Below are 57,671 nucleotides of genomic sequence, written 5' to 3'. Positions count from 1 at the left end.
GGTGGCGACGCCCCGATTGCGGTGCAAAGTATGACCAACACCGATACCCATGACGTGGCGGCAACGGTGGAGCAGGTCAACCGCATTCATAGCGCTGGCGCCGATATTGTGCGAGTGTCGGTGCCCACTCTGGAGGCCGCTGACGCCTTTGGTGAAATTCGCAAGCAAGTGAGCGTGCCGCTGGTTGCCGATATCCACTTTGATTATCGCATCGCGTTAAAAGTGGCCGACTTAGGCGTCGACTGTCTGCGCATCAATCCCGGTAATATCGGCCGCGATAAACGTATTCGCGCGGTGGTTGATAAAGCGCGCGACTTAGGCATCCCGATCCGTATCGGCGTTAATGCCGGCTCGCTGGAAAAAGAGATCCAGAAAAAATACGGCGAACCGACGCCCGAGGCGTTGGTCGAGTCAGCCATGCGTCATGTGGATATTCTCGATAAATTAAACTTCCCAGACTTTAAGGTCAGTGTAAAAGCCTCGGATGTTTTTATGGCTGTGGGCGCGTATCGACAGCTGGCCAGTAAAATTGATCAGCCGTTGCATTTGGGCATTACCGAAGCCGGCGGCTTGCGCTCGGGCACGGTTAAGTCCGCCGTTGGTTTGGGGGCGCTGTTGCTCGATGGCATCGGCGACACCATTCGTATTTCGCTCGCCGCCGACCCGGTCGAAGAGGTAAAAGTCGGCTGGGATTTACTGCGCAGCTTAAAATTGCGCAGTAAAGGCGTAAATTTTATCGCTTGCCCCAGCTGCTCGCGGCAGAACTTTGACGTGATTAAAACCATGAATGAGTTAGAGATGCGGGTCGAAGACATCACGGTACCGCTCGACGTGGCGGTTATTGGCTGTGTGGTGAACGGCCCCGGGGAAGCCAAAGAGGCCGACCTTGGTTTGGCGGGTGGCTCACCCAGTAATTTGGTCTACGTTGATGGCCAGCCCAGTACTAAATTTAGTAATGAAAACTTAGTGGATAGCCTCGAGCGTTTAATTCGCGCCAAGGCCGAAGAAAAGTTAAAGGCAGAAAAAAACATTATCGCCAAAAGTTAACAGCGGCGCTGCGGCGCTACCGGGAATCACTCCTAGACGGACGTAAGGCAGAACATTGAAAAAGATTCAGGCAATTCGGGGTATGAACGATCTGCTCCCCGACGACATCGCCACATGGCAATATCTGGAAAAAACCGTAACCCAAACGTTGGCGCGTTTTGGCTACCGTGAGATACGCTTTCCGATTATGGAGCAAACCCACCTGTTTAAACGCTCCATCGGTGAAGTGACCGACATTGTCGAAAAAGAAATGTACACCTTTGAAGATCGCAGCGGCGAGAGCGTAACCTTGCGCCCAGAGGGCACGGCAAGCTGCGTGCGCGCCTGCGAGCAGCACGGTTTGCTGTACAACCAAACCCAGCGCCTGTGGTACATGGGGCCTATGTTTCGCTACGAGCGTCCGCAAAAAGGTCGCTACCGTCAGTTTCATCAAATTGGTATCGAAACCTATGGCCTGCAGGGCCCGGATATTGACGCCGAATTGCTGCTGTTAAGCCACAGCTTGTTTCAGGCCCTAAAACTCGACGACTGCGTAACGCTTGAGATTAACTCGCTGGGCAGCGATGCCGCCCGCAGTGAATTTCGCGAGGCCCTGGTGGCGTACCTTAGCGGCCACAAAGAGGCTCTGGATGAAGACAGCCAGCGCCGACTGGATAGCAACCCGCTGCGTATTCTGGACAGTAAAGTGGCTGCCACTCAGGCGCTGCTGGACGGTGGCCCCTCGCTACTCGATTACTTAGATGAAGAGTCAAAAGCGCATTTTGAAACGTTAAAGCAACTGTTGGATGCCGCTGCTGTCCCATACCGGGTTAACCCCCGCTTGGTGCGCGGCCTGGACTACTACGGTCGCACCGCGTTTGAGTGGGTGACCGACAAGTTGGGTGCTCAGAGCGCCGTGTGTGCCGGCGGCCGTTACGACAACCTGATAGAACAGTTAGGCGGTAAGCCAACGCCGGCGGTGGGCTTTGCGATGGGGCTGGAGCGCTTGGTATTGCTGCTACAGCAGCAGGACGTTGTGCCCGCCGAGGCCGCAAACACCCTGGATGTGTACTTAGTCGCGGTAGGGGATGTACAGGCCAGCGCTTTAACCCTGGCTCAATCACTGCGCACGCAGCTGCCGGGTTTGCGCCTGCAAATGCACTGTGGCGGCGGCAGTTTTAAAAGCCAGCTCAAAAAGGCCGATAAAAGCGGCGCATCGGTGGCGTTGATTTTGGGGGAAGATGAAGCGGCCAGTGATTGTGTCGTGGTAAAGTACCTCCGGGAAGACAAACCGCAGCAAAGCCTGGCGCGCACAGAGCTGACCGCGGCACTTAAAGAATATTGTCCGTCGCCCTAACGTGCAGGCGGATTTTGACCTTAGACAGAACATAAGACTGACCCGTTAGGAGTAATTCGTGAGCGATCATCTGACCGAAGAAGAACAACTAGAAAATTTAAAGCGCCTCTGGAAAGAGTACGGCTCGACTGTGATCATCAGTGTGCTAGTGGCTACCGGCGGTTATTTTGGCTGGAACTTCTGGCAGGGGCAGCAGCAGGCCAAAGCCGAGACGGCGTCTGGTTATTACGACCAGCTGGTAACCACGGCCAGTGAAGCCGGTGACGACCAGGATGCGCAAACCGCGACCATTAAGCACTTGGCTGAGCAAATTAAAGAAACCGATAGTGGCAGTGTATACGCGGCCCAGGGGGCGCTTTACGCGGCACAGGCAGGGGTTAGGAGCGGCAATTTAGATGCCGCTAAAGAGCAGCTTAACTGGGTGCTGGATAATCACGACAATCCAGCCCTGCAAGAGGTGGCACGCTTGCGTTTGGCGCGTGTATTAGCTGCCGAGGGTAAGTTTGATGACGCCTTGACTCTGGTTGCCAACCAGCCCGCTAACGGCTTTGCCGCCGAGCAGGCCGAGGTGCGCGGTGATATTTTACGGCAAAACGGTGACAGTGCTGCGGCCTTAACGGCTTACCAAAGCGCCATTGAAAAAGTGGGCGCCGAGCAACAACAGCGCCGGGTGGTGCTGCAAATGAAAATCGATAATCTCAAATCGGCCAACAACGCCGAGGAGCCTTCTGCATGAGATACCTAGCGCTGCTGTGTCTGCTGGCTGGCCTGTCTGGCTGCTCGCTGTTCAGCAAAGAAGACGGCACCGAGCCTATGGAACTGGTTGATTTTGAACCCACCGTGGAGATCGACCGGGTCTGGCATCGCGGTATTGGTGATGGCCAGGGTGACGGCTATACCCGTATCACCCCGGTTATCGACGGCGACACCTTATACGCCGCTGACTACGAAGGTGAGGTCTACGCGTTAAATCGCCTCACCGGTAAAGTGTTGTGGCGCAAAGACCTGGATACCATTTTGGCCGGCGGCGTCGGTCTGGGTAATGATCAATTACTGCTGGGTACCGATGAGGGCGAAGTGCTTGCCTTGAACATCGCTGATGGTACCGAGCTGTGGCGCACACAGCTAAGCGGTGAAGTGATGTCGGTTCCCAGTGGCGACGAAAGCATTGTCGCCGCGCAAACGCTGGATGGCCGCCTGACGGTACTGGATGCCAGCAACGGCGAGGTCATGTGGTTTTACGACAACCCGCCGCCCAAGCTAACGTTACGCGGTCGCCCGGCACCGGTTATTACAGCCGCAGCCGTCTACGCGGGCTTTGCCAATGGCCGGCTGATGGCGTTTAATCCGCAAAACGGTTTGATATTGTGGGAGCAGCGGGTGGCCATGCCCAAAGGTCGCTCGGACCTGGAAAAAATGGTCGACATTCAGGCTTCCCCGATATTGCGCGACGGTATTTTGTACATCAGTGGTTACCAGGGCCGCTTGATGGCGGTGACGCGCTCTAATGGGCGTCCTTTGTGGGCCGTTGATTCGTCCAGTTACCAAGAGATCGGTTTGGGCAGCGATGCTCTTTACATCACTAAAGACAATAGCGCTGTGGTGGCCTACAACGCTGGCAGTGGCTCTGAGCTGTGGAGCAACGAGTTAATGCTGCGCCGCCAGGTAACCGGCCCCGCTGTACTGGGTGACTATGTGGTGGTGGCCGATGAAGAGGGCTATGTGCACTTTTTAAATCGTGCGGACGGCACCTTTGCCGCCCGCGAGCGTATTGATGGCTCTGGTGTTCGCGTACCTTTGTGGAGCGATGGCGAACTGCTCTATATTTTGGCCAATGATGGTACACTGGCGGCCTACGCGATCGAACAAGACTGATCGTATCCATACCCCTGCGGCCTTACGGGGCCGCACCCCAGACACAAGATCCAAAACTATGATTCCAGTCATCGCCCTTGTCGGACGACCCAATGTGGGCAAGTCCACCATGTTTAACCGCCTTACGCGCTCGCGCGATGCCATCGTGGCTAACTACGAGGGACTGACACGCGACCGTAAATACGGCGAGGGTAAGTTTGACGATCGCCGCTTTATGGTGATTGATACCGGCGGGATCACAGGCGAAGAAGCCGGCATTGACTCAGCCATGGCGCAGCAGTCGCTGCAGGCGATCGAAGAGGCCGATGTGGTGCTGTTTATGGTCTCCAGCCGCGACGGCGTAACCAGTGGTGACTTTGCCATCGCCAAGCACTTGCGGGCACACGGCAAAAAAACCTTTTTGGTGGCCAATAAAATCGACGGGATGGACCCGGATATGGTCGCCTCGCAGTTTTACGAGTTGGGCATTGGCGAGGTGTTTGCCACCACAGCCACTCACGGCCGCGGTGTTAAAAGCCTGATGGAGTCGGTTTTTGACGAGCTGCCAGAAGAGGAAGAGCCAAGCTCGATTGCCACGTCTACCGGCATCAAAATGGCGATAGTGGGGCGCCCCAATGTGGGTAAGTCCACTCTGGTGAACCGTATGTTGGGTGAGGATAGGGTGGTCGTTTACGATTTGCCCGGCACCACCCGCGACAGTGTGTATATTCAATACGAGCGCTTTGATAAACCCTATACCATTATCGATACGGCCGGGGTACGGCGTCGCAAAAACGTCTCGGAAACCATCGAGAAATTTTCAATCGTCAAAACTCTGCAGGCGATCGACGACGCCAATGTGGTTATTTTAGTGATGGACGCCAGCGAAGGTGTGGTCGATCAGGATTTGCATTTGCTGGGCTCGGTTATCGATGCCGGGCGCGCTCTGGTGGTGGCCTTAAATAAGTGGGATGGCCTGGAAGACAGCCACAAGCAGTATGTTAAAAATGAGCTCGAGCGTCGTTTGCGGTTTATTGATTTTGCCAATATTCATTTTATCTCGGCGCTGCACGGCACCGGGGTAGGCAACTTATATAAATCCATCGAGCAGGCTTACAACTCGGCGACCGATAAGCTCTCTACCAGCTTTTTAACGCAGGTGTTGCAGGATGCGGTCAGTGAGCACCAGCCACCGCTGGTGAACGGGCGCCGGATTAAATTGCGTTATGCCCACGCCGGTGGCAGCAACCCGCCGGTTATTATAATTCACGGTAATCAAACCGCTAAGGTGCCAGCACACTATGTTCGCTACCTGGAAAAAACCTTTCGCACGGCGTTAAAGTTGCGCGGTACTCCGGTGCGGGTAGAGTTTAAATCCGGTGATAACCCATTTTCCGATCGTAAAAAGTCCAACCCCTCTGCACCTCGCAGCTCGCGCATTAGGCGCTCGCCCCGCAAAGGCAGTTAAGTTTTACCCGGTGCTGCTGTGAACCCTTTTATTGTGATTGCCCTGACGCTCGCGTTGGGGCTGGTTTTACAGTTTAGCCGCCTCGCCGGTGACCGAGCTGCCGCCCGCTTAAACGCCTACGTGATCAACGTGGCGTTACCTTGTTTGATTCTCTACGAAATGCCCCGTCTGACACTCGACGCCCGGGCCTTGTTGCCAGTGGCAACAGCGTGGGTGGTTATGACGCTGACGGCACTTATTGTTTGGCAGGTTGCGCGGCTTGCCAAGTGGTCTACACCGGTGACCGGATGTTTGCTGTTGCTGCTGCCTTTAGGTAACACCGGTTTTGTCGGTATCCCGCTGATCAATGCCCTGGTGGGTAAGGATGGCGTGGGGTACGCGATTTTATACGATCAGTTTGGCACCTTCCTCGCGCTGAATACCTTTGGCATTATCATCGCCGCGGGCTTTGGCGGTGCGCAAAGTTCTGCCACGCTGATTGCCCGCAAGATTATTACCTTTCCGCCGTTTCTCAGTTTGTTGCTCGCCATTGTCGTGCTTGCGTTTAACCTGCCGTACCCGGCGGCGCTGTCTGGCGTGTTGCACGTTGGGGCGCAGTCGTTGGTACCGGTGGTGATGGTGGCAGTGGGTATCTCTTGGCATTTACAGCTGGAGCGCCACCATATTGTAATATTTGGTTTTGGTTTGGCGGTGTTGTTGCTGATTAAACCTTTGCTGGCATGGGCTGTGGCAACACTGCTGGGTGGTGATGGGATGGCACTGACCGTGGTGGTGTTAGAGGCGGGCATGCCGGCCATGATTTCGGCCGGTGCGTTGGCGATGCGCTATAACCTGGCGCCGCGTTTAGCGGCGTCATTGGTGGGTTACAGTTTGCCGGTTGGTATTGCCAGCTTGTTTTTGTGGCGCGCGCTGCTAGCGCTGTAAATTATTTTTGTTGGTGCCAAAACGGTTGGCCGATAGTGGGTGTGCTGGGGCTGGCGGTTTGGCGTTTTTGCATTAAACCGGCGTTAAAGGCATCGCGGCCGGCATCAATCGCGTTGGCAAAGGCCTGCGCCATCAACGGCGGATTGCCGGCTTTGGCGACCGCGGTATTTAATAAAATTCCGTCAAAGCCCATCTCCATTGCCTCGGTGGCCTGCGATGGCGCACCAAGGCCCGCATCGACAATTAACGGCGCATCAAACCGTTGCCGCAACGCGTTTAGGTGGTAGCGATTTAGCAGGCCCTGGCCGGTGCCGATGGGCGAGCCCCAGGGCATCAGAACCTGGCAGCCAACATCCAGCAGCCGCTGGCACACAATAAGATCTTCGGTGCAATAGGGCAGCACCTTAAACCCTTGGCTTATGAGTTCGGCAGCGGCCTCGATGAGTGCAAAAGAGTCGGGCTGCAGGTTGTAATCGTCACCCACCACTTCGAGTTTTATCCACGGGGTATCAAACATCTCACGTGACATTAACGCCAGGTTGATGGCTTCTTTGGCGGTTTTGCAGCCGGCGGTGTTGGGCAATAATTTGCAGCCGCTGTCGCGAATGTACTGCCAGATGCTGTCGCCGTCGCCTTGTGCGGGGTTTTGCCGGCGCAACCCCAGCGTCACAATATCGCAGCGCGAGCTGACAATGGCGTCGCGCATTAATTGTGGCGAATCGTACAGGGCGGTGCCCAATAAAAAACGGCTGGTAAAGTGCTCACCGTACAGGGTTAATGGGTCTGCAATCTTGCTTGTTTGGCTCATACTTAACCACCTCCAACTGGTTGCACGATATCGACAAGGTCGCCACTGGCTAGCAGTGTGCTGCTGTGCTGCGAGCGAGGTACAAACTCGCCGTTGATAGCCGCGGCAAACTTTTCGCCAACGCTGTTTTGTGTTTGCCATTGGTTTATGGCTTCACTTAACGAAGTGGCTGGTGGTAGTTCACAGCGGGTGCCGTTTAAAAAAATTTCTATGCTGGCAGAGCTCATACATTCACCTTGTTTTGCGGGGTGCGATGATCGTATACAAAGGGTAAAAACTCGTCGCTGGTTGCGGGTTGACCAAACGCGGTTAGCACGAGTTCGGTAATGGTCGGGGCCAATAGGTAGCCGTGGCGATACAGGCCATTGGCGCGAATAATACCGTGGTCAAACTCAACCTTGGGTAAGTTGTTCATATAGGCTGGGCGTAAATTGCTATCGCTCTCGACGATTCTGGATTCGGCAAAGGCCGGCGCTAAGGTGTAAAGCGCACTCGATAATTCCAGAGACGATTGCAGACTGATCGGCGAGGTGTCTTCGCTTTCAATTTGCGTGGCGCCGATGATGTAACGCTGGCTGGGTTTAGGCACTATGTACAGCTGGTAGCGCGGATGCATAAGGCGCACCGGGCGCTGCAGTTTTACCTCGCTGGTTTGAACGTGCAGGGTTTCACCGCGCACGCCGCGCAAAGCCGGTTGCTGAGTTTTGGCGCCAAAGCCACGGCAGTCGATCACCCAATCGTAGCCGTGCCGTTGGTTGGTGTTTACCTGAATCACCGTGTGTGGCTCAAGGTTCACCCTTGTGTGCTCGAACAGCTTAACGGCATCACAGTCGCGCAGATAATCCAACAAGTTGTGCATTAACTCACGGTTGTCGAGGTGGGCCTCGTTTTCTAACAATAGTGCGCGCTTAAAGTGCGGGTTTAAATCGGGCTCAAGGGCGTTCAGCTGCTCTGCGTTTAAGTGGCGCACCAGCTCGCTGCGGGGGCCGACAACACGGGTTAAGTCGGCTTCAAATTGGATCAGTTCGCTGTCGTCCTGCGGGTGCGCCACCACCAGGCTGCCGTGGCGGTGAAAGTGGCCGGGCGCCTGCGGCCCTAACACCTGAAGCCACCGGGGCCAGAGTGTGAGGCTGTGCAGCCCCATGCGATACACCTGATAATCGGATACCACAGCCTCGCTTAACGGCGACAACATACCGGCCGCGGATATAGCCGCCGAGGGGGATTGGGTGAGCGAGCCGGCCTCGTATAAGTCGACGTTATAACCAGTGCAGGCCAAACGCCACGCGGTTAAGCGGCCGAGTAAACCCGCGCCGGCAATCGCGACGTGAGCAGTGGGAGTAGGATTCACGGTGCCTCGATATTGGTTGAGGCTGGGGAGGGCGCACCAGGTGCGTTACTTGTTCCCTCCGCAGGTATCAGCCTGTTCAGGTTCCACGGGTTCGGACGGACCGATCTCAGCCTCCGTACCTGTATTAACAACAGGCCGAGGCACCCCGACAAGAGCGCCTAATATAATGGGTTTGGCGCCGGGCTGCAATCACGCGCCCGTGCGTTAACGCTCAAGCACTTCACACTGCAGCTCGCCGTGGGCGAGCTTGGCGGTGACTTTGTCGCCGGCTTTTACCTGACGGCTGTGGCGCACGATCTCGCCGTTGGGTGCGGTAACCAGAGCGTAGCCGCGCTCTAAGGTGCCGAGTGGGCTAACACTGTGAAGGAGCCGGGCATTTTCGCCGAGGCGCTGGCGAGTACGCTGCTGGTAAAGGCTCCACTGTTGAATAAGCCCGGTGCGACTGCGCTGGAGTTGCTCTTTTAGCTGCAGCAGCGCGCGGCGCGGGTCTGTTTGGCGCGTTTGTAAATTGTTAAGACGCAGGCGTTTATCGTTTAGTTGTTGCTTGATGGCGCGTTTCAGGCGCAGCTCTAATTGATCGAGCCGTTGCGCCTGCTGGCGCAGGTTGTCGCCCGGGTGACGCAGGCGCTTTTGCAGATGCGCCAGTTGATCGCTCAGACGTAACAGCCGGCGCTGAATGGTTTGCCCCAGATGACGCTCACGTACTTGTAAGCGCTCTAGCTGCTCGGCCATATCGGGCACCACCAGCTCGGCCGCGGCCGAAGGTGTGGCGGCGCGCACATCGGCGACAAAGTCGGCAATCGTTACATCCACCTCGTGGCCGACGGCGCTGATAATGGGGATCGGGCAGTGGGCTATCGCCCGGGCGACACGCTCGTCATTAAAGGGCCATAAATCCTCCAGCGAGCCGCCGCCGCGGGTCAGCAGTAAAACATCAAAGCGCTCACTGCGCGCGGCCAGTGTCAGCGCCTTTACAATCGCCGGTGCAGCCTCTGTCCCCTGTACCGGCACCGGAATGACCGTCACCGGCACCGCCGGATAGCGCCGCCGCAGCACCGCCAAAACGTCGCGAATCGCCGCGCCGGTGGGCGAGGTGATGACCCCGATGTGGTGTGGCAGCTCGGGCAGTGGTTGTTTGCGCTCTGGCTCAAACAGGCCCTCGGCGGCGAGTTTTGTTTTGAGTAGCTCGTAGGCGCGTTGCAGGGCGCCGTGGCCGGCGGGCTCCATGTGCTCGGCGATCAGCTGATAGTCGCCGCGGCCCTCGTACAGGCTTACTTTTGCCCGCAGCAACACTTGCTCACCCTGTTTGGGGGTAAAGCGCAAATTGGCGCTGCGGTTTTTAAACATGGCGCAGCGTACCTGAGCGGCGTCGTCTTTTAGGGTGAAGTACCAGTGGCCCGAGCTGGGTCGGGCAAAGTTGGAGATCTCGCCCTCGATCCAGATCAGGGGTAGGTGGGTCTCAAGAAGCTGGCGGCTGAGGCGATTGAGCGTCGAAACGCTGTAGATCGTGCGGCCATTTTCTTCGGCGTTATTGGGTGCGGTAATCTTCATGGGGCGATTGTAACAAAGCTGGGTTAGTTTGGCGTTTTTAAAGCGCGGCCTGACACTTTTTAGACTGTCTTGTTGTAAGCGGCAAAAATAAAAGAATATCAGTCGGTTAGGGCGCCGTGCGGCGGTTTGCTCTGGTTTACTGGAGGGCAATAAAAAGTGTATAATACCGCGCTTATTTTCTATTGGCGCAAAGGTTGGATAGCTATGTTGCGAATCGCTGAAGAGGCACTTACGTTTGACGATGTTTTGCTGGTGCCCGGTTACTCCGAGGTTACCCCTAAGGATGTGTCGTTAAAAACACGCCTAACCCGCAGCATTGCGCTGAATATCCCGCTGATCTCGTCGGCAATGGATACCGTTACCGAAGCTCGCCTGGCTATTGCCATCGCCCAGGAAGGCGGTATAGGCATCATCCACAAAAGCATGTCGATTGAAAAGCAGGCACAGCAAGTGCGTGCGGTTAAAAAATACGAAGCCGGTGTGGTGAAAGACCCTATCACCATTGAGGCCAGCTCGACCATTAACGAGCTGCTGCAATTAACGCAGGCGCACAATATTTCGGGTGTGCCAGTACTGGAAGATGGAAACCTGGTGGGTATCGTAACCCGCCGCGATGTCCGCTTTGAGGCAAACCTCGATGCCACGGTAGCCAGTATCATGACGCCCAAAGCCAAGCTGGTGACGGCCCTTGAGGGGACCTCGGCGGCGGATATTCGCGTGTTGCTGCACAAACACCGTATAGAGAAAGTGCTTATCGTCAACGATAAGTTCGAGCTGTGCGGTATGATTACCGTTAAAGACATCAATAAAGCAGAACAGTACCCCAGTGCCAGTAAAGATCCCGAAGGGCGTTTGCGTGTTGGCGCGAGCGTAGGCACCAGCGCCGATACTGCCGTGCGGGTAAAAGCACTGGTCGACGCCGGGGTTGATGTGTTGGTGGTGGATACCGCTCACGGGCATTCAAAAAATGTGCTCGATGGCGTACGCGCTATCAAGCAGCAGTACCCAGACGTGCAAGTGATCGGCGGTAACATCGCGACCGCCGAAGCCGCCAAGGCTTTGGTCGAGGCGGGCGCCGATGCCGTTAAGGTTGGCATTGGCCCGGGCTCTATCTGTACCACTCGCATTGTCAGTGGTGTGGGTGTGCCACAAGTGTCGGCGATTGCGAATGTCGTGGCAGCGCTAAAAGATACCGATGTACCGGTTATTGCCGACGGTGGCGTACGCTTTAGCGGTGATTTGGCCAAGGCCATTGTCGCCGGCGCTCACTGCGTGATGATGGGCTCTATGTTTGCCGGCACCGAAGAGGCGCCGGGCGAAGTCGAATTGTTTCAGGGGCGTACCTATAAAGCCTACCGCGGCATGGGCTCGTTGGGTGCCATGGCGCAAACCCAGGGCTCGTCGGATCGCTACTTTCAGGATGCCAGTGCCGGTGCTGAAAAATTAGTGCCAGAGGGCATTGAAGGTCGCGTGCCTTATAAAGGCCCGCTGCATGTTATTGTCCATCAGATGATGGGCGGATTGCGCTCGGCGATGGGTTATACCGGTAGTCAGAATATTGATGAAATGCGCACCCGACCTAAGTTTGTGCGGGTAACGTCGGCGGGTATGGGCGAGAGCCACGTACACGATGTGCAGATCACCAAAGAGGCGCCCAACTATCCTATTAGTGGCCGCTAATCTGATCTAACAACAGCCTCAAACCCCTGCCACGGTGTGCGGGGGTTTTTCATTTTTACCAACCTCTAACTGTTTGCGGAAACCCTATGACTCAGGATATTCACGCTCAGCGTATTCTTATTCTCGATTTTGGCTCTCAATATACCCAGTTGATAGCTCGCCGTGTGCGTGAGGTGGGGGTTTACTCCATTATCCGCGCCTACGACATGAGCGAAGAAGAAATTCGCGAGTTTGACCCCAGCGGTATTATCTTGGCCGGTGGCCCGGAGTCGGTTACCGTGGCTAACTCGCCCCGGGCGCCAGAGGTAGTCTTTACCTTAGGCGTGCCGGTGTTGGGTATTTGCTACGGGATGCAAACCATGGCCGAGCAGTTAGGTGGCTCGGTGCAGGGCTCGGCGATTCAGGAGTTTGGTTACGCGCAGGTTAAAATTGATAGCAACGGCCCCTTGATAGACGACATCAAAGACCACGTAGATGCCGACGGCAATGCCTTGCTTGATGTATGGATGAGCCACGGCGATAAAGTGATCTCGCTGCCCGAGGGCTTTAAAGTGATGGCCTCGACCCCGTCTTGCCCCATTGCCGGCATGTACTGCGACGAAAAAGACTTTTACGGTTTGCAGTTTCACCCAGAGGTGACCCACACCCTGCAAGGCAAACGAATCTTTGAGCACTTTGTGTTAAAGCTTTGCGGCTGCGACGCACTGTGGACACCCGCCAATATCGTCGACGATGCTTTGGTTAAGATTCGCGACCAAGTGGGTACCGATAAAGTACTGCTGGGTTTGTCCGGTGGGGTGGACTCATCGGTGGTGGCGGCTTTGCTGCACAAAGCGATTGGCGATCAATTAACCTGTGTGTTTGTCGATAACGGCCTGCTGCGCAAAGCCGAAGGCGATCAGGTGATGGACATGTTTGCGAAAAACATGGGCGTTAAAGTGATTCGCGCCGACCGCGAAGAGTTATTTTTAACGCGCTTAGGCGGCGAAAATGACCCTGAGAAAAAACGCAAAATTATCGGCAACACCTTTATCGAGGTGTTTGATGAAGAGGCCACCAAAATCCGCGATGTTAAGTGGTTGGCCCAGGGCACCATCTACCCCGATGTAATCGAGTCGGCCGCCGCCAAAACCGGTAAAGCCCACGTTATTAAATCGCACCACAATGTGGGCGGTTTGCCCGATGATATGGCGCTGGAGCTGGTCGAGCCACTGCGCGAGCTGTTTAAAGATGAAGTGCGGGCCATCGGCTTAGAGCTGGGCTTGCCTTACGACATGGTGTATCGCCACCCATTCCCGGGACCGGGCCTTGGGGTGCGTATTTTGGGGGAAGTGAAAAAAGAGTACGCCGATATTTTGCGCGAAGCCGATGCGATTTTTATTCAAGAGCTGCACAATGCCGATTGGTACCACAAAACCAGCCAGGCGTTTGCGGTATTCCTACCGGTTAAATCCGTGGGCGTGGTTGGCGATGGCCGCCGCTACGAGTGGGTAATTGCCCTGCGCGCGGTAGAAACCATCGACTTTATGACGGCCCGCTGGGCGCACTTGCCCTACGAGCTGCTGGAGAAAGTCTCCAACCGCATCATCAACGAGATCTCGGGTGTCTCCCGGGTAACCTACGATGTATCGAGCAAGCCGCCGGCAACTATTGAGTGGGAATAACGCGCACCTGCGCGTTATTCTTTTATTCGCCTCGCTGCTACTTTTTAGTGGCTGCGGGGCATTGTTGTCAGGCGATGTTGAAACCGACTTAAAGGCTTTAAAGCAGGGTAACTATACCCTCGACCCGCATCACACCACCGTTCTCTTCAAAGTTTCTCACCTGGGTGTTTCCCAGTTTGTGGGGCGCTTTAACCATGCTAGCGCCGAGCTTGATTACCAACCTGAAGACCCGGCGGCGAGTCAAATTCGCGCCAGTGTCGATATGCGTTCGCTGGATGTAAACCGGCCGGATTTTGCCGATACCTTAAAAAGCTGCGACTGGTTGTGCGCCGAACGTTACCCCGAGGCCCGGTTCGAGTCAAAGGGCCGTGCCCGGCAAAGCGATAACCGTCTTATCTTTCGGGGTGACTTGTTGTTTCGTGGCGCAACGCGGCCGGCCGAGCTCTACGTCACAATCAATGGCGCCACAACCAATCGTTTAACCGGTGACTACCTAATAGGTTTTGAGGCCGAGCTTAGTTTTAAACGCTCTGACTTTGGTTTGGATAAGTATATTCCCGCCGTGGTAGATCAGGTAGCGATTGAGGTGTACGCCGAATTTATTCGGCGCTGATAAAATTTTCGCTTTACTCGAGTACGGTAATATCCACAGTTCTAGTGTCTTCATTAGGTGAGTTATAGGGCCGCGTGATTATCTTCAAATTAAGTGAACTGTCTCAGCAGCTCCCGGCTCTATCATCCACATCTTCAAGTCGTCATACCCGGCCACGACCGGGTATCCAGTGAACGGAACTGCCAAGCGTGGAAACACGCGATGACGGCAAACCGCGCTCTTTAATCGATTCTCGCCCGGAGTTGAGGCAGTCGGGATTTTAATGTGTGGGTGTCCCGGAATTTTCGTGTGGCTTGGTTACTTACGTAGTGGTTTGCTGCCATTCGATGGCATTGGTGAATACTGTTTTGTGGCGGACTAAGCTACATCGTCATACCGGCCTTGAGACGGTATCCAGTGGCTATGTTGGCTGTGAAGTGCTTTGGTGCCATATGATTACATTGGTTGACTACTGCCTTGTGTGCCCTCAGTCGCCGGGCGGGCGAGTGACTTTTCTGTTTGGCCAGAAAAGTCACCAAAAGAGGCCACCCCGGCATCTCAGCCCTAACGGGTTCCCTCGCTCCAGCCGATTTTAGCGGGCCGCCTCGACACGCCTTCCTTGGCGTGGCGATGCTTGCGCAAACGTCCTGTTTGCTTACCCTCTAAAATAGGCCTCCACTCGGCTAGCTGCAGGGGATTTGAAACCGGCACTCCGTAGCTGGCTTGAGTTGATAGTTGCGTTTACCGCTTTGGCATAATATTCTACGGTAAATATAAGCGCCAAGCGCACTTTCCCTGGACACGGAACTGTCAGAAATGCCGATTTTTTCCGTTTCAATCAGATGCTTTCTGCCTTCTCTTAAATCAATCTCTACCGGAGATAGGTTGCCATTAACTGCGTGTTCAAGCGTAATTTGACACCATTAAAAGTACGCCAAAATTAGAAAAGGGTATGTTTTACAAGGGGTTAAAATATTTTTCTGGAATATGTCTGGGAATGATAGGTTGCCGGGCGCATTTTTCAACTCGCACACTAAAAAGCTGTTATACATTCAATGACCAATGAGATGACAATGAAAAATATTCACCTCCGAAAATATCTTAATAAAGAAGGTGTCGCAGATATTTTGCGAGAGCTTAAAGATACTGATGTGAAATTCGAGATCTATGATACCTGCTACCCGTCACCTAGCGACCCTGGAGCATATATTTGCTATGCTCACTACGATATCGCGAGTGATTCTTTTAGCATGACTTTAGGAAATCATGGGTGGTCAGGGGGGATCTACAAAATAAAAAGTGAGGTGGTGCTTGAGCAGTTACATCATCTTGCTATAACTCAGAATGATTTTGAACTTAATATCGAAAATGCGGTTTTCTTCGCTCATTACGAAAACGAATCTGCTGAGAATAATGTAAAAATGAACTCCAAATTATTAGAGATTCATCGGGGTAAAAATGCATAACAATCAGCAGCAAGGGACCCCGCTACGTTCCGGCAACTTGTGGTTCGCTGCACTCACTTTACCGCAAGTCGCTTCCGCTACACGGGGCCCCGGTGCTGGGCGTTAATCTACAAGGAGTTTCGATGAAAATCGTAAAGCGTCTTCTAAAGGAAGGTAAAAACAAAAAGGATGTTTTTGAACAAGCTACCGAAGAAGGCTTAAACCCGAAAAGGGTGTCAAAATATTTGGCAATGTACCCAGATATTGAAGAATCTGAAAAATACAGTGGGGCCAACAATATACTTATCGGCATCTATTCGATAATGGTTCTACTGAGTGTGTTGGGAGCTTCATCAAGGATTTCAGAGCTCCCTCAAGCGGCGATATATGGAGTGGTGGCTTTTGCCTTATTGATTCCAGCTGCGGTTATCTGCTGTATTTATAAAAAGCGAGCTATAGGGTATCTCATACTTTGCTTCTTCTTGCTCAAGGGTATTCTAGACACCCTCAAAGAGTATGAGGCAGATCCAGTAGGAGTCCTTGTGGGTGTCGCAATTAGTGCAAGTCTGTTAATTTACGTAGTAGTACTCAAATACAAAATTTTCCCTCATCAGAACTTCTTTAATACAAAGAAAAATAATGAAGGCAGCGCCATATTCACCAAAGATTTAGAAAATCAAGCAAGCGGGACACCGCAAAGCGGCACCCTTTCTTGAAGCGTTATGAATACAAGGGGGATTTAGGTCATGAGCAAGAATCAGAAGGTCGCTTTCTGGTCGATGTACATCGGATTTTGCTTCGTAGCTACCGCAGTGATCTATCCACAAGAAGCATTCAAAAATCTGGAGCTTGGTGGGGCGTCGCTACTCGCCATTTTGTACTTGAGCGTGGCATTGCTTATTCGTTGGTATGTCAAATCAAATCCAAGAGTTATCGAAAGGTGGTTTCAATGACAAATCAAATTCATAGCCAAGCCATTAAATACCGAATTATGGGGACAGTTTACTGATCTCCACTTCAAGTGCCATTCAGTAAACTTGTATCTTGGTTTGCGAAAGGCAAGCAGAAAGGCAAGTACAGGCAAGGCTCAGGTCTTTGACTTTTGGTTACAGTTTCCTCGATTGGTGCCGGTAACCAGCTACGAAGAACCGTTTTTAGATCCCCTGCAGCCAGCCGAGCGTAGGCCTATTTTAGTGGGTAAGCAAAAAGGACGTTTGCGCAAGCATCGCCACGCCATGGAGAAGGTGAATGCCGGAGGCAGAGAGACCGGCCTGGGCCGCGGCCTGTCAATGCGGCCCTCTAAAATCGGCTGAAGCGAGGGAACCCGCAGGGCTGAGATGCCGGGGTGGCCTCTTTTGGTTTCTTTTCTGGCCAAACAGAAAAGAGACTCGCCCGCCCGGCGACACGGGCATATAAGACGCCCGCGCGATTAGCGCTGTGACGATGGTTGCTTTGGTGCAGGTTTTGGCGATAAAGCCATCCGCCCCGAGGATGCTCGAAGGTAAACACAACCGCTACAGTAGCGCCTAGCAGCGTATTACGCGATGCCAGGCGGATTTAGCTTTAGCGCATCAGAAATGATGTGGCGAGCTACCCATAAACGCCGCTTAATTATTTAAGCTGATGTCATCCGGGCTAATGGTAATGGCCCGTTGTTTATACAGCGCGCCAAGTGCTTTTTTATAGGCGCCTTTGCTGACGCCAAACTGTTTTACGATTTCTGCCGGGTCGGCTCTGTCGTTTAGCGGCGAGCGGCCACCGGCTTGTTTTAGGTGATCGAGGATTTTTTGTTGTAAGCGGTCACGGCCTTTATCGCCAAGCGGTTGCAACGACAGATCAATTTTTCCGTCAGAACGAACCCCTTTAATGTAGCCGTCGGTTTGCTGCCCATAGCGCAGCGGCTTAAAGGCATCGTCACGAAACACCAGCCCCAAATAGCGCTGATTAATAACGGCTTTAAATCCCATATCGCTTTTGCCGCAAATCAATAACTCGACTTTGTCGCCCACGCTTAGCTGGCGGCCGTCTTCCTCTAGGTGCCTGCTTAGGCGAGAGGAGCCCACGATACGCTGGGAGTAGGGGTCTAAATAAAGTGTCACAACATAGGACTGGCCGATCTCGAAGCGTTTGTGTTGCTCTTTAAACGGCACGAGCAAATGCTTAGGCAGCCCCCAGTCTAAAAACGCTCCGGCATCATTGACGTCGACCACTTTGAGCAGCGCTGTCTCACCGACCTGAGTAAACGGCTTAATAGTGGTGGCGACGGGAATGTCGTTTGAGTCGAGGTATAAAAAGACGTTTACCTCGCTGCCGATGGTCATTTCATCGGTGAGGTATCGTTTGGGGAGCAGTATGGTGTCCAGCTCACCGGCATCAAGATATGCGCCAAAATCTACCAGTTTAACGATGGGGAGGGTCGCGTAGCGGCCAATATGCGCCATAACAAATCGCCTTTAAGCAAAAAAAGCGATTGTAACGTGTCTATCAAAATAAAGCAGGCAGAGCTTGCTGGGCTCTGCCTTGCGGATGTGGCGATTAAAAGTTCATCCGCGCGCCAGCGGCAATGGAGTTGCCCTCATCGCTCAGTGAGGTATCGAGCGTAGCGGCAAGGGTGGGGCTAAACCAGTAGTTGGCGCCTAAGTTAAGGGCGGTGGTGTCGTTGAAGGCGGTGTGGTGGGCAATTTCGGCCTTACCTTCAATATTGTTGTAGACAATCCCCCGTAAACCCGCGGCGGCGATGAGCCCGGTATCGCTGTCGCCATGATCGGGCGAGGTATGCTCGAGGCTAAGAGAGCCGTATAAGTCAAAACTGGGGCTAAACGCGGTGCGATAACCGGCCCCGGCCGATAGGGTGGTAGAGCCGCAGCCCTTGTTGCCACTAAGGTCGGTCACCGACCCCACACCGAACCAGTTGCCATCAATATCCAGATTGCCGTAAGCACGCAGACCGTCCTGGTTGCAATCGTAGTCGTCTAAATCCTGCTCGACGTACTGCAAGCCGACGTGGTTATAGCTGATGTAAGTGTCTTTTAGTGCGGCGCCACGGTCGGCGTTGGCAACACCTGCCATCGAAAAGGCCACAGCGGCGAGTGTAAGTTGAGTGGTGTTAAGTGGTAAGGCCATTTTTTTCTACTCCTGATAATGTCTATCGCGATAAAAGAATTAGAGCTGGCAGGTGTAAAGCAATAGCGCGGCCAAGTGCTAATAAGAGGCAAATTTACGTGGGGTGAGTCACAAAAATCGAGGTTTTCGCTTAAGGTTGATTAACAAGTGATCATTGTAACCTTTTGATTTTGTAGCTTTTACAAGTATGTTTGTCAATTGTTTGTGGGCCGTATGGGCCTTTAGGGAGACGGGTTTAAATATCATACTATTGAGTTTGGTAAGTTGGTGGTGTTATGGTTGGTCGGGCCAATATTCATATTGGTAAGGTTGATGTTTGACCTGTTTTGGGCAAACAGCCTTAAGGTGCGCGGAGCGCGAAGACATAATTAATAATAAAAGGAACGAGAGATGAAAACTGGCTATCTATTATCGGCGGCCGTGTTATTGGGCGTGCTCGCCGGTTGTGGCAGCGACAGCGACGACGATGATCCCATCGTTATTAATATTCCCGGTGATACCGGCTCTGGGCAAACTCCCGAACCCGAACCCGAACCCGAACCCGAACCCGAACCCGAACCGGAAGTGCCGGTAGGTGGGCCTTTTGTGTGCCCGGAAACCGGTTTGTATTTTTGTGATGATTTTGCCAGCGGTGAGTTGGCTAACTGGGATGTATTGGCCAGCCCGGATAACACCAGTGGTGCAACCGGTACGTTTGATATTTTGGACGATAACGGCAATAACATACTGCGCTATACGGCCGCTACCGCCGGCCCGAATAAAGTCGATGGCGAACTATTGCTGGTCACCCCTGAGGCGTTTGCCGATGTGCCAGGCGCCGATTACTTTGTCGAGGCGCGCATTCGCCCGCGGCAAAACAGCAATACCGCCAGCAAGTTTTTGTACCTGATGGCGCGCTATCAAAGCCCGGGTAATTGGCACGCCGGTGGTTTAAATGTGCAAAATTCCTCTAGCAGCACCAAGGTAGAGGTTGCCAGAAGTGTCGATGGCGCTATCTCACGCCCCGTGCAAGCGAGCAAACCTATTTTGCTCGGCGAGGCGGGCGAGACCGATGGCGTGTGGTACACGGTGCGCTTTGAGATGATTGGCGAGAGTTTATCGGTTTACCTAAACGGTGAGCAGCTTGGCACAACACAAGATGCCGACTACGCCGACAAGGGGCTAATAGGGCTTTATACCTACAACCGCTCGTTTGAGATTGACGATATTAAAGTGGGTGACCCGGCCGTTAAGCCCGTGCAGTTAACCCTTGATTATGCCGATCCAAGCTGGGAGGTTGAAGCCGGTAATGCGCCGTTGGTGGTAACGGTAGCGGCACTGCAAAATGACGGTACCACAGCGGATACTTTTAGTGTTGAGAGCTCCGACCCGGCGGTTGTCGCCGTCGCAGTGGATGGTACTCAGGTATCGCTAACGCCTTTGGCAAAAGGCGATGCTACGGTCACCTTTACCAGCGGCTCAGACCCGAGCATTACGCGCCGTATCGATGTGGCGGTTGCCGAAGGCTTCACCATGCCGAACACTGAGTACGGTGATTTGAGTGGTCAGCTATACCCAGCCAGTGGCGCGACGGAGGTTCATATCGATGACGCGCTGGCCATTACCTTTGATGCTGTACCTACATTGGGTGATATTGGCTCGGTACGTATTTTTCGCGCAAGCGACAATGCGTTAGTCGATGTTATCAACCTGGGTACGGAAGTCGATAGCCTTGGTTATGCCGGACAAGACCGCGTGCGCAGTGTGTACTACTCGCCGTTTACCGTGGAGGGCAATACATTGCACATAAAACCCCACAATGGCTTGCTGGAGTACGGCACTGATTATTACGTTGCCATCGGTGATGGTGTGGTGACAGGTACAGAGTTAAACGGCGTTGCGTTTACCGGTTTAGGTGATAACGCCAACTGGAGCTTTAGCACGCAAGCGGCGGCGCCTACCGGCAGTGAGGTTACGGTTGATGACGATGGTGCCGCGGACTTTCGCACGGTACAAGGGGCGTTAAATTATATGATGTCCAGTGTGGCAAAAGACGATGCGGCAACCGTTACCATCAGCGAGGGTGACTACCACGAGATGCTGTTTTTACGCGGTAAAAACAACGTAACCTTAAGTGGCGCGGGCGCCGACAAAGTGGTTATTCATTACGATAACTACGAGTCTCTCAACGGCGGTTCTGGCTCAAGCGCGCCGCCGGGGCCAGGTACTCCGGCCGGTGGACGCAGTGTGTTTTTGGTCGAGGGTGTCGATAACCTGGTGTTAGATGGCATTACTCTTAAAAATGATCATGTTCGTGTGGATAACGCCTCGAACCAGGCCGAGACGATTTACTTTAACAGCAGCTATCGCCTGATTGCTAAAAACTCCTCGTTTATCAGTGAGCAAGATACGTTGCTGCTTAAAGGCTACACTTGGTTTTACAACACTTTGGTCGCCGGTAATGTCGATTTTATTTGGGGTTACAGTGTGGCATCGCTGTTTGAAAACAGTGAAATTCGCTCGCTGGGCGATTCCAAAGGCTCCAGTGATGGGTATATTTTGCAGGCTCGTACCGAAAACATCACCGACCCGGGTTTTGTCTTTTTAAACTCGCGGCTAACCCGTGGTGCAGGGCCTACTGGCAACGTGATAGCCGATGGCACAAGTTATTTGGCGCGCAGCGGCGGCAAAGCCGAAAACTACGATAACGTCACGTTTGTAAATTGCCAAATGGATGCTCATATCGCCGATATCGGTTGGGCCGGTGAGGGCGTAAACAGCCAGCCGGCACCAAACCCGGAGCTGGCGAATGCGCAATCGGGTTGGAAGGAGTTTGGCAGTACCGACTTAAATGGCAATCCACTGGATTTATCAGCGCGACAGTCGGGCTATGTTTTATCGAGCGGTGAAGCGGCAGCTTATTTAGATCGGGCGTCGGTATTTGCCGGTTACAATGGCGGGGCCGGTTGGAACCCGGAGCCCTAGGCCGAGCGATACCATAAAAATGCCGGCACTCGCCGGCATTTTTTTGTTCAGTAATGTTGTGTTACGTCGCCAGTTGGCTAATCACTTGCCACTCGCGGCTTGTGACTGGCTGTATCGATAAGCGCCCCTGCTTGCGCAACATCATGTTGTCGAGCTCTTGGATATGTTTTATTTGCTCGAGGGTGATGATGTGCGCGAATTTTTGCCTAAGGGTTAGATCAACGCAAAACCAGCGAGGGGCGTCCGGCTCGGCTTTGGGATCAAAGTAGGGGCTTTGAGGGTCAAATTGTTGCGGGTCGGGATAGGCGCCGCCCGTTACTTCGGCGGTACCGGCAATGCCAATAGCTTTGCAGCGGCTGTGATAGAAAAACACCAGGTCGCCAACCTTTACCTGATCGCGTAAAAAGTTACGTGCCTGAAAATTGCGTACGCCATCCCAGCGGGCTGTTTGTCCGCTCTCCTGTGCCAGGTCGTCTATGCTAAAACAATCCGGCTCTGACTTAAACAGCCAATACTGGGGCATTATTGGTCTCCGCTTAAACGCTCCGGTTGCGTTTTACTCGTCGGTTTCAAACGCCTGCAAACGCTCGGCAACCGCCTGATCAACCAGCTCTAAACTGATGCGTCGGGCGTTGACATCAACCGCTGATATTTTTACGGCTATGGTCTCGTCCAGAGTGTAGTTTTTGGTCTCGGTTGTTAGCTGTAAGCGGCGGCTGTCAAATTTAGGTCGCGGCTTGCCTTTTTCCGATAGCTGCACAAAGCCATCGCAGCCGATGTCATCTAGCCGGACATTAATGCCGTTAGGGCTGACGCCGGTAACGCTGCCGAAGTGGACAGTGCCCACTTGCTGCTCGGATAAGTATTGGCACAACAGCCAGTGCTCCAGTTGCCGGCTGGCCTGGCGGCCCCGAATCAGAATTTGCTGTTGTTGTTCGGCCAGCTCCCCAGGGGCGACCGGTGGCTTGTTCTCGTTCAGTATTGCCTTGAGGGCGTAGTGGTTAAATAAATCCTGATAGCGGCGAATCGGCGATGTGACCGTTGCGTAGGCGTCAAAACCCAGACCAAAGTGGCTTTGGTGCTCGGCGCTTAAGCTGCCGGCTTGTTGCAACCGCTGTAATAAAGAGAGCAATACATTGAGCTCGGGGTTTTGCGGTGCATTGCTGCGCAAGTGCTTAAACAGTGCCTGAAAATTCGCAAGCTTTGCCAGGTCAGACTCGGCAAGCTCGGGCAGGTGTTCGGCGGTCAGTTGTTTTGCATCTTCGAGGCGCTCGGGCCTGAACCCAATATGCCCTGAGTAGAGCCCGGTGTTGGGGTTGTCTTTAAACAGGCGGCCGGCGCAGATGTTAGTGGCCAACATGGCTTCTTCGACGATTTTTTGTGCGCTGTTGCGATGGCGCTTTTCAATGCGGTCAATTTTCTTTTGATCGTTCAGCCAGTACTGATAATCGGCGCGATCTTCCATAACCAGTGCGTGCTCGCGGCGATAATTTAAGCGGGCGCTGGCGCATTCTTGCAGTGCCGCCAGGCTATTGCGCACGGCCTCCGGGAGGTTGGCATAGCTGTCATCGCCCTCGGCCTTGCCCTCGAGTAAATCGCTCACGGCCTGATAGTTAAGCTTGTGGTGCGATTTAATTAACGCTTGTTGAAAACGGTAGTCGGTTATTTTGCCGCTGCTATCAATGCTCAGCGTACACACAAGCGCTGGCCGGATCTCGTCGGGAATCAACGAGAAGGTATCGTGGGATAGCTCGGTAGGCAGCATGGTGATCGGGTAGCCCAGTAAATACAGCGTGCTACCGCGGGTGCGGGCGGTTTGGTCCAGCGGCGAATCATACTGAATAAACGCACTTGGATCGGCGATGGCCGTGGTGAGTTTCCAGCCTTCGCCGTTGCGCTCGGCGTGCACGGCGTCGTCCATGTCCCGGGTAAACTCGGAGTCGATGGTTACCAGAGGCAGCTCGGTTAAATCAACGCGGTCGCTATCGCTGAGGCTCGCGATGTTGATATTTTGGCTCTGCTCCTGTGCCGCGTCGCTCCACTCGCTGGGCAGATCGAATTTAGCGGCAATGTAGCGGCCCTCAATGCCAATTTCGTCGGGCCGGCCAATGCGATTAATGACCCGTATCTGTGCTTTGCCGTCGTGCTTAAACGGGTGTCGTACCAGCTCGCAGGCGACCAGATCACCCTCGGCGCAGTTGGTGCGCTCTTGCGGTGGGATAAATAGCCAGCGGTTAAACGGCGGTAAATCGGGCTCGACAAAATGCGCCGGCCCTTTGCGCACATAGCGGCCGACAAATCGTTTGAGCGGCGTATCCAGCAAGCTCTCTAGGGTTGCCTCCAACTGTTTTTTGTTGTTTTCAGTCAGGCTGACTTTAACCCGGTCGCCCGGTAGTACGCGCAACATCTGATCGGGATTTAAAAAGGCGTCACGACCGTCGTCCAGCCGGACAAAACCAAACCGTTTGGCTGTGGGGCGGACGAGCCCCTCGGCGTAGATTTTGTCGGCGACGATGGATGACTTTAACTGCGAAAGCTGAGAAATAGCGTCTTTACTGAGCATGTATAACAACTTGTTCTGGGCATGAGAATAGGGCGCATGATAACAGGAATTATCTGATTGCGCTGGCTGCGCTTGGCAGTTAGATATTTTAAGCCGCTAGCGCTTTAACTCTGTCAAGTTGGTGTATTATTACTTTTATGGATGTACTTAATCAGTTGATATTACTTGGTGCTGTTCTGTTTTTGATCAGTATCCTGGCCAGCGCACTCTCTCCGCGAGTAGGGATGCCGCTGTTATTGGTGTTTTTGCTGGTCGGCATGCTGGGCGGTGAAGATGGTATTGGCAAAATCACCTACGATGACGTGCAGTCAGCGCTGTTTTTGGGGACTATTGCCCTGGCGGTTATTTTGTTCGATGGCGGTTTGCGCACCGATATCACCAACTTTAGGGTAGGGCTGCGGCCAGCTTTGGTGTTAGCGTCGTTTGGTGTTGTGGTGACGGCCGCTGTTTGCGGCGCGTTTGCCGCCTGGATGCTGGATTTGTCCTGGGTCGAAGGTATGCTGATTGGCGCTATTGTCGGCTCCACAGATGCCGCTGCGGTCTTCTCGGTGCTGAATATGCAAGGCCTGGCGCTGAAGGCCAGGGTGGGGGCGACCCTGGAGATTGAGTCGGGTCTGAATGATCCGATGGCCATCTTTTTAACCATCACGGTGGTTGAGTTTATTCGGCTGGGCGAAACTGGCTTTCACGCTTCGATGTTGCTGGCCTTTGTCTGGCAGATGGGCGTTGGCGCGGCCGTGGGGCTTGCCGGCGGGCGTGTGTTGGCGTGGGGTGTTACCAAGCTGGCGCTGAGTCCAGGGCTGTATCCGTTACTGGCTTTGTTTGGCGGTATCTCGATTTTTGGTGTGGCCGCGGTGTTACACTCAAGTGGCTTTTTAGCGGTGTATCTGGCCGGCCTGATGGTCGGCAACCGGGTATCCCGTGGCCTGTACAACATCCAGCGCTTTCACGATGGCATCGCCTGGCTTGCCCAAATCAGCCTGTTTTTGATGTTGGGGCTGCTGGTCACCCCCAGCGAGTTGGTAACCTATGCCTCTAGTGCGCTGCTGGTCGGGTTGTTTTTGATCTTTATCGCCCGTCCGCTGGCGGTAACGCTTTCACTTTTGCCCTTTCAGTTTTCCTGGCGCGAGACGTTATTTATATCCTGGGTTGGCCTGCGCGGCGCCGTGCCGATTGTGCTGGCGATGTTTCCGTGGCTCGCCGGGCTCGAGAGCTGGCCGTTCTTTTTTAATATCGCCTTTTTTATTGTACTGATCTCGCTGGTGTTGCAAGGCTGGACGGTCGCCCCGTTGGCGCGTTGGTTAAAGCTGGATGTACCCACTAGCTCGGCCCGGGTGCAGCGGGTTGAGCTGGGCGTGCCGGGGCAGGCAGGCTTTGAGTTTGTGGGTTATAAGCTGTCGCAGGATTCACCGTCGTTAAAAATGGATTCAAATAACTTGCCGCTCCCGGACCAAACCCAGTTACTGTGCATCATGCGCGACGAAGAGCCGGTTCCGCTGCAAAAGGTGCCGACTTTGTTGGCGGGAGATCATGTGTATTTGCTGGCCCGCCCCGACGCCCTGAAAGCGCTGGATAAAGTCTTGGTGGGCGAGCTCGAGCCCGACCGGCTTAATGCACAGGCATTTTTTGGCGAGTTTGTGTTTACCGCAAGGGCGAAGCTGGCCGATTTAGGGATGCTGTATAACTTTGCTGTGCCCGAGGACATGGCCAACTGGAGTATTGGGCGCTACATTTATAAAAAGTACAAACAGCCGGTGGTGGGTGACCGGGTACGCCTGGGCAATGTCGAATTTATTGTGCTGGAAATGCAGGAGGCCAAGGTTGTAAAAGTCAGCCTAAAACTGCATCGCTAGCGCGCTCTGGGCCTCGGGCTAGTTAAAGTTTCGGCCATCTCTGCCGATAATAAAATAATCAGGTGGCACCGTTTTGTGCCGCCAAGGTCTTGAGAGGGACGCCTTATGTTTGCCTGGTTCAATAATATGAGCTTTCGCTGGAAGCTTACCTTACCCCTGCTGCTATTGGCTGCGCTTTTTTTGTACTCGAGCCTGTACTCGGTGCACTCGGCAAACCAGCTGTCATCTCATGCCAACACCATCGCCAAAACTAACCTACAAGAGCTGCAATTGCTGTTGCAGGCCGACCGTGATCTTTATCAGGCTTTAACGGCCGAGCGCACCATGTTTATCAGTGGTGTGAGTGGTGCGAGCACAGCGGCGCTACAGGCGGAGTTTGAAGAGAACGCGGCCCAGGCTAAATCGCGTTTTCTGAAATCATTGGAGATATCCAATACCAGCACTCAGGCAGAGCACGATGAGTTTTTACGGCTGTACGATACCTGGTATCAGTATAGCCGCAACCTCATCCAGCAGGCGAGCCTGGGCGACCCCATGGCGATCGATGCCGCCGAGCAGGCAGGCTTTGAACAAAGCTATAGCTACTTTGAGGCCGTACGCACACATTTAGATGTTGTCGGTGAGCGGCGCTTAACCCATGTGGATGAATTTACCCGACAAATCGAAGCCGATGCGACCTTCATATCCGGGACGCTAATTATTATTGCCGTTATTTGTCTGATCGTTGCTGTTGCTGCGGTACTGTTTTTACCCATGATGGTTATCCGCCCGCTTAAAGCTATCGGGGCACGAATCCATAATATTGCTGAGGGGGATGGCGATTTAACCATTCGCCTCGATGCCAGCAGCCGCGACGAGCTGGGTGAATTGGCCGGTCATGTAAACCGCTTTATGGATAAGCTGCAGGCGCTGATCGGTCAGATTCGCAGTAATACCGAAGAGGTGGCGGTATCGGCCAATTTGTTGCTTGAGGTTTCCAGCAGTAGTCAAAAAGCGGCCGATGAGCAGTGTCACGCCATTACCATGGTGGTCACGGCGGTTAACGAGTTAACAATGGCCATTCAAGAGGTGGCGCAAAACACCAATGAAACCGCCGAAAGTGCCAAAAATGCCAGCAATGTCACCGAGATCGGCCAGGGCCGTATCCGTACCGCGGTCAGCCGGGTCGAGGAACTGTCGGCCCGCATTAACGAGACCGCAACGGTAATGGGCAAGCTGGAGAACGAAGCCAAAAATGTGACCTCGGTGATTGATGTGATTCGCGGTGTGGCCGAACAAACAAACCTGCTGGCCCTAAACGCGGCGATTGAGGCTGCCAGGGCTGGCGATCAGGGCCGGGGCTTTGCCGTGGTGGCCGATGAAGTGCGGACCCTAGCGAGCCGCACACAGGAGTCCACCGAAGATATTCAGCAAATGTTAGCGCAGTTGCAAACCGGGGTTCAGGGGGCTGTGCAGGCGATGGCGCACGCCAATGAGATGACTGGCGAGGCGGTCGAGTCGGCCAACGATGGCGGTGAGTCGCTGGCTAGCATTAGCGAAGCGGTGGGCGCTATTACCAATATGGCGATTCAAATTGCCACGGCGGCTGAAGAGCAGAGCTCGGTAACGGCCGAAATTGATAAGAATTTAGTGGAAATTAATGAGCTGGCGATGAATACTTCAGGCGGCGCCAGCAAAACGGCAGAGGCCAGTGCCGAGCTCAGCACTCTGTCTGACAACTTGCGCCAGCTGGTAGGAAACTTTAAGGTTTAGCAGGCTGTTGAAAACCCCGTAGGGCGTGGTCTGAAGCGCACATCTGCCGCGCCTTGTCTCTAGTAAAGGGAGCCACCCTGTTCGTCGAGACAATGCACAGCAGCTGCACGCTTCAGACCACGCTGAGCATGCAAGGGGTTTTACAACAGCCTGCTATCCTCAACCCCAAGCGCAGGAGTTAATGTGACGGTTCACGGTGAGAGTATTATTTTGATTGGTATGCCAGGTGTGGGTAAAAGCACGGTCGGTGTGCTGCTGGCTAAAGAGTTGGCGCGAGAGTTTGTCGATACCGATTTGCTGATCCAGACTCACGCCGGTAAAACCCTGCAGGATATTGTTTACGACGTAGATTACAGCCACCTACGCGAGCTTGAAGAGGCCACAGTACTCTCGCTCGAGTGCGATCGCCATGTGATCGCCACTGGTGGTAGTGTGGTGTATAGCGAGGCGGCGATGGGGCTGCTTAAGTCACTTGGTCAGGTGATCTTTCTTGACCTGGATCTGGCCGGCGTCGAGGCGCGGGTCGATAACTTTTCGACCCGCGGAATCGCCAGCCCAACGGCCCATGGTCTGAGTGATATTTACGCCGAGCGTTTACCTCTGTACCAGCGCCACGCTGACATCACCATTGATTGTCGGGGTAAAACACCGGCACAGATTGTCAGTGAAGTTATTTATGAAGAGGGCGGTCAGTACGCCGATAAAGACGCCTGAGACAGCGGGTTGGGCCAGGCGTCGGCTAGCCGGCGTCTTTTAGCGCTTTCAATTTACTTTGGGTAAGCTCTAAAAATCGGCTGGTGGGGCCGGTGTCTTCGTAGATCTCGTCACCCATCTCATCGTGCGCGACCACATTGGTGCCTTTTACATAAGGCATAGACTCTTCTAACTCGTACAGTGCTGCGCTTAATAAATCGCCAATCAGTTGCTCGATGCTGCGCTTGGGGTACATCTGCTGCAGAGCCTCCAGCTTGGCGGCATCCTCCAGAGGCAAAGCTACGTGATAGGCGGAGCGGGTCATTTCGCCGCTGGCAGTTTTTTCCCAATGGCCTAGTAATTCGCTGGGCTTCATATCCGTTACCTCTTCCGTTGCCGATCGGTCAATAGCAGGTGCGATCTGGTTGCGCCTGCGCTTGTTAGCCGTGCGCAGTAACCGCTTGAGTCGCCGCAAGTGCGCAGGGCTTACTACTAATATAGCCACAATGGGTATATGAAACAATGGCTTATGCCTCAAGATCGGCCCTGCCTTGTGATTGTGTTGGCAGCGGTGTATCGTATCGCCTTTTTTCTGCACAATATTTATTCGAATTTGCTTACTGAGGCAGACCGCTCATAGGCGTTAATGGTTCGCTTGGCGAGAACGGTAAGGCAACAATGACGGCGGTACAGGACGGCACTAAGTCGTACCAAGGCGATTAAAAGCGCCAGATGACCGCTCAGGCCTGATAGGTCGACTAATTTATACTGAGGAGTGATTGTAAATGAAGGTCATATTATTGGGGGCACCGGGTGCAGGTAAAGGCACTCAGGCAAAAATGATCATGGATAAGTTCGGGATTCCGCAAATCTCTACCGGCGATATGTTGCGCGCGGCGGTTAAAGCGGGCACACCTCTGGGCTTACAGGCCAAAGATATTATGGCCGCCGGCGGCTTGGTGCCGGATGATCTTATTATCGCTTTGGTTAAAGAGCGTATTACCGCCGATGACTGCGAAAAAGGCTTTTTGTTTGATGGTTTTCCTCGCACTATCCCACAGGCCGAGGCGCTGCTTGATGCCGGCATCAATATCGATCATGTCATTGAAATTGACGTTGCCGATGAAGAAATTGTCGCCCGTCTTAGCGGTCGTCGGGTACATGAAGCCTCTGGCCGGGTTTATCATGTCGAGCACAACCCGCCTAAAAATCCCGGTTTGGATGATGAAACCTCGGAAACTCTTGTGCAGCGTGAAGACGACAAAGAAGAAACCGTGCGCAAGCGCTTGTCTGTCTACCACGAGCAAACCAAACCGCTGGTCGAATTTTATAAAGCTTTAGAGGCTAAAGGCGGTGACGTCCCACGCTTTACCCGGGTAGCGGGCGTTGGCAGTGTTGACAGTATCCGCAGCCAGTTGTTTTCAGTGCTGGCCGATTAATTAAGCGGCTTTGTCCTGCAGGCAACACCTAAAAAGGTCCTTCGGGGCCTTTTTTATTGTCTGAACTTTCTAATCGTGGGTTATTTTGAGGTATGCGCGCGACGCTAACGGTCTTTAAAAGTCGTTTAATCTTAGGTTCGGCAGTGGATGTTTAACCGGCCTAATGGGTTTAAACCATTCTTTTACTCACTCGTTTTAGCGCGATGATTTGTTGCCAAAGACGTAACTCCAGGGGCGACAATGCTCTGGTAGCGAGGTTGGTAACGTGAAGAGGCGTTGTATTTTTAACGATAGCGGCGTTTGTTTTGTGTTTTTAGCGTGGGATTTTTACATGGATGACATTTTGCGCTGAGACGTTGCTTAGTCGAGCTTGTTCAAACAACAGAAACTTTATTTAAAAACTAAAAAATACGCCGCAGTTGTTACTTTTTTGCCGGTTTAATAATTTTTCGACTATATTATTGATTGTTTTTTGCTAAAAGTGAGCTGCAAACGTGCAAAGTGTGCGTTTTTTAAATAGTATTTGTCGTGCGCCTGCGGCGCGCACCGATACAACGGCATTTTTTGATGCGTACGAGAAATAACATTTGGGAGATATCTCATGGCTAGAGTTGCGAAAAAAGTTGCGAAAAAAGCGGCACGTAAAGCGCCTGCTAAACGTAAAACACCCACCCGTAAATCCCCGGTAAGTGCGGTTGATCCGGCGGTCGCTAAAGTCCAGCTCGCGGTCGATAAGGCTCAGGCGCAGCTCGATGAACAAACCAAAAAAGTTGATGCGGCTCGTGCTAAAGCAACGGCGGCCCGGGCAAAAGCCAGTAAAAGTGCGAAAGCGGGTGATAAGCGCTCTGCCAAAGCCGCCTCGGGGGCGGCAACACGCGCGGCCGAAAAAGCGCGAACGCTGCGGGTAAAGCTAGCCGAACAAAAGACGCGTTTAGCCAAAGAGAAATCTCTGGCCGCGGTAAGATCCCTACAGGAAACCAGCAAAGCGAAAATTGCCGAGGTCGAAGCGCGTCTGGCGAATTCAGCCTCGGAAGATTTGGCCAAGGCCAAAGCGGCGTTTGAGGCGAAGTGGTTAAAGGCTCGCGCCAGCGCCGACTCTAAAAAAGTCAAAGCCGCCGCCAAAAAAATGCAGGCTAAGGCTAAGGTTGCCGAGAAAAAGGCCAAAGCTAAAATTAAAGCCTTAGAAAAGAAAGAAGCTGCCAAAGCAAAAGCTAAGACCAAAACCAAGCGCAAAACCAAGGCAAAGCCTAAAGCCGCCTCTGTGACGGCCGTAAAAGCTAAAACCAGTACCCGCAAGGCGCCGGCAAAACGCAAAAAGGCGGCAACCCGACGTGGACGCCCGCCTAAAAAGGCCTAAGTCCAGTTAGCGACACCGAGTCGAACAAAAAAGCCCTCGCTGCCAGCAGTAGAGGGCTTTTTTGTTAACAGACCTAATAAAGCGCTAAGGTTGTTGAGGCTAATGGCGACAATCTGTCAAAATAACGCCTTATTCGTATTCCTATGATGATTCTATGGCCAAACTACTCGCGCTAGATACCTCAAGTGACGCCTGCTCGGTAGCCTATTGTGACGGCGACCTGATTCTTGAGCGGTTTGAGCTTGCCGCCAAAAGCCATACCCAGCGCGCGCTACCTATGGTGGCTGAGCTCCTTGCCGAAGTGGGCGAGAGCGTTAACAACCTCGACGCGATTGCCTTTGGCGCAGGGCCTGGCTCGTTCACCGGATTGCGTATTGGTATGGGCGTTGTGCAGGGGTTGGCATTTGGCGCCGATTTGCCGGTATTGCCGGTTTCAACCCTGATGGCGATGGCCTATGGTCGGGCCTTTGATGAACAGCTACCACCCGCCCGGTGCATCTTGAGTGCACTTGATGCGCGTATGGGCGAGATCTATTGGGGGTTGTACGATTGCCCGAGCCGCTCACAAATTCCCACGGCGCTGTGCCCTGACCGTGTAACAGCACCGGATGCCCCGGTTAATTTGTTAACCGGGCAGCGGCCTTTTACCGGTGTTGGCAGTGGTTGGCAGTACGCGTCATTGGCCGCTCTCGGTGCAGACTTTGTTGTGGATGTGTATCCACACGCGCAGGATATTGTCCGTCTTGGCGCTATGCAGTTGGCGGCCGGTGGCGCAATGGCGGTCGACCAGGTGCAACCGGTATATTTGCGCAATGAGATCTCCTGGCAAAAGCGTCAGCGCATTCGCTCGGCTGAACCGCAATAACGACGATAAGGTTTGCCCTTTAGCTTTTATGATACCTTTTTTGAACCACAACTCTCGGGTCCACAATGACAAGTGCCTCTTTAAAAAACGACTTTAATCAGGATTTACTGCAGTTTATCGCCGCCAGCCCGACGCCGTTTCATGCGACGGACGAGATGGCCCGGCGATTATCCGAGGCCGGTTTTGAACGGCTCTATGAGTCAGATCACTGGCAACTGGAAGTAGGCGGGCGCTATTTTGTTACCCGTAACGACTCTTCTATATTAGCGTTTGTCCACGCCGGCGAGGCTTTTGCAGAGACGGGCATTCGCATGGTGGGCGCCCACACCGATAGCCCCTGTTTAAAAGTTAAACCTCAGGCCGATATAAAAAGTGCGGGTTATCATCAGCTAGGGGTCGAAGTTTATGGCGGGGCATTGCTCAATACCTGGTTTGACCGGGATTTGTCGATTGCCGGCCGGGTCACTTATAAAGATGCGAGCTCTGAGCCGTGCAGCTGTTTGGTGGATTTTAAGGCGCCGGTAGCGGTGGTGCCGAGTTTAGCGATTCACTTAGATCGCGAGGCAAACCGCAATCGCTCGATTAACCCGCAGCAAGATATTGTGCCGGTGTTGATGTTGGCCGAGAGCGGTGATGATACTTCGGGGTTTGCACAGCTATTGGCCGAGCAACTTAAACAACACGGCAGCGGTACCGCCGCTATAGCGGCCGGGGATATTCTCGACTTTGAATTGTGCTTGTACGATACGCAGGCACCGGCTCTTGTCGGAGTAAAACGCGAGTTTATCGCCAGCGCACGGCTCGACAACTTGCTCAGCTGCTATGTGGGCTTGCAGGCGCTGCTCGCCGCCGATGGTAATCAACACCGTTTACTGGTGTGTAACGATCACGAAGAGGTGGGTAGCGCCTCAGCGTGTGGCGCAAAAGGCCCGATGCTCGATCAGTTTTTACAGCGGTTGCTTCCCGATGTCAGCGAGCGTATGCGCACCTTGGATCGCTCGATTATGATTTCGGCGGATAATGCTCACGGTATACACCCCAACTTTACCGCCAAACACGACGCGCAGCACGGACCGGTGCTAAATGCCGGGCCGGTTATTAAAGTAAACGCCAATCAGCGCTACGCCACTAACAGTGAAACCAGCGGAATGTTTCGGCTGTTGTGCCAAGAGGCGGGGGTTGCGGTGCAGAGTTTTGTCTCGCGCAGCGATATGGAATGCGGCAGCACGATTGGGCCTATTACCTCCGCCGAGGTGGGTGTTCGCACTATCGATATCGGCGTGCCGACCTTTGCCATGCACTCGATCAGGGAGCTGGCTGGCAGTGATGATGCGTTTGCCTTAAAGCACGTGCTGGAACTTTTTTATTGCCGTCCACTGCGTTTAGGCCAGAGCGTTTGAGTGATCGGGTTTTACTGTTATCGGGTTACGATGCCGCCAGCCATCAGCGTTGGCGCCAGGGCCTTGCGCGTTACCTGGACGATTTTAACTTTACTCAAATCGCCTTGCCGCCACGGCACTTTAGCTGGCGCATTCGCGGTAACAGTTTAAGTTTTGCCGGCTTACATCGCGAGTCGCTTACAGGCTCTTATCACGCGCTGATTGCCACCAGCATGGTGGATCTCTCGGCGCTGCGGGGTATGGTGCCGGCGCTCGCGCAATTGCCAACCGCGCTCTACTTTCATGAAAATCAGTTTGCCTACCCCAAAAGCCATCGCGCTCACGCCTCGGTCGAACCGCAAATCGTTACGCTATACAGCGCCTTGTGTGCCGATCAGTTAGTCTTTAATACCGCCTTTAACCGCGACTCTTTTTTTGCCGGCGCTGAACAGTTGCTGCGCCGCTTGCCCGATCTGGTTCCGGGCGGGCTTGTTAGCGCACTGCGTGAGCGCACCCGAATAATCCCCGTATTGTTGGAAGACCGTTGTTTTGAATTACCGGCTAGACCTGTCAACGACGATGGCCGGGTGCAACTGATCTGGAATCACCGCTGGGAGTACGACAAAAACCCCGCCTTGCTGTTGCGAGCGCTAGAGTGTTTGCTTACGCGCTTTAACGGCAAACTGCCGTTTGTGTTGCATGTGGTGGGTCAGTCGTTTCGTCAGATTCCGACCGAGTTTACCGCGATACGGGATCTGTTGCGTGAGGCGGGCGCACTGGGGCAGTGGGGTTATCTACCCGCCGAGCACTACCGCGAGTTATTGGCACTGAGTGACATTGTGCTATCGAGCGCGGATCACGACTTTCAGGGTTTATCGGTACTTGAGGCGGTGGCCGCCGGGGCCACGCCGGTGGTGCCGGCCCGTCAAGCTTACCCCGAATGGTTTGGTGCGGCCGCCTGTTATCCGGTCACAGGGGAGCTTGAGGCAGATGCCACGGCGTTTGCCGATGCTATCGTCGCGCGTCTCGATCCGGCATCGCGCGCCGCGCCGGTGGATTTGTCCCGCCTACAGTGGGCTCGCGGTGGCGATCAGTACCGCCGCTTACTGCTCGATTTAACGGCGCTACACAGGCTTTAAGTGAACCTGTATCATAGGCGCCCTTAAAAGCCGCAAGTGATTCGAAATAAAAGAGTACTCCATGAGCAAACAACGTGTTTTAACGGGCATTACCACCACCGGCACGCCTCATTTAGGCAATTATGTTGGCGCCATCCGGCCTGCTATTGCGGCAAGCCAGGATCCCGAATTGCAATCGTTTTATTTTTTAGCCGACTACCATGCGCTTATTAAGTGCGATGACGCGGCCCGGATCGAGCAATCGCGTCGCGAAATCGCGGCAACCTGGCTGGCCCTTGGCCTCGATACTGACAAAGCGGTGTTTTATCGTCAGTCGGATATCCCGGAAATTCCCGAGCTGTGTTGGCTGCTTAGCTGCATGGCGGCAAAAGGCTTGATGAATCGCGCGCACGCCTATAAGGCGGCGGTGGCGGCCAACGAAGAGGCGGGTGAAGATCCGGACTATGGCGTGACCATGGGGCTTTATGGTTACCCGGTGTTGATGGCGGCGGATATTTTAATGTTTAACGCCAATGTGGTGCCTGTGGGTAAAGATCAAATACAGCACGTCGAGATGGCGCGCGACATTGCCGGGCGTTTTAATCACCACTATGGTGAGCATTTTGTACTGCCGCAGGCTCAGGTGGATGATAAGGTAGCCGTATTACAGGGCCTGGATGGGCGCAAAATGAGCAAAAGCTACAACAACACCATCCCGTTATTTTTACCCGAGAAGCAGCTTAAAAAGCACATCAACAAAATCAAAACCAATTTGTTAGAGCCGGGTGAGCCGAAAGATGCGGATACCTCAACGGTGTTTCAAATTTGGGAGGCTTTTGCCAGCGTCGAACAAACCGAGCAGATGCGCACGCAATTTGCCGAGGGTATCGCCTGGGGTGAGGCCAAGCGGCAGTTGTTTGAGCTAGTGAATGAGCAGCTCGGCGATGCGCGCGAGGCCTATGAAGACTTAATGGCGCGGCCTGCCGATATCGAAGAGATATTGCAGCAAGGCGCGGCAAAAGCGCGGCAGTACAGCAAGCCCTTGATGGAGCAACTGCGCCAGGCGGTTGGCTTAAAGGCGATGGTGTAAGCCGCGCTTTGATGTGCCAGGCGGTGCCGGGGTTTGTTCGCGACAGCCTGGCACCGGCTTTTATTTTAGTTTCGACACAACGTTGTATATACCCCGGGTGAGCGTGGCCAAGTCATCGGCCGACATCACGTAGGGGGGCATCACATACACCAGCTTGCCAAACGGGCGCACCCAAATACCCTCGGCGACAAACATCGGCTGCAGCACATCCAGTGATTGCGGCTCGTGTAACTCCACCACGCCGATACCGCCCAGTACCCGCACATCGGCCACGGCAGGCAATGCCCGGCAGGGCGCCAGCCCCTGAATTAAACCCGCTTCTAATCCTGCCACTTGTTGCTGCCAGTTGTTTTCCAGCAGTAAGTCGATACTGGTGTTGGCCATGGCACACGCCAAGGGGTTGCCCATAAACGTGGGGCCGTGCATAAACACGCCGGCTTCACCGCGGCAAATACCGTCACTGATTTTGTCATTGCATAAAGTGGCGGCCAGGGTCATGTAACCACCGGTCAGGGTTTTTCCAAGGCATAAAATATCCGGGCTTATGCCGGCGTGTTCGCAGGCGAATAGTTTACCGGTGCGGCCAAACCCGGTGGCAATTTCATCGGCAATCAATAATACCTCATGCTGATCGCACAGCTCACGCAGCTGGCGTAAATACTCAGGCGAGTAAAAGCGCATACCGCCGGTGCCTTGCACAATAGGCTCGAGTATTAAGGCGGCAATCTGGTGCTGATGGGCCAGGTGCTGCTTGACGCTGTCGAGATCGGCGGGGTCGAACTCACCGTAAAAATCACTGGCGGGGGGCTCGGCAAAACGCTGGCGTATCAAATTATCGCTAAACAGGTGATGCATGCCGGTGACGGGGTCGCACACACTCATGGCGCCAAAGGTATCGCCGTGGTAGCCCTTTTTTAAGGCTAAAAACTGATGTTTTTCTGGCCGGCCCTGCGAGTGCCAATATTGCAGGGCCATTTTCATGGCGACTTCGACACTAACGGAGCCCGAATCCGAGAGAAACACTTTATTGAGCCCCGGTGGGGTTAGCTCGACCAGTTTTTGGCACAAAGTCACCGCCGGCTCGTGCGTTAGCCCGCCAAACATCACATGGCTCACCTGCTCAGATTGAGCGACGAGCGCGGCATTCATTCGCGGGTGGTTGTAGCCGTGCAGCACGCTCCACCAGGACGACATGCCATCGATTAACTCGCGGCCATCGGCCAGAGTGATGGTCACACCGTGCGCTTTACGCACGGCATAGGTTGGCGAGGGTGTTAAAAAAGATGAGTAGGGGTGCCAGACGTGAGCGCGGTCACCGGCCAAAATTTCATCGTTGCTAAGCGCCATAGGTAGCCCCTCAAATCTGTGTATAAAGGCGGCCAAAACTACGGGTTTTACCGCTCTTTGGCAAGTCATGAGCTTGCCAAAGAGTGCGGCGCAGGCTTACTTAGCCAAAGCGTTGTACCAGGTCAAATTGATCGGCGGCAAGCTCGGCCATTTCCTGATTGGCGCGGCTTGAGGCATCGATATCCGCTCGGGTCTCGTCGGCAATTTGCGTAATAGCGCGGGTATTGTTGTCGATGTCACTGGCGGTAGCCGACTGCTCTTCGGCGGCGGCGGCAATTTGATGCGACAGTGAATCGATGGCGCTTACGGCGCTGGTAATCGCGGCGAGGGCGTCGCTGACATTGACCATCTCGCTGACACTGCGATCCACCAGTGATTGACACTGGGCCATGTTGTCGCCGGCCAGTTGAGTACTCTCCGAGAGTTCGCCAATAATGGCCTGAATATCCTCGGTGGAGCGCTGGGTACGCTGCGCCAGGGTGCGCACTTCATCGGCCACCACGGCAAAACCACGGCCTTGCTCGCCGGCGCGGGCGGCCTCGATGGCGGCGTTGAGAGCGAGCAGGTTGGTTTGCTCGGCCACGGCGCGAATCACATCCGCGACACTGGCAATTTTGCCGCTGCCTTCCGTGAGCCTTGCCAGTACATTGTTAAGCGCATTGACCGTGGCAGAGAGTTCATTGATGGCGCTATTGGCGTGGCTGATCACTTCGTTGCCACGCTCGACCTCTTTGATAGCGTCGCTTGTGGTGTTGGAGGTTTCACTGGCGCCCTGTGCCACTTCTTGTACGGCCTGAGACATTTGGCTCATGGCGTGGGCCACACTGGCGGTTTGGCTTTGCTGCTCGGCCATACGCTGAAAAGTGGCCTGCGCTTGGGTTTGGGCGGTATCGGCCTGACCTTTAAGGGTTGCGGCAGACTCCTGAAAACGGCCCAGCGCGGTACCTAAGCGCGCGGCTAATGCGAGGTTAGCGAGTTCAATCTCACCCACAGCGTCGGCCCGGCCGGTATAAATATAGGCCGCTACCGGATCGTGATGATTTGCCCGGGCACGCTCAAGTGCGCCGCGCAAGGTTAGTTGGTGACTCCACTGCGCCAACAACCCAAGCGCAATAGAAAGACCGCCGGCCACGGCATAGCCCAGCCCGCTTTGCTGATTGGTGAAGCAGTAGACCGCGCTTGTTAATAGCAGTGCTAGGGTCAAGCCTATGCCGGTTTGGCCGCGCTGATAAAATGCCTTTAAGGGCGGGCAGGCAGGTTTGCCGCTCTGTAAGCGTTTGTAGGCGTTTTCGGCGCGGCTGATTACCGCCCGGTCGGCCTGCACGCGCACCGACTCGTAGCCACTTACCGTACCGCGTTTTCCGACGGGGGTGACATAGGCGCTGACCCAGTAATGGTCGCCATTTTTGCAGCGGTTTTTAATAATCCCCATCCAGGCTTTGCGCTGCTTAAGGGCTTGCCAAAGCATGGCAAAGGCCTCTGGCGGCATATCCGGGTGGCGCAGAATATTGTGATGTTGCGCAATTAATTCATCGCGCTCATAGCCTGAGATCTGGCAAAAAGTGTCGTTACAGAATTGAATTTTACCCTGTGTGTCGGTAGACGAGACGATCTCATCGCCGGCTTGAACCGGGACTTCCCGCCCCGTGACATGCCCGTTGTTGCGCATTCCTTAACTCCGAAGTACAGCTCATTGTCTGGTGTGTTAGGCGCTGGCAGGGACCTGAGGGAGCCCCTGCAATGCCTCTAGCTTGTGCAGGTAGGCATCGATTTGTTGGCGTTGCCCTAAGGGGATATCGGCGAAGGCAAGGCTAACTTGAGTGCGGCGCCCGGCATTTTTGTCGAGCGTGGCAGCTTTTACCGTGGCGCGGCAGCCAACCATAATATCGGGGCCTAGCGCAAAGCGACAAAAAGGCAAAGCCGTGCCCGGGCGATAGGCGGCGAGGGCATTACCGTTGATCGCAATGCGTATTCCGCCAGCGCTGATATTAATAACCTGTGCGGTTTCGGCGCTGTGGCCGGAGGCGCGGACTCTGACCGTGAGCGCCGGCCCAGGCAGGCAAAAGCGACGGTGGCGCCGCCGCGGGGCGCGATGGATTTCACTGGGCATTGGCAGTGCAATCATACGGCCTGCGGGTCTGTGGACGACAGTAATCACGCTCGCTGTAAAATAGCAGTGCTCAAACCCCTGACGCAGGCTAACTTGCAGAGTATCGCCTTGTTCGAGCCGCTCGGGTGCGGGGAATATATCGTCGAGCCAAAGGATGTCGCGCTTGCTGTCGAGCGCCAAAATAAGGCTTTGCCCCTGATACTGAGCGTTGCCAACACTCAGTATACGCCGGCTTGTCAGCCACTGGTTAAGGGCGTCTATGCAGTGCTGGCTGGCTTGGGTGCGGGCAGGGGGCCACTCGGTGAGGGGCGTGTTGGGTGTCCGGCCGAGGGTCATAAGCGGGCGCATAAGCTCGCGCCAAAAGGTGTGCTTCACGGTGTCTTCCTGTGCCAGGGCGCATCACAGCGCCGATAGTGTTGCTCGTGGTGTGGATTTAGCAATCCGTGTGCCAGAGCGATACGGAATGCTTGTCCGCGGTATTCGGGGGCTGCGGGACGGCTTAACGCCCGACAGGGCGAGCCGCAAAGAAAAATCGGCAAAGGCCTGCCGCCCGGCGGCAAAAGGCTTCGCACTTATGTTTAAAATCCGTACAATGGCGCCCCATGATCGTGGGTGCGACTTTGACAATCGATAAGCGCTTGGTCGGCGACAGCACCCGAGTTAATAGTGCAGGTTTTATGTATGAGTGATTTGGTATCCATCTACCCCGGAAAGCCTAAGGCTGAGCCACAGGCGACGCCTGAGCGCAAGCAAAAGCTTGAGTTTAATAAACTGCAAAAGCGCCTGCGCCGCCAGGTCGGCACGGCCATTGCCGACTTCGATATGATCAGCGAAGGCGATAAGGTGATGGTGTGCCTGTCGGGTGGTAAAGACTCCTACGGTATGCTGGATGTATTGCTGGGTTTACAAAAAACCGCGCCCATCAAGTTTGATTTGGTGGCGGTTAATATGGACCAAAAGCAGCCGGGGTTTCCCGAGCATGTGCTGCCTGCCTACCTTGAAAAGCTGGGTGTTGAGTATCACGTCGTCGAAAAAGACACCTACAGCATTGTGAAAGAGCTGGTGCCGGAGGGCAAGACGACTTGCGGGCTCTGTTCGCGCTTGCGACGTGGCACTTTGTACAGTTTTGCGGATGAAATAGGGGCAACTAAAATTGCGCTTGGTCATCACCGCGACGATATTATCGAAACATTGTTTCTTAATATGTTTTACGGCGGTAAGCTTAAAGCGATGCCGCCTAAACTGTTGGCCGATAATGGCCGCAATGTGTTGATTCGGCCGATGGCGTATTGCAAAGAGAAAGATTTAGCGGCTTTTGCCGAGATGCGAGAGTTTCCGATTATTCCCTGTAATTTATGCGGCTCGCAAGAGAACCTGCAGCGCCAGGTGATTAAAGAGATGCTTAACACCTGGGAGCAATCGCACCCCGGCCGCTTAGAGACCATTTTTTCGGCCATTTGTAACGTTGCTCCATCACAGCTTGCCGACCGAAATTTATTTGATTTTCTGGCGCTTACCCCTAATGCCGGCGAGTCCAAACCCGCCAATACGATTCAGGCCGTCGAGCTTTAACCCGCCTGTCGCTAGTGCCTGTTTGTGACATTCGCGCAACAGACAGGCGCCTGCCCTGATCTATACTGATACTGTATCCGGTGATGTAATACGAGCAGAGCAAGGAGAGTCGCGATGAAAATTGGCGTACCCACCGAAATTAAACACGACGAGCTTCGTGTCGGCCTGACGCCCGCCGCGGTGTCGGAGTTAACCCGCGACGGTCATGAGGTTACGGTACAGGCCGGCTGCGGTGTGGGCAGTGGTTTTAACGATGCGGCCTACCGGCAAGCGGGGGCGCACGTGGTTGAGTCCGCGCACGCCGTTTTTAGTACTGCCGAGTTGATAATCAAAGTCAAAGAGCCGCAGGCATCCGAGTGCGATCAGCTGCGGGCCGGGCAAATCCTGTTTACGTTTTTACATCTGGCGGCAGTGCCCGATTTGGCCGATCATCTGTTGCGCTCGGGTGCTACCGCCATTGGCTATGAAACCGTGGGTTCCGGTCGGGGAGAGCTGCCCTTACTGGCGCCAATGTCGGAGGTCGCCGGCCGGCTGGCGGTGCAGGCGGGATGCTATCACCTCGAATCTGTTCGCGGTGGCCGCGGGGTGTTGCTGGGGGGCGTTCCCGGTGTTGCGCCGGCTAATGTTGTGATTATCGGCGGTGGCGTTGTTGGCTACCAAGCCGCGCGGATGGCGGTGGGGCTGGGTGCTCGCGTGACGGTAATGGACACCTCGTTGCCGCGGCTGCGTCAGCTGGATGATGTATTTCGCGGCGCCATTGATGCCGTGTTTGCCACCCACGATAGTATGGTCCGACTCGCGCTTAGCGCCGATTTGTTGATCGGGGCCGTGTTGATTCCGGGCGCGAGTGCACCGCGTTTACTGGAGCGCGACGATATTTTAGCGATGCAGCCGGGCAGTGTAGTGGTGGATGTGGCCATCGATCAGGGCGGTTGTTTTGCCACCTCACGCCCAACCACGCATGAGCACCCGACATACCATGTGGGGGAAACACTGCACTATTGTGTGGCCAACATCCCTAGTGCCGTGGCGCGAACATCGACATTGGCATTGTCTCATGCGACACTGCCATACGTGCAGGCACTGGCATCGGGTGGTTTGGCGGCGCTTAAGCACGATCCATGGCTCGCTCGCGGCGTTAATGTGCATCAGGGTAAGATTACTCATCAAGCTGTCGCCGAGGCGCTTGATAAGCCTTATCATGAGTCCCGCTGGTAATGTTTTACGAAGCCATAATAATGACGCAATCGCCGTAAGATTGGTTATGACAGACCCTGCTGTGGAATCATCAACTCATGCGCAATAAAGGGCCGACGTTCTCTGAAGGCATTTCATTCCAGCTGGCAAAAATTGGGATCATACTGGTTTTTGTGCTGAGTTTTTCGATGAACCTGATTCAGGTGTATGTCGATTATCAAAATCAGTCGCAGGAGTTTGAGAATCTCGTCGAGCGGGTGATTGAAGTTGCCAGCCCGCCAGCGGCACGAGCCGTTCACACACTGGACGACGACCTTGCCATTGAGGTGGTTAACGGCCTGCTGAGTTACGATTTTATCTATGAAGTCGCGATTCGCGATGAGCGCGGCCACGTCCTGGCCGAAGCCCGCCGCCCGCCCGTGGTGAACAGCTCCGGCTGGCTGGTTAAAATTGTCGATAATGATGTTCTCGCCTATACCTCTCAGCTGGCGGTGCCGGGTTATAACCAGCAATCGACCGGTGAGATTTCTTTTCGGGTCGATAAGCGCCAGGCGCTGTCCGGCTTTTACAGTCGCTCCGAGCTTAACCTGTTGGTGGGCGTGCTGCGCAACCTGGTGTTGGTGGCGCTGCTGTTTATCGCCTTTTACGTCAAGTTAACAAAGCCTCTGGCGCGCCTGTCCCACGAGATTAATGAAATCAACCCCGATCAGCCTGGCGTACGCCGATTGACCCCGTTAGCAGAAGAGCGCAAAGACGAGCTCGCCAGTGTGATCAGCAATACCAATCAGCTGTTAGACGTGGTGGAGCTGTCGTTGGCGAAGCGCCGTGCAGTCGAGCTGGCGCTGCGTAAAAGTGAAGAACATTTGCGTCAGATTGTAGACAGCCTGCCGGTACTGATTGGTGCCCGCAATAAACAAGGCTACTACCGCTTTGCCAACCGGGCGTTGGCCGATGCGTTAGGTTATAGCCCAGAAGAGATGTGCCGCATACATGTGCGCAGTTTGCTGAAGCACTCGGTGAGTGACATAGATTTGGTGCTCGCCAACGATGCCCGGGTGATCGACAACCGTGAAGAGCTCGATGTGGTGGAAGAGAGCTTTATCGGTGCCGATGGTAATCAACTATTTTTGCAAACTCATATGATTCCGCTCGATTACTACGACGAAGTGGTATCGCTTGTGTTGTCGGTTGATGTCACCGAGCGCAAAAACGCCCAGGAAGAAATGCAATACATGGCTCATCATGATGCCTTGACCAGCTTGCCCAATCGCTTGCAGTTGGTTGAGCGGCTAGAGCATGAAGTGCGGCGAGCGGTACGTCATGGGTATTACGGCGCGGTGTTGTTTATCGACCTGGATAAATTTAAAAACATTAACGATTCACTGGGGCACCCGGTGGGAGATCTGGTGTTGCAGGAGATCGCTCGCCGACTAAAAATGGCTGTGCGTGAAGAAGATCTGGTAGCGCGCTTAAGTGGCGATGAGTTTATCGTTGTGCTTACGGTGCTCGATCGGGAGCTGCAGGTGGCGGGACTAAAAGCGGGTGAGGTTAGCGAAAAAATTCGCGCGATTGTCTCGCAGCCTATCGTGCACGAGCAAATGGAGCTGCGTGTTACCTGCAGCGTAGGGGTGGTGGTGTATCCCGATAAAAACAATGTCGTGCACGAACTGCTGCGTTATGCCGATACCGCCATGTACCATGTTAAAGAGCGCGGGCGTGACGCTATTGAGTTTTTTAACGAAGAAATGGCCGATAGGGTGAGTGCGCAATTGGTGATGGAAGGAGACCTGCACCGGGCGCTCGAGCAACAACAGTTTGCTCTGCATTACCAGCCAAAACTGGACATCGAATCCGGCCGGGTGATTGGTGCCGAGGCATTGCTGCGCTGGCAGCACCCGCACAAAGGCGCTATACCACCGATGGAGTTTATTCCGGTACTGGAAACCTCGGGGTTAATTATCGAGGTGGGGCAGTGGGTTATTGAGCAGGCCTGTAAGTGTTTGGCGCACTGGAGTAAACAGGGTTTGTGGCACCCCGGTATGACCCTAAGCGTGAATATTAGCCCGCGCCAGTTTCGCGATGCAAGCTTTGTGCAGGATGTGGTTAACACTTTGCAGCGGTACAATGTGCCCCGCGGTGCATTGGATATCGAGGTGACAGAGGGCATTATTATTCAGCGCGTGGATGACGCGATTGCCACCATGACCGCCTTGGCCGAGCATCATGTAAGCTTCTCGCTGGATGATTTTGGGACGGGTTATTCCTCGATCAGTTACTTAAAGCGCCTGCCGGTCTCCACCCTTAAAATTGATAAAAGCTTTATCCGTGATTTAAGTTGTGACCGCAGTGACCGGGTATTGGTGGAAACCATTATTACTATGGCGCGACTGCTTGATCTAACGGTAGTGGCCGAGGGGGTTGAAACCCCCGAGCAGCTCGAAATTTTACGTGAATACCACTGCCATAGTTATCAGGGGTTTTATTTTAGCCCAGCGGTTGCGGAGGAGGCGTTTAGCGAGTTCTTAAGGCCTTAACCGCCGAGACGACCCAGCAGATAGGGCACCACAGTTTCTACCCGCATTATACGCTCGCCCAGGGTTACGCCCTGAAACCCCGCCTTCGTTAGCATAGCAATTTCGTTGTCGATAAAGCCGCCCTCCGGGCCAATAGCTAACAGTGTTGGTCGGTTGGTTTCTGTGGGGCAGGGTGTGGTCACATAGGGGTGTGCCAGCAACGCATCGTGAGTTTGCATCAGCTTAGGAAGTTCATCTTCGACAAAAGGTCTAAAGCGTTTTGCCCAGTGAATCACCGGAAATCGGGTGTCACAGCCTTGCTCAAGCCCCAACAATAACTCGGCGTGAATTTTTTCGGGGTGCAATTGTGGAGACTGCCAGTAGCTTTTCTCGACCCGGGCGCTTTGCAGTAACGTCAGTTGTTTTACGCCCAGCGCGGCAATGGTTTGCAGGGTGCGCTTGAGCATGGGCGGGCGAGGCAAGCCCAGTATCATGTGAATATTGGACGGCGGCGGCGGCTGCTGCGTCAGGTGAACCTCTAAGGTGATACTGCCGGTATTGATGTCGATGATTGTACCGGTGCCCATCAAACCCTCTACCTGAGCGACACGCAATGTGTCGCCCAGCCCGGCTCGGTGTATTTTAAGGATATGCTCTAGCCGGCGAGAATCGCGCAGTACCGCATGGCCCTGGGGGTCGAAGTCGTCGCCAAATAGCAGAATAAGGTTCATTGTGTGCCTGGGCCTGTCGTCACGGTATGAGGGCAGCCCATTGTGACTAAAAATTTGCCGATCAAATCGTGACAACAGAGCCCTGGCCACGCCGTAATAAATGGCGCCCCGGAGACGATTTGAACGTCCGACCTGCCGCTTAGGAGGCGGCTGCTCTATCCAACTGAGCTACCGGGGCGATGCTCGCCCCAATTGAGCGAGGCGTCATTGTAAAAACTTTGCCGCGAGAAGCCAAGGGAGTGGGGGTTTTTAGCGGTATTTAATGTTACGCCCGGGTCAACGTGTTGCTGGAGGCATTATTAGCAGCGCTGCCGCTGGCATCGTACAGACCGCCGCCCTGGCTTTTGCCGCGCACTAAGTCGAGCAGTTGTTTTAGCGTTTGTTGCGAGCGGGCCACCAGCTTACCGTTGTGGTTGTTTAAATCGTGGCACTGGCGCACCTCTTGTTGTAGCTGTTGCCACAGCGGAATCAGTTGGCTTAATGGCTCGTCACTGGCAAGAAACGTTTCCCAGCTCGACCCGCTGCCGTCGATTTGCAGCGCTTGCAGCAGGGCGGCGCGCTCTTTGGCGTGACCTTCGAGCAAGGCGAGGTGGTCGTTTTTTTCACGGATAAGCGCGGTTAAGGCTTCGTGATCGCGTTGTTGCAGCAATTCGCGCTCTTGGGTAAGCAAAACCTGCAGGCGCTGAGCGGCGTGCAAGTCACGGTTGAGCATTTCACGTACCAGTTGTGGATTGGCAGACATGGTGAACCTCGGTAGACGGTGTAAGGGCAAACGTTTTAACAAAACCCGGGCGCAAGCCCGTCACCTCAGCGTATATGTTGAGGTAAATGCGGCGCCCGAGCTCAGGCAAATGGACTCGGGCGCCGCGGTTATTAACTCAGCAGTTCGTCTTGCGCGAGCATGGCCTCGGCTAAGCGCTCGGGGTTGATTTCAAACCGACCCTCGGCGATTGCCTGCTTAATAGCGCTTACCCGTTCGCTATCTACGCCAGAGGCGTTATCGATTGCCTCGCGTAAGCGGCCAATGTTTTGCGCCTCGGGGCTTAGCGCCACGCTGTCGTCGCCTGCCTGGCTGGCGGCTTGCTCCGGCGCTTTGTCGGCGCGAGTATTACCCGCGGTGCCCGCAGCTCTGCTGCTGTTTGGAGTGTTTGTTTTTACTGTGTTTGAAGTATCAATAACAACCATAATATGTTCCCAACGTTGCCTGATTCCGGTGTCGCACCGGTGTTTGCCAAAACACGTTACCCCGCATCGCCAAAGCGATACATGCAACTCGTCTACATCCGCTTTCGGCAAGCAAGCGTACAACTTTAGTGTTTTTTGTCACTTTTTTGTGAATTGCTTCACATCGACCTATAAAGCGTCTAAAAATTGGCGCCAACCCGGCCTTTGGCTAACACATTGGCGCGGATGACGCGTTCTGAGCTGGTGTTGCGCACCCGTATTTGCTCGCCCACGCGCCCGCTTGCCAGGGCCTCGGCCTGAGTCGCGACAGTAATCGAGCCGTTAGTCGACTCCAGAGTCACAATGTCGCCGCGCTCAACCGCCAGTGGCTGCTCTAGCACACTACTGCGCAAGGGCTCGCCGGCCTGTAGCGGTCGTTTTAGCTGTTGCCCGAGCACCTGGCTCTTAGAGATCAGGTAGCCCTGACGCAAGTTGCTGGTATTAAAGCGCTGGTAGCGAATAACGGACTCATCGATCAGTGCGCCGCGGTTTAGGGTGACTGAGGCAACCAACACCTCCCGGTGAATATCCACCTGCGCGCTTACATAGAGTGACCAGGGTTGCTCTCCTTCGCACTGGGCTTTAACGCTGACCGCGCCGCCTTTATCGCCCAGATCCCGCACCTGAAACGTCAGTGGCAAAGGGCACTGCGTTAGGCGCAAGCGCGGGTCGAGCGGGTCGACGGACACCTCAGTCGCCGCCGATTCGTCCTGCAGTGCGTAATGCTCTTGCAGAAAATGCTTCGTGGCGCTTGTGAGATCATCCAGCTCGTGCCGCTCGGCCGCTCTCGCACCGGCCGCCAGCAGCACTGCGAGGGCGACTGTTACTGTAAGCGTAAGGCGGCTGCGCCGTTGGGTCATGAGCTCTGCTTCCGGTTAGTTGCTGTGGCCGGCAAGGTATCCGCCGGCACCACAAGTGTCTTGTAAGCTATATTTGGGCTGGGATATTAAAGTGTGTCAAAAATCAGCCGTTAACATAGATATAACGCTGTTAGAGCAAAGACCGTGCCGGCGGTAAACCGATTGTGACCGGAATTAAAAGGGCTGACTTTTCTTAGGTTTAGTTTAAGTTTTCCGTATAACTTATTGATAATAAAGGCGCAAAGCTTGTAGTGCGCTGTTTGGAGAGATGGCTATGGCCGGGGTATTGGATAGTGTTAATCAAAGAACCCAGTTAGTCGGGCAAAACCGATTGGAGCTGTTACTGTTTCGGCTTCGCGGTCAGCAACTGTACGGTATTAACGTGTTTAAAGTTAAAGAGGTGCTGCAGTGCCCGCCGCTGAATGAGATTCCGGGGCGCAGTTCCGTCGTGCGCGGCGTCGCCCATATTCGGGGCGGCACCATCCCTATTTTGGATATGAATCTCGCGATCGGCCGCAAGCCGCTCGATAACCTGGCCGAATGCTTTGTGATTATTACCGAGTACAATCGCACCCAGCAGGGCTTTTTGGTCAGCGGGGTGGAGCGTATCGTCAATATGAACTGGAGCGATATTCACCCACCACCAACCGGCGCCGGTAAAGACCACTACCTGACCGCGGTTACCGAGGTCGAGGATAAGTTGGTTGAGATTGTGGATGTTGAAAAAATCCTCGCGGAGGTGGCGCCGGCCAATGAGCAAATCAGCGCCGGAGTGGTCGCCGACGGGATTGGCGAGCGCGTGGTACAAAAGCACGTGTTGATCGTAGATGATTCGAATATTGCCCGCAAACAAATTCAGCGAGTAGTCGAATCTATGGGAATCCGTACTACCCTTAAAAAGGATGGCCGGGAAGCGATGGAATACCTGCTGGGTATGCTGGAGCAGGGGTTAAACCCGCTGGAAGAGCTGATTATGATTATTTCGGACATCGAAATGCCCGAAATGGACGGTTACACCTTTACCGCAGAGCTGCGCGCTAACAGCTCGTTAAACAAGATGTTTGTGGTGTTGCACACCTCGCTAAGCGGTGTATTTAACGCGGCGATGGTTAAAAAGGTGGGCGCCGATGACTTTTTGGCCAAATTTCACCCGGATGAGCTCGCCAAGCGGGTAAACGATCGGGTGCTGTCGATCTCGGGTGAAGATTTACTTGGTGAGTCTGAATAAAATCAATAAACTGCCAGCCGTAGTTAATGTTATATCTATAGTTTGGTTGAAGTTCTGGCAGATGACATAAGGGCGAATATGACAGTCGAACGTACCGCGCCAGGCGGAGCGCTGGCTCAGGCAGAGTTTGATCACTTTCGTCAGTTTTTACAGGACGCCTGTGGCATTTCACTGGGTGAAAACAAGCAGTACCTGGTGACCAACCGGGTGCGGCGTCTTCTGGAAGAGCACGGCCTGCACTCGTTTACCGAGTTGGTTGGCGTCCTTAAAAATAACAGCAATCGCCGCCTGAGGGATCAGGTGATCGATGTGATGACAACGAATGAAACTTTCTGGTTTCGCGACTCGTACCCGTTTGAATACCTTAAAGCCAAGATTTTACCCGAGCTTATGCTGCCGGCTAACCGTATGTTTGGCCCGATACGGATTTGGTCCGCTGCCTGCTCCTCGGGGCAAGAGCCATACTCGTTAAGTATGGTGCTGGAGGAGTACCGCCGCCGCGCCATGGGTGCGCTGGCGCGCCCGGTGCAAATCGTGGCTACTGACCTGTCGTCTATCGTACTCGAGCAAGCGCGCCAGGGTATTTATGACCGGCTGTCGGTGATGCGGGGCTTGTCGCAAGAGCGCCGCGATATGTACTTTGATCCGCTCGACGACAACCGCTGGCAGGTAAAGCCTAAATTGCGCGAGTGTATTGAGTTTCGGGCACTTAATTTGTTGGACTCGTACACGGCGCTGGGGCGTTTTGATGTGGTGTTTTGCCGCAATGTCTTGATTTACTTTGATGCCGAGCTTAAAAAGCGGATTTTGGAAAAAATCCACGCCTGCCTAAAGCCCGGAGGTGTTGTATTTTTGGGCTCTTCGGAAGGGGTGGCGGGCGCCTCGCACTTGTTTGAGATGGTGCGTTGCGAGCCCGGCATTTTGTATCGCGCCCTCTAGTCGGCCGGCTACGGCCGCTTGTCTCTTCCCCCATTAAGCGTCACTCAGGCGCTGCCTCATTACCCACTATTCTCTCGCTATTAAGCGGCAATCCGGGCGGAAATGCCTTGCCGCTTTTAACGTCTGGTGTGCCTTGCTCGGTTGTAAGTTCTCTTTACTCTTTATAAATAATATAACAATAACAATGGGTTAGGGTGTTTTGTTGTTTTTGGCACGGGGTGTGCAATAACGCTTGCAACGATATTTATCACGCACTGCGAGCAAACGAAAATGGCAATTTCTTTTTCAGAAGCACTGGGTATCCACGAGCCGGCATTGCAGTTGCGGGCCCGTCGCGCAGAGGTGCTGGCTAACAACCTGGCCAACGCCGATACTCCTGGGTTTAAAGCGCGGGATATGGACTTTAAGGCAGAGCTTGCACGTCAATACTCAGCGGCCGAGCGCCACTTTGATGTCGCGGTAAACAAAACCCACGCCGGCCACTTGGCCGGGGGCGCCTCAGCCTCGGGCGATGTCTCTTTGGGGTTTCGTGTCCCGCACCAAAGCTCGGTAGACGGAAACACAGTAGAAGGGCAGGTTGAGCACGCGGCGTTTATGAAAAACGCCCTGGATTTTCAGGCCAGCTTTATGATGCTTAACAAAAAATTTAAAGGCTTGTCCAGCGCGATCAGCGGACAGTAAGCGGCAGTAACCAGTTAAGGCAGCGGAGATAACCCATGGCGATTGGAAACATTTTTGACGTAGCAGGTTCGGGCATGAACGCCCAGAGCCTACGTCTCAACACCACGGCCAGTAATTTAGCTAACGCCCAGTCGGCCTCGTCCAGTGCCGGCGATGTGTATCGCTCGCGTCAGCCGGTGTTTGCCGCTATGGCCCGCGAGGCGATGGCCTTTGGCGCCGAACCTATCGACGGTAATGCGCAGGCTGCCAGCGCCGGAGTACAAGTGTTGGGTGTGGTAGAGAGCGATGCGCCCTATGAGCAGCGCCACGAGCCCACTCATCCACTCGCCGATGAAGACGGCTACGTGTACTACCCCAACGTTAATGTGGTGGAAGAGATGACCAACATGATTTCTGCCTCGCGCTCGTTTCAGGTGAACGTCGAGGTAATGAACGCAGCCAAACAGATGGCGCAACGCGTCATCACGCTCGGACAGTAAGGATAAAGCCATGACCACGGTGAATGAGACAAGCTCGGCGGGAAATGTCCTGAGCAATTTGAGTATTAACAATAAAGAGCCTGAAACCAAAAGCAACGAGTTGGGGCAGTCGGCTTTTTTGGAGCTGATGATTACCCAAATGAACAACCAGGACCCGCTGAGCCCGCAGGATAACACCGAGTTTATCGCGCAGCTGGCACAGTTTAGTTCGGTTGAAGGGCTCGAGCGGTTAAACACCAGCTTTGAAGATTTTAGCGGCAACTTTATGTCTAACCAGGCGCTGCAGGCTTCGTCGCTGGTAGGGCGCTCGGTAACAGTACCTACGGACACGACCTATTTAGCCGAGGGCGGGATTATTTCTGGTTCGGTCAATCTGCCGCAAAGCAGCCCCAATACCCAGGTTAGTATTTACGATAGCAGCGGCGCCTTAGTCGGACAAATACCGCTGGGGGCTCGCGAAGCGGGCGAGACAGTGTTCCGTTTTGATGGCCAGTATATGGAGGTCGATGGCGAGCTGACTAATTGGACCGCAGGTGAAGAGCCGTTTGCCCCGGGTGATTATACGTTTGAGGTAAATGCCACCGTTGACGGTAAGACGGAATCTATAGCCACCTCGCTTAGCGCCAATGTTAACAGTGTGACGCTCGCCGAAAACGGCGGCATCATCCTAAACCTTGCCGGTGTCGGCGCGGTTAATATCGCTGATATTAAACAGTTTAACTAATTAAAATTGCATGCCGATGGCGGTCTGCATTAACAGGAGAAGCGTACGATGCCTTTTAACACTGCTCTGAGCGGCATTCGGGCCGCCAATACTGATCTAAAGGTGACCGGCAATAACATTGCCAATGCCAGCACCACCGGCTTTAAAAATTCTCGTGCCGAGTTTGGCGACGTGTACGCCAGCTCATTGCTTGGCAGTGGCTCTAACACGCCGGGCGCCGGGGTAAACCTGCAAAAAATTCGTCAGCAATTTAGTCAGGGTAACCTGAACTTTACCGAAAACCAGCTGGATTTGGCGATTAATGGTGCGGGGATGTTTATTCTCGATAACGCCGGTGACAAGCTCTACGGTCGCGACGGAACCTTTGGTTTGGATAAAGACGGTTATATCGTCAACAACACCGGCTCCAATTTGCAGGGCTTTATCGCCGACGACGAAGGCAATGTGGGCGGTATTCTTGAAGATTTACGTGTGGATGTGGAGAACCAAGCGCCTAAGGCGACTACCGAGTTGGATCTTTCTTTCAACTTAGATGCTAGAGAGGCAGCACTTGATCCTGCTGAGTTCGATCCGAGCGATCCCGCCACTTACAATAATGCCACATCGGCGACTGTTTACGATAGCTTAGGTAATAGCCATACCTTGTCGCAGTATTTTGTAAAAACTGGTGATAATACGTGGGATGTTTATCCTCAGGTGGATGGGGAAGACTTAGCTGCCCCTGCAGATCCCATTGCGATCTCTTTTGACGAAAACGGGGCTATAACAACGGAAGACGCCAATGGAGTTTTGGTGCCGACCTCATTCGCGTTATCTTATGATCCGGGTAATGGGGCTGCTCCTGCGGACATTGAAATTGACTACGCCAATTCCACGCAGTATGGCAGTGGTTTTTCAGTAGAAGCTCTTAGCCAGGATGGTTACACCACCGGGCGCTTAGCCGGTATCGACATCGATGAGCAGGGCTTAATCTTTGCCCGTTTTACCAACGGCGAGGCACAAACCATTGGCCAGGTGGCGCTGGCCAGCTTTAACAACCTGGAGGCGCTAAAGCCTGTTGGCTCCACCTTGTGGGCTCAGACCGCCGACAGTGGTGAGTTGATTGTCGGAGCGCCGGGCTCGGCCTCTTTTGGCGATATTCAGGCCGGCGCACTGGAGGAATCTAACGTTGATTTGTCGGAGCAGTTGGTGAACTTGATTATTGCTCAGCGCAACTTCCAGGCAAACTCAAAAACTATTGAGACGGCTAACCAAACCACGCAAACCATTATTAATCTGCGCTAACGGGTAGCGCCAGGCGGCGCAAAACCGGCTTGATAAGCGGCGGCAAACGGCGGAAGCGGTTTGCCGCTTTTTTGTGTCTGGTTATTAACTTTTTGAACAGTTGCTTCGCAGCCCACGTATGACGCGGGTGTCGGTGTTGGCACAGCGGTTGCAATAACCACCGTAACGACGCATAACTGCCAATAAACCAACGGAGTCTGTTGTGGATAAAGCTCTCTATATCGCAATGACCGGTGCCAAGCACAACATGATCGCGCAGGCGAGCCATGCGAATAACATGGCCAACATTAATACCACGGGCTTTCGTGCGGACTTTGCCGTGGCCCGCAGTATGGGTGTGTATTACGGCGATGGCCAGCCCACCCGCGCCTACGCCATGACGGAATCTCCCGCCTCAGATTTTACGCCGGGTCCCATTCAGCAAACCGGGCGCGAGCTGGATGTGGCGATCGAGGGCGATGGCTTTTTGGCGGTTCAGTCACCGACCGGTGGTGAGGCTTACACCCGCGCGGGTAATTTAACGCTCGATGCCAATGGCATTTTACGCGGCGCCGGTGGGTTGCCGGTGATGGGCAACAACGGCCCGATTGCACTGCCGCCCACCACGCAAATCAGTATTGGTGAAGATGGCACTATCTCTATCCAGGGCCAGGGCGAAGGCCCCGAGACTCTAGTTGAGGTCGACCGCTTAAAACTGGTTAAGCCTGAGTACGGTTCGCTGGAGAAATCGGCAGACGGTTTGTTTCGCGCCCTTAACGGCGCTGATTTAGTGGCCGATGCCGAGGTGCGTGTGACATCGGGCGCACTAGAGGGCAGCAACGTCAGTGCCGTGGATGCTTTTACCGATATTTTAAGTTTGTCTCGCCAGTATGAAATGCAAGTCAAGCTGATGAAAACCTTTGAACAAAACTCCGAAAGCTCAGCACGTCTGTTACAGATGTCTTGATCCGTTCGTTAACGACTAGAGGATAACGCCATGCACGCGGCACTTTATGTCAGTAAAACCGGCCTTACGGCGCAGGACAAACAGCTGACCACCATATCCAACAACCTGGCCAACGTCGGCACCGTGGGCTTTAAGCGCGACCGGGTGACCTTTGAAGATTTGTTGTACCAAACTCAGCGTCAGCCGGGTGCGCAATCGACGCAAGACACCGAACTGCCGTCGGGTTTGCAATTGGGTACCGGTGTGCGGGTAGTGGGCACGCAAAAGCAGTTTACCGAAGGTAACCTTGAGGTCACCGATCAGGCGTTGGATGTCGCTATTAACGGGCGCGGCTTTTTACAAATTTTGCGGCCCGACGGTTCCGTGGCTTATACCCGCAATGGTCAGTTGCAAATTAATGGCGAGGGGCAGTTGGTAAATGCCGATGGCCACCTTCTGGAGCCGGCGATTAACGTCCCCGAAAATGCCAGCAACATTACCATTAGCCAGGACGGTGTGGTTAACGCCTACGTCGATGGCGAGGTCGACCCGCAGCAGTTGGGCGATATCTTGTTAGCGGATTTCATCAACCCCGCTGGGCTGCAAGCGATTGGTGGCAATTTATTTGTCGAGTCGGTTGCCAGCGGTAACCCGCTGATTGGCGCCCCCTCTGAGAATGGTATGGGCAGCTTGCAGCAGGGCATGCTCGAGAGCTCCAACGTTGAGATCGTACAAGAGATGGTCGACATGATCAGCACGCAGCGGGCGTACGAGCTGAACTCAAAAGTCGTGTCAACCGCCGACCAAATGCTGCAATACATTACGCAAACACTGTAACGGGGTTGGCAAATAGGTGAACACCATGATGGGTAATAAAAAAGTCGTGAGTCTGTGGGGGATAGCCGCTCTGTGGTTAAGCGGCTGCGCCTCGTACGCTCCGCCACAACCGGGCGACCCGCACTACGCGCCAGTGGTTTCAGCCACTTACCAAGAGCCTGTGCAAACCAGTGGCTCGCTGTACCACGATCGCAGCATGAGCCTGTTTACCGACTCCAAAGCGCGCAACGTGGGCGATATTATTACCATTGTGCTCACCGAGCGGACCGTCTCCAGCAAAAGCTCTGGCGTTAATGTCAGCAAAGACAGCTCGACCAGTTTGCCCGCTGGCACTATTTTGGGCATGACGCCCACCTTAAACGGTGCACCCTTTGATACCAATATCAGTCAGGAGCGTGAGTTTAACGGCGATGCCGGGGCCGATCAAAGCAACAGCCTGAGTGGCTCAATTGCCGTCACCGTCGCCGAGGTATTACCCAACGGCAACCTTATTGTACGCGGTGAAAAGTGGATGACGCTTAATCGTGGTGATGAGTTTATTCGCATTAGCGGTATTTTGCGGCCCGACGATATCTCACGCCAAAACACCGTGTCTTCCACCAAACTTGCCAACGCTCAAATTTCTTACAGCGGTACCGGTGAGCTTGCCAACTCGCAATCGATGGGTTGGATGTCGCGCTTTTTTAACAGCGCCTATTGGCCGTTCTAAGGGGGCGGTATGAAAACACTCACAGGTTTACTGTTAACCACTTTACTGGCCACATCATTACTGGGTGCCTGGGCCAACGCCGCCCGGGTTAAAGATCTTGCCTCGGTGGCAGGGGTGCGCTCTAACCAACTTATCGGCTATGGCCTGGTGGTGGGGCTAGATGGTACGGGCGACCAGACCACCCAAAGCCCATTCACCACGCAATCGTTTGGCAATATGTTGAAGCAGTTTGGCATCAATGTACCCGAGGGTACGCGCATGCAAATGAAAAACGTTGCTGCGGTAATGATTCACGCCGATCTTCCCGCCTTTGCTAAGCCCGGGCAGGCGATCGACATTACGGTATCGTCGGTCAGTAACGCCAAAAGTTTGCGCGGCGGCACCTTGCTGATGTCAAAACTAAAAGGTATTGACGGCAATACTTATGCAGTCGCTCAGGGCAGCTTGGTGGTGGGGGGCTTTGGGGTGGACGCTAACGATGGCTCCAATATAACCGTCAATGTACCCAGCGTAGGGCGCATACCCAATGGCGCCACGGTAGAGCGCAGCGTACCTAACAACTTTAATAGCAATCAACCGATTGTGTTTAATTTAAACCGCGCCGATTTTACCACCGCCAACCGTTTGGCGACGGCCATTAATGACATGCTGGGCCCCGAAGTGGCGGCCGCCATCGACGCGGTCTCGGTAGCGGTTAAAGCCCCGCAAGATCCCGCGCACCGGGTGGACTTTATGGCGCTGCTGGAAAACATTGAAGTTAAACCCGGTGAAGAAGCCGCGCGCGTGGTGATCAATTCACGCACTGGCACCATTGTGGTCGGTCAGCATGTAAGAGTGTCACCGGTGGCCATTACTCACGGTAACTTAACGGTGTCGATCTCGGAAGATTACGATGTGAGTCAGCCCGGAGCCTTCTCTCAGGGGCAGACGGCTATTACCCCCAATAGCACCATTGATGTCGAAGAAGAAGCGAACCCGATGTTTAAGTTTGCACCCGGTTCAACCCTGGAAGATATTGTTCGCTCGGTGAATAACGTGGGGGCATCGCCATCGGATTTAATGGCGATACTCGAGGCGCTAAAACAGTCGGGCGCGCTTAAAGCAGAACTACTGGTGATTTAATGAACGGCTTCGATACAAAAGCAAGTGCCAGCATTGCCCAGGATACGTTTCTGAATGGTCAGGGGCTTGAGGCGGTTAAAAAAATGGGGCGCGACAAAGACCCAGAGGCGCTGCGTCAAATGGCGCGTCAGTTTGAGTCTTTGTTTGTGCAACAAATGCTAAAGAGTATGCGTGCTGCCTCCGAGTCTTTTGGTGAAGGCAACTACATGAACAGCTCTGAAACTCAGTTTTACAGCGATATGCTCGATCAGCAATGGTCGCTGGAGCTGAGCAAGGGCCGCGGCATGGGTTTGGCGGACACGTTATACCAACAGTTACTAAAAACTTATGGCCAGTATTTACTCAATGATAGCAACAATAAGGGTACCGATGTTTCGTCGCTCGATGCGTTAGTGCAACAACAAGCGCTGCAGTTTGATCCGCGCCGCGTTAGCCAGCGTGTTGCCGATGCGGCTGAACCAGCGGAGCCGTTGGCGGGTCAGCCGGGCGCCTCAAAAACGACCTCTGATGCACCTGTGGTGGCTACTGGTGCCGCCGGCTTTATCGATGCGATAAAGCCCTATGCTAACTGGGCGGCACAAACCTTGGGCGTCGCGCCCCAGGCGTTAATGGCTCAGGCGGCGCTGGAGACCGGTTGGGGCAAACACTTGGTGCGCGATGACGCCGGCAGCAGTTTTAACTTGTTTAACATTAAAGCGGGTAAAAGCTGGAGCGGTGATACTGTGACGGTTAAGACTACCGAGTACACAAATGGCGAGGTGCAAAGTATTGACGCGGCGTTTCGGCGTTATGGTTCGCTGCAAGAGAGCTTCTCAGATTATATTGCCCTGATGCAAAAGCCGCGTTACCAAAACGCGTTGGCCCAGGGGCAAAACGCCGATGCCTATGTGGAGCAGTTGCAGCAGGCCGGTTACGCCACCGACCCAGAGTATGCGAATAAATTAAAAGCCATTATGCAACGAGAAGATTTTGCCGGTAGCAGCGCTTTGGCCGCCTACCAACAACACGTAGGTAACCAATAATGGCTGGATTACTCTCCAATGCAATATCGGGTTTGCAAGCAAGTCAAAACGCGCTGCGCACCGCCGGTAACAATATCGCCAATGCCAATACTCAGGGGTATAGCCGGCAGGATGTATCTTTTGGTACCCGGCCACCACAAAACGTGGGCAGCGCAGGTTACTTAGGCAATGGCGTCAGCACAGAGTCGGTATCGCGCACAGTGGATCAGTTTATTTTGACCCAGCTGCGCCTTGATACCGCGACCTTTAAT

53 protein-coding genes, 1 tRNA gene and 1 riboswitch (2 of these 55 cut by a window edge) are annotated in these 57,671 nt (G+C 54.1%); of the genes, 37 read left to right on the top strand and 17 right to left on the bottom strand.

The features are described from left to right. The 6 genes in view from ispG to AAC019_RS06460 are tightly spaced (at most 58 nt apart) and all read left to right on the top strand, a layout consistent with a single transcriptional unit that may run on beyond the window. Positions 1–1,047, top strand: partial view of a flavodoxin-dependent (E)-4-hydroxy-3-methylbut-2-enyl-diphosphate synthase gene (gene ispG, locus AAC019_RS06485; protein WP_339897831.1) — the 3' portion only. The gene continues 66 nt to the left of window position 1, outside the view; 1,047 of the gene's 1,113 nt are visible here — the last part of the coding sequence; its start codon lies off the left edge, out of view; it ends in the stop codon at positions 1,045–1,047. A gap of 55 nt (positions 1,048–1,102) precedes the next feature. Then, positions 1,103–2,383 carry a histidine--tRNA ligase gene (gene hisS, locus AAC019_RS06480; RefSeq protein ID WP_339897830.1) on the top strand — a complete coding sequence of 427 codons (1,281 nt, stop codon included), beginning with the start codon at positions 1,103–1,105 and terminating at the stop codon, positions 2,381–2,383. A gap of 58 nt (positions 2,384–2,441) precedes the next feature. Beyond that, a complete protein-coding gene (locus AAC019_RS06475; RefSeq protein WP_339897829.1) occupies positions 2,442–3,119 on the top strand; it encodes a tetratricopeptide repeat protein in 678 nt (225 codons plus the stop codon). Next, a complete protein-coding gene (gene bamB, locus AAC019_RS06470) occupies positions 3,116–4,258 on the top strand; it encodes an outer membrane protein assembly factor BamB (protein WP_339897828.1) in 1,143 nt (380 codons plus the stop codon). Before AAC019_RS06475 ends, bamB begins: the two co-directional genes overlap by 4 nt. Before the next feature lie 58 nt (positions 4,259–4,316). Continuing rightward, positions 4,317–5,705 carry a ribosome biogenesis GTPase Der gene (der, locus tag AAC019_RS06465; RefSeq protein ID WP_339897827.1) on the top strand — a complete coding sequence of 463 codons (1,389 nt, stop codon included), beginning with the start codon at positions 4,317–4,319 and terminating at the stop codon, positions 5,703–5,705. A gap of 18 nt (positions 5,706–5,723) precedes the next feature. Next, positions 5,724–6,629, top strand: coding sequence for an AEC family transporter (locus AAC019_RS06460; protein ID WP_339897826.1), 906 nt, complete (start codon positions 5,724–5,726; stop codon positions 6,627–6,629). A 1-nt stretch (position 6,630) separates the two neighbouring features. Here the strand turns inward: AAC019_RS06460 and AAC019_RS06455 are convergent, their stop codons facing one another. The 4 genes from AAC019_RS06455 to xseA all read right to left on the bottom strand — a co-directional run bounded on the left by AAC019_RS06455 (position 6,631) and on the right by xseA (position 10,339). Beyond that, complete coding sequence (locus AAC019_RS06455) at positions 6,631–7,437, bottom strand: thiazole synthase (RefSeq protein ID WP_339897825.1); 807 nt, start codon at positions 7,435–7,437, stop codon at positions 6,631–6,633. Positions 7,438–7,439: 2 nt separating this feature from the next. Next, entirely contained in the window at positions 7,440–7,664 is a 225-nt protein-coding gene (gene thiS / locus AAC019_RS06450) for a sulfur carrier protein ThiS (protein WP_339897824.1), read from the bottom strand. Next, on the bottom strand, positions 7,661–8,788 hold the full coding sequence (gene thiO / locus AAC019_RS06445) for a glycine oxidase ThiO (RefSeq protein WP_339897823.1): 1,128 nt from the start codon (positions 8,786–8,788) through the stop codon (positions 7,661–7,663). The genes thiS and thiO overlap by 4 nt, the downstream gene beginning before the upstream one ends. Before the next feature lie 36 nt (positions 8,789–8,824). Next, positions 8,825–8,946: riboswitch (TPP riboswitch) on the bottom strand. A 46-nt stretch (positions 8,947–8,992) separates the two neighbouring features. Further along, positions 8,993–10,339: an exodeoxyribonuclease VII large subunit gene (gene xseA, locus AAC019_RS06440; protein ID WP_339897822.1), complete on the bottom strand. Its 1,347-nt coding sequence runs from the start codon at positions 10,337–10,339 to the stop codon at positions 8,993–8,995. Positions 10,340–10,543: 204 nt separating this feature from the next. Here xseA and guaB point away from each other — a divergent pair, with 204 nt between their 5' ends. From guaB to AAC019_RS06410, 6 genes are all read left to right on the top strand, one after another. Then, positions 10,544–12,019 carry an IMP dehydrogenase gene (guaB, locus tag AAC019_RS06435; protein WP_339897821.1) on the top strand — a complete coding sequence of 492 codons (1,476 nt, stop codon included), beginning with the start codon at positions 10,544–10,546 and terminating at the stop codon, positions 12,017–12,019. Positions 12,020–12,105: 86 nt separating this feature from the next. Continuing rightward, entirely contained in the window at positions 12,106–13,683 is a 1,578-nt protein-coding gene (gene guaA / locus AAC019_RS06430) for a glutamine-hydrolyzing GMP synthase (RefSeq protein ID WP_339897820.1), read from the top strand. Next, positions 13,670–14,296, top strand: coding sequence for a YceI family protein (locus AAC019_RS06425; protein ID WP_339897819.1), 627 nt, complete (start codon positions 13,670–13,672; stop codon positions 14,294–14,296). The genes guaA and AAC019_RS06425 overlap by 14 nt, the downstream gene beginning before the upstream one ends. A 1,052-nt stretch (positions 14,297–15,348) precedes the next feature. Continuing rightward, positions 15,349–15,741, top strand: coding sequence for a hypothetical protein (locus AAC019_RS06420; protein ID WP_339897818.1), 393 nt, complete (start codon positions 15,349–15,351; stop codon positions 15,739–15,741). Positions 15,742–15,863: 122 nt separating this feature from the next. After that, positions 15,864–16,436: a hypothetical protein gene (locus AAC019_RS06415; protein ID WP_339897817.1), complete on the top strand. Its 573-nt coding sequence runs from the start codon at positions 15,864–15,866 to the stop codon at positions 16,434–16,436. Next, positions 16,433–16,729: a hypothetical protein gene (locus AAC019_RS06410; protein ID WP_339897816.1), complete on the top strand. Its 297-nt coding sequence runs from the start codon at positions 16,433–16,435 to the stop codon at positions 16,727–16,729. The genes AAC019_RS06415 and AAC019_RS06410 overlap by 4 nt, the downstream gene beginning before the upstream one ends. 598 nt (positions 16,730–17,327) lie before the next feature. Here the strand turns inward: AAC019_RS06410 and AAC019_RS06405 are convergent. Continuing rightward, positions 17,328–18,161, bottom strand: coding sequence for a S1-like domain-containing RNA-binding protein (locus AAC019_RS06405; RefSeq protein ID WP_339897815.1), 834 nt, complete (start codon positions 18,159–18,161; stop codon positions 17,328–17,330). A 94-nt stretch (positions 18,162–18,255) separates the two neighbouring features. Further along, complete coding sequence (locus tag AAC019_RS06400; protein WP_339897814.1) at positions 18,256–18,843, bottom strand: outer membrane beta-barrel protein; 588 nt, start codon at positions 18,841–18,843, stop codon at positions 18,256–18,258. A gap of 390 nt (positions 18,844–19,233) precedes the next feature. Between AAC019_RS06400 and AAC019_RS06395 the strand changes: the two genes are divergently transcribed. Further along, positions 19,234–21,807: a pectinesterase family protein gene (locus AAC019_RS06395; RefSeq protein WP_339897813.1), complete on the top strand. Its 2,574-nt coding sequence runs from the start codon at positions 19,234–19,236 to the stop codon at positions 21,805–21,807. A gap of 61 nt (positions 21,808–21,868) precedes the next feature. On the opposite strand, the gene AAC019_RS06390 is transcribed toward AAC019_RS06395, so the two are convergent. Both AAC019_RS06390 and AAC019_RS06385 read right to left on the bottom strand, forming a co-directional pair. Continuing rightward, on the bottom strand, positions 21,869–22,330 hold the full coding sequence (locus tag AAC019_RS06390) for an EVE domain-containing protein (RefSeq protein ID WP_339897812.1): 462 nt from the start codon (positions 22,328–22,330) through the stop codon (positions 21,869–21,871). A gap of 33 nt (positions 22,331–22,363) precedes the next feature. Then, a complete protein-coding gene (locus AAC019_RS06385) occupies positions 22,364–24,370 on the bottom strand; it encodes a VacB/RNase II family 3'-5' exoribonuclease (protein ID WP_339897811.1) in 2,007 nt (668 codons plus the stop codon). A gap of 137 nt (positions 24,371–24,507) precedes the next feature. On the opposite strand from AAC019_RS06385, the gene AAC019_RS06380 reads away from it, so the two are divergent. The 3 genes from AAC019_RS06380 to AAC019_RS06370 all read left to right on the top strand — a co-directional run bounded on the left by AAC019_RS06380 (position 24,508) and on the right by AAC019_RS06370 (position 28,689). Then, positions 24,508–26,223, top strand: coding sequence for a potassium/proton antiporter (locus tag AAC019_RS06380; RefSeq protein WP_339897810.1), 1,716 nt, complete (start codon positions 24,508–24,510; stop codon positions 26,221–26,223). 105 nt (positions 26,224–26,328) lie between these two features. Then, entirely contained in the window at positions 26,329–27,975 is a 1,647-nt protein-coding gene (locus tag AAC019_RS06375; protein WP_339897809.1) for a methyl-accepting chemotaxis protein, read from the top strand. Between the two features lie 183 nt (positions 27,976–28,158). Beyond that, positions 28,159–28,689, top strand: coding sequence for a shikimate kinase (locus AAC019_RS06370; RefSeq protein WP_339897808.1), 531 nt, complete (start codon positions 28,159–28,161; stop codon positions 28,687–28,689). A 25-nt stretch (positions 28,690–28,714) separates the two neighbouring features. Here AAC019_RS06370 and AAC019_RS06365 read toward each other — a convergent pair whose 3' ends face one another. After that, positions 28,715–29,044: a type 1 pili tip component gene (locus tag AAC019_RS06365; RefSeq protein ID WP_339897807.1), complete on the bottom strand. Its 330-nt coding sequence runs from the start codon at positions 29,042–29,044 to the stop codon at positions 28,715–28,717. A gap of 409 nt (positions 29,045–29,453) precedes the next feature. On the opposite strand from AAC019_RS06365, the gene adk reads away from it, so the two are divergent. The 6 genes from adk to AAC019_RS06335 all read left to right on the top strand — a co-directional run bounded on the left by adk (position 29,454) and on the right by AAC019_RS06335 (position 35,916). Next, complete coding sequence (adk, locus tag AAC019_RS06360) at positions 29,454–30,107, top strand: adenylate kinase (protein ID WP_339897806.1); 654 nt, start codon at positions 29,454–29,456, stop codon at positions 30,105–30,107. Positions 30,108–30,708: 601 nt separating this feature from the next. Next, positions 30,709–31,464: a hypothetical protein gene (locus tag AAC019_RS06355; RefSeq protein ID WP_339897805.1), complete on the top strand. Its 756-nt coding sequence runs from the start codon at positions 30,709–30,711 to the stop codon at positions 31,462–31,464. A 154-nt stretch (positions 31,465–31,618) separates the two neighbouring features. Then, on the top strand, positions 31,619–32,329 hold the full coding sequence (gene tsaB / locus AAC019_RS06350) for a tRNA (adenosine(37)-N6)-threonylcarbamoyltransferase complex dimerization subunit type 1 TsaB (protein WP_339897804.1): 711 nt from the start codon (positions 31,619–31,621) through the stop codon (positions 32,327–32,329). 65 nt (positions 32,330–32,394) lie between these two features. Next, the gene (locus AAC019_RS06345) at positions 32,395–33,729 is read left to right on the top strand and encodes a M18 family aminopeptidase (protein WP_339897803.1); all 1,335 of its coding nucleotides are present in this window, start codon (positions 32,395–32,397) and stop codon (positions 33,727–33,729) included. Continuing rightward, the gene (locus AAC019_RS06340) at positions 33,726–34,847 is read left to right on the top strand and encodes a DUF3524 domain-containing protein (protein WP_339897802.1); all 1,122 of its coding nucleotides are present in this window, start codon (positions 33,726–33,728) and stop codon (positions 34,845–34,847) included. The genes AAC019_RS06345 and AAC019_RS06340 overlap by 4 nt, the downstream gene beginning before the upstream one ends. A gap of 61 nt (positions 34,848–34,908) precedes the next feature. After that, positions 34,909–35,916 carry a tryptophan--tRNA ligase gene (locus AAC019_RS06335; RefSeq protein WP_339897801.1) on the top strand — a complete coding sequence of 336 codons (1,008 nt, stop codon included), beginning with the start codon at positions 34,909–34,911 and terminating at the stop codon, positions 35,914–35,916. A 60-nt stretch (positions 35,917–35,976) separates the two neighbouring features. Here AAC019_RS06335 and bioA read toward each other — a convergent pair whose 3' ends face one another. The 3 genes from bioA to AAC019_RS06320 form a co-directional block, all read right to left on the bottom strand. Beyond that, positions 35,977–37,263 carry an adenosylmethionine--8-amino-7-oxononanoate transaminase gene (gene bioA / locus AAC019_RS06330; protein ID WP_339897800.1) on the bottom strand — a complete coding sequence of 429 codons (1,287 nt, stop codon included), beginning with the start codon at positions 37,261–37,263 and terminating at the stop codon, positions 35,977–35,979. 100 nt (positions 37,264–37,363) lie between these two features. After that, the gene (locus tag AAC019_RS06325) at positions 37,364–38,932 is read right to left on the bottom strand and encodes a PAS domain-containing methyl-accepting chemotaxis protein (protein WP_339897799.1); all 1,569 of its coding nucleotides are present in this window, start codon (positions 38,930–38,932) and stop codon (positions 37,364–37,366) included. 36 nt (positions 38,933–38,968) lie between these two features. Continuing rightward, positions 38,969–39,748: a PilZ domain-containing protein gene (locus AAC019_RS06320; protein WP_339897798.1), complete on the bottom strand. Its 780-nt coding sequence runs from the start codon at positions 39,746–39,748 to the stop codon at positions 38,969–38,971. Between the two features lie 306 nt (positions 39,749–40,054). On the opposite strand from AAC019_RS06320, the gene ttcA reads away from it, so the two are divergent. The 3 genes from ttcA (at position 40,055) to AAC019_RS06305 (ending at position 44,676) form a co-directional block, all read left to right on the top strand. After that, entirely contained in the window at positions 40,055–40,945 is an 891-nt protein-coding gene (gene ttcA, locus AAC019_RS06315) for a tRNA 2-thiocytidine(32) synthetase TtcA (protein ID WP_339897797.1), read from the top strand. 114 nt (positions 40,946–41,059) lie between these two features. Next, a complete protein-coding gene (gene ald, locus AAC019_RS06310; RefSeq protein WP_339897796.1) occupies positions 41,060–42,163 on the top strand; it encodes an alanine dehydrogenase in 1,104 nt (367 codons plus the stop codon). A gap of 77 nt (positions 42,164–42,240) precedes the next feature. Then, positions 42,241–44,676: an EAL domain-containing protein gene (locus tag AAC019_RS06305; RefSeq protein WP_339897795.1), complete on the top strand. Its 2,436-nt coding sequence runs from the start codon at positions 42,241–42,243 to the stop codon at positions 44,674–44,676. Here the strand turns inward: AAC019_RS06305 and AAC019_RS06300 are convergent. The 5 genes from AAC019_RS06300 to flgA form a co-directional block, all read right to left on the bottom strand. After that, positions 44,673–45,386 (bottom strand): 16S rRNA (uracil(1498)-N(3))-methyltransferase, encoded by a 714-nt coding sequence (locus AAC019_RS06300; protein WP_339897794.1) that lies wholly within the window; start codon positions 45,384–45,386, stop codon positions 44,673–44,675. The two genes, AAC019_RS06305 and AAC019_RS06300, sit on opposite strands and share 4 nt — an antisense overlap. 101 nt (positions 45,387–45,487) lie before the next feature. Continuing rightward, a tRNA-Arg gene (locus AAC019_RS06295) sits at positions 45,488–45,564 on the bottom strand. 87 nt (positions 45,565–45,651) lie between these two features. Further along, positions 45,652–46,128 (bottom strand): flagellar protein FlgN, encoded by a 477-nt coding sequence (locus AAC019_RS06290; protein WP_339897793.1) that lies wholly within the window; start codon positions 46,126–46,128, stop codon positions 45,652–45,654. Between the two features lie 131 nt (positions 46,129–46,259). Then, positions 46,260–46,571 carry a flagellar biosynthesis anti-sigma factor FlgM gene (flgM, locus tag AAC019_RS06285; protein ID WP_339897792.1) on the bottom strand — a complete coding sequence of 104 codons (312 nt, stop codon included), beginning with the start codon at positions 46,569–46,571 and terminating at the stop codon, positions 46,260–46,262. Between the two features lie 179 nt (positions 46,572–46,750). Next, on the bottom strand, positions 46,751–47,470 hold the full coding sequence (gene flgA / locus AAC019_RS06280; RefSeq protein ID WP_339897791.1) for a flagellar basal body P-ring formation chaperone FlgA: 720 nt from the start codon (positions 47,468–47,470) through the stop codon (positions 46,751–46,753). A gap of 274 nt (positions 47,471–47,744) precedes the next feature. Between flgA and AAC019_RS06275 the strand changes: the two genes are divergently transcribed. The 12 genes from AAC019_RS06275 to flgK all read left to right on the top strand — a co-directional run. Beyond that, positions 47,745–48,698 carry a chemotaxis protein CheV gene (locus tag AAC019_RS06275; RefSeq protein WP_339897790.1) on the top strand — a complete coding sequence of 318 codons (954 nt, stop codon included), beginning with the start codon at positions 47,745–47,747 and terminating at the stop codon, positions 48,696–48,698. A 78-nt stretch (positions 48,699–48,776) separates the two neighbouring features. After that, entirely contained in the window at positions 48,777–49,637 is an 861-nt protein-coding gene (locus AAC019_RS06270; RefSeq protein WP_339897789.1) for a protein-glutamate O-methyltransferase CheR, read from the top strand. Between the two features lie 270 nt (positions 49,638–49,907). After that, positions 49,908–50,318 carry a flagellar basal body rod protein FlgB gene (gene flgB / locus AAC019_RS06265; RefSeq protein WP_339897788.1) on the top strand — a complete coding sequence of 137 codons (411 nt, stop codon included), beginning with the start codon at positions 49,908–49,910 and terminating at the stop codon, positions 50,316–50,318. A 35-nt stretch (positions 50,319–50,353) separates the two neighbouring features. Then, a complete protein-coding gene (gene flgC, locus AAC019_RS06260) occupies positions 50,354–50,797 on the top strand; it encodes a flagellar basal body rod protein FlgC (RefSeq protein WP_339897787.1) in 444 nt (147 codons plus the stop codon). 10 nt (positions 50,798–50,807) lie between these two features. Continuing rightward, positions 50,808–51,521 (top strand): flagellar hook assembly protein FlgD, encoded by a 714-nt coding sequence (locus tag AAC019_RS06255; protein WP_339897786.1) that lies wholly within the window; start codon positions 50,808–50,810, stop codon positions 51,519–51,521. Between the two features lie 48 nt (positions 51,522–51,569). Continuing rightward, on the top strand, positions 51,570–52,805 hold the full coding sequence (gene flgE / locus AAC019_RS06250; protein WP_339897785.1) for a flagellar hook protein FlgE: 1,236 nt from the start codon (positions 51,570–51,572) through the stop codon (positions 52,803–52,805). Between the two features lie 202 nt (positions 52,806–53,007). Continuing rightward, on the top strand, positions 53,008–53,751 hold the full coding sequence (gene flgF, locus AAC019_RS06245; RefSeq protein WP_339897784.1) for a flagellar basal-body rod protein FlgF: 744 nt from the start codon (positions 53,008–53,010) through the stop codon (positions 53,749–53,751). A 30-nt stretch (positions 53,752–53,781) separates the two neighbouring features. After that, positions 53,782–54,567 (top strand): flagellar basal-body rod protein FlgG, encoded by a 786-nt coding sequence (gene flgG / locus AAC019_RS06240; protein WP_041523352.1) that lies wholly within the window; start codon positions 53,782–53,784, stop codon positions 54,565–54,567. A gap of 25 nt (positions 54,568–54,592) precedes the next feature. Further along, the gene (gene flgH, locus AAC019_RS06235; RefSeq protein WP_339897783.1) at positions 54,593–55,276 is read left to right on the top strand and encodes a flagellar basal body L-ring protein FlgH; all 684 of its coding nucleotides are present in this window, start codon (positions 54,593–54,595) and stop codon (positions 55,274–55,276) included. Between the two features lie 9 nt (positions 55,277–55,285). Continuing rightward, complete coding sequence (locus AAC019_RS06230; protein WP_339897782.1) at positions 55,286–56,398, top strand: flagellar basal body P-ring protein FlgI; 1,113 nt, start codon at positions 55,286–55,288, stop codon at positions 56,396–56,398. Next, positions 56,398–57,420: a flagellar assembly peptidoglycan hydrolase FlgJ gene (gene flgJ, locus AAC019_RS06225; protein ID WP_339897781.1), complete on the top strand. Its 1,023-nt coding sequence runs from the start codon at positions 56,398–56,400 to the stop codon at positions 57,418–57,420. Before AAC019_RS06230 ends, flgJ begins: the two co-directional genes overlap by 1 nt. Then, positions 57,420–57,671, top strand: partial view of a flagellar hook-associated protein FlgK gene (flgK, locus tag AAC019_RS06220; protein WP_339897780.1) — the 5' portion only. 1,668 nt of this gene lie beyond the right edge of the window; 252 of the gene's 1,920 nt are visible here — the first part of the coding sequence; it begins with the start codon at positions 57,420–57,422; the stop codon falls past the right edge of the window. Before flgJ ends, flgK begins: the two co-directional genes overlap by 1 nt.

Source organism: uncultured Gilvimarinus sp., from assembly GCF_963975215.1.
GTDB lineage: Bacteria > Pseudomonadota > Gammaproteobacteria > Pseudomonadales > Cellvibrionaceae > Gilvimarinus.
The sequence above is the reverse complement of the archived record's forward strand: the minus strand, read 5'-3'. Positions and strand labels throughout refer to the sequence as shown.

Excerpts from the sequence above, each read along its gene's own strand:
- AAC019_RS06390 (WP_339897812.1), bottom strand. The coding sequence starts at position 22,330 with ATGCCCCAGTATTGGCTGTTTAAGTCAGAGCCGGATTGTTTTAGCATA.
- flgG (WP_041523352.1), top strand. The coding sequence starts at position 53,782 with ATGCACGCGGCACTTTATGTCAGTAAAACCGGCCTTACGGCGCAGGAC.
- AAC019_RS06305 (WP_339897795.1), top strand. The coding sequence starts at position 42,241 with ATGCGCAATAAAGGGCCGACGTTCTCTGAAGGCATTTCATTCCAGCTG.
- AAC019_RS06275 (WP_339897790.1), top strand. The coding sequence starts at position 47,745 with ATGGCCGGGGTATTGGATAGTGTTAATCAAAGAACCCAGTTAGTCGGG.
- flgJ (WP_339897781.1), top strand. The coding sequence starts at position 56,398 with ATGAACGGCTTCGATACAAAAGCAAGTGCCAGCATTGCCCAGGATACG.
- AAC019_RS06365 (WP_339897807.1), bottom strand. The coding sequence starts at position 29,044 with ATGAAGCCCAGCGAATTACTAGGCCATTGGGAAAAAACTGCCAGCGGC.
- AAC019_RS06405 (WP_339897815.1), bottom strand. The coding sequence starts at position 18,161 with ATGGCGCATATTGGCCGCTACGCGACCCTCCCCATCGTTAAACTGGTA.
- AAC019_RS06335 (WP_339897801.1), top strand. The coding sequence starts at position 34,909 with ATGAGCAAACAACGTGTTTTAACGGGCATTACCACCACCGGCACGCCT.
- bamB (WP_339897828.1), top strand. The coding sequence starts at position 3,116 with ATGAGATACCTAGCGCTGCTGTGTCTGCTGGCTGGCCTGTCTGGCTGC.
- ttcA (WP_339897797.1), top strand. The coding sequence starts at position 40,055 with ATGAGTGATTTGGTATCCATCTACCCCGGAAAGCCTAAGGCTGAGCCA.
- AAC019_RS06230 (WP_339897782.1), top strand. The coding sequence starts at position 55,286 with ATGAAAACACTCACAGGTTTACTGTTAACCACTTTACTGGCCACATCA.
- AAC019_RS06300 (WP_339897794.1), bottom strand. The coding sequence starts at position 45,386 with ATGAACCTTATTCTGCTATTTGGCGACGACTTCGACCCCCAGGGCCAT.
- AAC019_RS06395 (WP_339897813.1), top strand. The coding sequence starts at position 19,234 with ATGAAAACTGGCTATCTATTATCGGCGGCCGTGTTATTGGGCGTGCTC.
- AAC019_RS06420 (WP_339897818.1), top strand. The coding sequence starts at position 15,349 with ATGAAAAATATTCACCTCCGAAAATATCTTAATAAAGAAGGTGTCGCA.
- tsaB (WP_339897804.1), top strand. The coding sequence starts at position 31,619 with ATGGCCAAACTACTCGCGCTAGATACCTCAAGTGACGCCTGCTCGGTA.
- AAC019_RS06400 (WP_339897814.1), bottom strand. The coding sequence starts at position 18,843 with ATGGCCTTACCACTTAACACCACTCAACTTACACTCGCCGCTGTGGCC.
- AAC019_RS06290 (WP_339897793.1), bottom strand. The coding sequence starts at position 46,128 with ATGTCTGCCAATCCACAACTGGTACGTGAAATGCTCAACCGTGACTTG.
- guaA (WP_339897820.1), top strand. The coding sequence starts at position 12,106 with ATGACTCAGGATATTCACGCTCAGCGTATTCTTATTCTCGATTTTGGC.
- bioA (WP_339897800.1), bottom strand. The coding sequence starts at position 37,263 with ATGGCGCTTAGCAACGATGAAATTTTGGCCGGTGACCGCGCTCACGTC.
- AAC019_RS06380 (WP_339897810.1), top strand. The coding sequence starts at position 24,508 with ATGGATGTACTTAATCAGTTGATATTACTTGGTGCTGTTCTGTTTTTG.
- AAC019_RS06325 (WP_339897799.1), bottom strand. The coding sequence starts at position 38,932 with ATGCGCAACAACGGGCATGTCACGGGGCGGGAAGTCCCGGTTCAAGCC.
- xseA (WP_339897822.1), bottom strand. The coding sequence starts at position 10,339 with ATGAAGATTACCGCACCCAATAACGCCGAAGAAAATGGCCGCACGATC.
- AAC019_RS06415 (WP_339897817.1), top strand. The coding sequence starts at position 15,864 with ATGAAAATCGTAAAGCGTCTTCTAAAGGAAGGTAAAAACAAAAAGGAT.
- flgH (WP_339897783.1), top strand. The coding sequence starts at position 54,593 with ATGATGGGTAATAAAAAAGTCGTGAGTCTGTGGGGGATAGCCGCTCTG.
- thiS (WP_339897824.1), bottom strand. The coding sequence starts at position 7,664 with ATGAGCTCTGCCAGCATAGAAATTTTTTTAAACGGCACCCGCTGTGAA.
- AAC019_RS06385 (WP_339897811.1), bottom strand. The coding sequence starts at position 24,370 with ATGCTCAGTAAAGACGCTATTTCTCAGCTTTCGCAGTTAAAGTCATCC.
- flgM (WP_339897792.1), bottom strand. The coding sequence starts at position 46,571 with ATGGTTGTTATTGATACTTCAAACACAGTAAAAACAAACACTCCAAAC.
- flgE (WP_339897785.1), top strand. The coding sequence starts at position 51,570 with ATGCCTTTTAACACTGCTCTGAGCGGCATTCGGGCCGCCAATACTGAT.
- der (WP_339897827.1), top strand. The coding sequence starts at position 4,317 with ATGATTCCAGTCATCGCCCTTGTCGGACGACCCAATGTGGGCAAGTCC.
- ald (WP_339897796.1), top strand. The coding sequence starts at position 41,060 with ATGAAAATTGGCGTACCCACCGAAATTAAACACGACGAGCTTCGTGTC.
- guaB (WP_339897821.1), top strand. The coding sequence starts at position 10,544 with ATGTTGCGAATCGCTGAAGAGGCACTTACGTTTGACGATGTTTTGCTG.
- flgC (WP_339897787.1), top strand. The coding sequence starts at position 50,354 with ATGGCGATTGGAAACATTTTTGACGTAGCAGGTTCGGGCATGAACGCC.
- flgA (WP_339897791.1), bottom strand. The coding sequence starts at position 47,470 with ATGACCCAACGGCGCAGCCGCCTTACGCTTACAGTAACAGTCGCCCTC.
- AAC019_RS06345 (WP_339897803.1), top strand. The coding sequence starts at position 32,395 with ATGACAAGTGCCTCTTTAAAAAACGACTTTAATCAGGATTTACTGCAG.
- AAC019_RS06355 (WP_339897805.1), top strand. The coding sequence starts at position 30,709 with ATGGCTAGAGTTGCGAAAAAAGTTGCGAAAAAAGCGGCACGTAAAGCG.
- AAC019_RS06270 (WP_339897789.1), top strand. The coding sequence starts at position 48,777 with ATGACAGTCGAACGTACCGCGCCAGGCGGAGCGCTGGCTCAGGCAGAG.
- flgB (WP_339897788.1), top strand. The coding sequence starts at position 49,908 with ATGGCAATTTCTTTTTCAGAAGCACTGGGTATCCACGAGCCGGCATTG.
- AAC019_RS06255 (WP_339897786.1), top strand. The coding sequence starts at position 50,808 with ATGACCACGGTGAATGAGACAAGCTCGGCGGGAAATGTCCTGAGCAAT.
- AAC019_RS06375 (WP_339897809.1), top strand. The coding sequence starts at position 26,329 with ATGTTTGCCTGGTTCAATAATATGAGCTTTCGCTGGAAGCTTACCTTA.
- AAC019_RS06455 (WP_339897825.1), bottom strand. The coding sequence starts at position 7,437 with ATGAGCCAAACAAGCAAGATTGCAGACCCATTAACCCTGTACGGTGAG.
- adk (WP_339897806.1), top strand. The coding sequence starts at position 29,454 with ATGAAGGTCATATTATTGGGGGCACCGGGTGCAGGTAAAGGCACTCAG.